Source organism: Mycolicibacterium flavescens (assembly GCF_001722335.1).
Lineage (GTDB): Bacteria > Actinomycetota > Actinomycetes > Mycobacteriales > Mycobacteriaceae > Mycobacterium > Mycobacterium flavescens.
Window position 1 is genome coordinate 1 of sequence record NZ_MIHA01000020.1, and the last position, 57671, is coordinate 57671.

Annotated in this window: 56 protein-coding genes (1 of these 56 running past the window's edge); 41 read left to right on the forward strand and 15 right to left on the reverse strand. The window is 69.7% G+C overall.

All coding sequences use genetic code 11. The features are described 5' to 3' along the window. Positions 1-187: 187 nt before the first annotated feature. The 3 genes from BHQ18_RS22550 to cofD are packed head-to-tail and all read right to left on the reverse strand — an operon-like array spanning position 188 to position 3080. A complete protein-coding gene (locus tag BHQ18_RS22550; protein WP_069415884.1) occupies positions 188-724 on the reverse strand; it encodes an NUDIX hydrolase in 537 nt (178 codons plus the stop codon). Then, complete coding sequence (locus tag BHQ18_RS22555) at positions 721-2064, reverse strand: coenzyme F420-0:L-glutamate ligase (RefSeq protein ID WP_069415885.1); 1344 nt, start codon at positions 2062-2064, stop codon at positions 721-723. The genes BHQ18_RS22550 and BHQ18_RS22555 overlap by 4 nt, the downstream gene beginning before the upstream one ends. Further along, positions 2061-3080, reverse strand: a complete 1020-nt coding sequence (gene cofD / locus BHQ18_RS22560) for a 2-phospho-L-lactate transferase (RefSeq protein ID WP_069415886.1) — start codon at positions 3078-3080, stop codon at positions 2061-2063. The genes BHQ18_RS22555 and cofD overlap by 4 nt, the downstream gene beginning before the upstream one ends. A gap of 436 nt (positions 3081-3516) precedes the next feature. Between cofD and BHQ18_RS22565 the strand changes: the two genes are divergently transcribed. Further along, positions 3517-3780: a WhiB family transcriptional regulator gene (locus BHQ18_RS22565; RefSeq protein ID WP_205866173.1), complete on the forward strand. Its 264-nt coding sequence runs from the start codon at positions 3517-3519 to the stop codon at positions 3778-3780. Between the two features lie 26 nt (positions 3781-3806). On the opposite strand, the gene BHQ18_RS22570 is transcribed toward BHQ18_RS22565, so the two are convergent. After that, complete coding sequence (locus BHQ18_RS22570) at positions 3807-4229, reverse strand: metallopeptidase family protein (RefSeq protein WP_069415968.1); 423 nt, start codon at positions 4227-4229, stop codon at positions 3807-3809. A 160-nt stretch (positions 4230-4389) separates the two neighbouring features. On the opposite strand from BHQ18_RS22570, the gene BHQ18_RS22575 reads away from it, so the two are divergent. From BHQ18_RS22575 to manA, 4 genes are all read left to right on the forward strand, one after another. Next, positions 4390-4809: a DUF3499 domain-containing protein gene (locus tag BHQ18_RS22575; protein ID WP_069415887.1), complete on the forward strand. Its 420-nt coding sequence runs from the start codon at positions 4390-4392 to the stop codon at positions 4807-4809. A gap of 84 nt (positions 4810-4893) precedes the next feature. Further along, positions 4894-6318 (forward strand): phosphomannomutase/phosphoglucomutase, encoded by a 1425-nt coding sequence (locus tag BHQ18_RS22580; protein ID WP_069415888.1) that lies wholly within the window; start codon positions 4894-4896, stop codon positions 6316-6318. Beyond that, positions 6315-7418 (forward strand): TobH protein, encoded by a 1104-nt coding sequence (locus tag BHQ18_RS22585; protein WP_069415889.1) that lies wholly within the window; start codon positions 6315-6317, stop codon positions 7416-7418. The genes BHQ18_RS22580 and BHQ18_RS22585 overlap by 4 nt, the downstream gene beginning before the upstream one ends. A gap of 4 nt (positions 7419-7422) precedes the next feature. Next, positions 7423-8649, forward strand: a complete 1227-nt coding sequence (manA, locus tag BHQ18_RS22590) for a mannose-6-phosphate isomerase, class I (RefSeq protein ID WP_069415890.1) — start codon at positions 7423-7425, stop codon at positions 8647-8649. Between the two features lies 1 nt (position 8650). Here manA and BHQ18_RS22595 read toward each other — a convergent pair whose 3' ends face one another. Next, a complete protein-coding gene (locus tag BHQ18_RS22595) occupies positions 8651-9610 on the reverse strand; it encodes a DUF808 domain-containing protein (protein ID WP_069415891.1) in 960 nt (319 codons plus the stop codon). A 43-nt stretch (positions 9611-9653) separates the two neighbouring features. Then, positions 9654-11024 carry an FAD-dependent oxidoreductase gene (locus tag BHQ18_RS22600; RefSeq protein ID WP_069415892.1) on the reverse strand — a complete coding sequence of 457 codons (1371 nt, stop codon included), beginning with the start codon at positions 11022-11024 and terminating at the stop codon, positions 9654-9656. 54 nt (positions 11025-11078) lie between these two features. Here BHQ18_RS22600 and BHQ18_RS22605 point away from each other — a divergent pair, with 54 nt between their 5' ends. The 8 genes from BHQ18_RS22605 to BHQ18_RS22640 all read left to right on the forward strand — a co-directional run bounded on the left by BHQ18_RS22605 (position 11079) and on the right by BHQ18_RS22640 (position 19563). Further along, positions 11079-12545 (forward strand): amino acid permease, encoded by a 1467-nt coding sequence (locus BHQ18_RS22605; protein WP_069415893.1) that lies wholly within the window; start codon positions 11079-11081, stop codon positions 12543-12545. Between the two features lie 214 nt (positions 12546-12759). Next, complete coding sequence (locus tag BHQ18_RS22610; protein WP_069415894.1) at positions 12760-14001, forward strand: alkane 1-monooxygenase; 1242 nt, start codon at positions 12760-12762, stop codon at positions 13999-14001. Positions 14002-14003: 2 nt separating this feature from the next. Then, positions 14004-14165 carry a rubredoxin gene (locus tag BHQ18_RS22615; protein WP_069415895.1) on the forward strand — a complete coding sequence of 54 codons (162 nt, stop codon included), beginning with the start codon at positions 14004-14006 and terminating at the stop codon, positions 14163-14165. Between the two features lie 14 nt (positions 14166-14179). Beyond that, positions 14180-14359 (forward strand): rubredoxin, encoded by a 180-nt coding sequence (locus tag BHQ18_RS22620; protein ID WP_069415896.1) that lies wholly within the window; start codon positions 14180-14182, stop codon positions 14357-14359. Beyond that, positions 14356-15015, forward strand: coding sequence for a TetR family transcriptional regulator AlkX (gene alkX, locus BHQ18_RS22625; RefSeq protein ID WP_069415897.1), 660 nt, complete (start codon positions 14356-14358; stop codon positions 15013-15015). Before BHQ18_RS22620 ends, alkX begins: the two co-directional genes overlap by 4 nt. Positions 15016-15132: 117 nt before the next feature. Continuing rightward, entirely contained in the window at positions 15133-16590 is a 1458-nt protein-coding gene (gene ahcY, locus BHQ18_RS22630; protein WP_069415898.1) for an adenosylhomocysteinase, read from the forward strand. 98 nt (positions 16591-16688) lie between these two features. Beyond that, on the forward strand, positions 16689-17747 hold the full coding sequence (locus BHQ18_RS22635; RefSeq protein ID WP_069415899.1) for a hypothetical protein: 1059 nt from the start codon (positions 16689-16691) through the stop codon (positions 17745-17747). 97 nt (positions 17748-17844) lie between these two features. Next, the gene (locus BHQ18_RS22640) at positions 17845-19563 is read left to right on the forward strand and encodes an HNH endonuclease signature motif containing protein (RefSeq protein WP_084294271.1); all 1719 of its coding nucleotides are present in this window, start codon (positions 17845-17847) and stop codon (positions 19561-19563) included. Between the two features lie 227 nt (positions 19564-19790). On the opposite strand, the gene BHQ18_RS22645 is transcribed toward BHQ18_RS22640, so the two are convergent. Next, positions 19791-20135 carry a heme-binding protein gene (locus BHQ18_RS22645; RefSeq protein WP_069415900.1) on the reverse strand — a complete coding sequence of 115 codons (345 nt, stop codon included), beginning with the start codon at positions 20133-20135 and terminating at the stop codon, positions 19791-19793. 111 nt (positions 20136-20246) lie between these two features. Next, entirely contained in the window at positions 20247-20927 is a 681-nt protein-coding gene (locus BHQ18_RS22650) for a DUF899 domain-containing protein (RefSeq protein ID WP_234794273.1), read from the reverse strand. A 131-nt stretch (positions 20928-21058) separates the two neighbouring features. Between BHQ18_RS22650 and BHQ18_RS22655 the strand changes: the two genes are divergently transcribed. Both BHQ18_RS22655 and BHQ18_RS22660 read left to right on the forward strand, forming a co-directional pair. Then, positions 21059-22027, forward strand: coding sequence for a ring-cleaving dioxygenase (locus tag BHQ18_RS22655; RefSeq protein ID WP_069415901.1), 969 nt, complete (start codon positions 21059-21061; stop codon positions 22025-22027). After that, entirely contained in the window at positions 22024-22911 is an 888-nt protein-coding gene (locus BHQ18_RS22660) for an LLM class flavin-dependent oxidoreductase (protein ID WP_069415902.1), read from the forward strand. The genes BHQ18_RS22655 and BHQ18_RS22660 overlap by 4 nt, the downstream gene beginning before the upstream one ends. 9 nt (positions 22912-22920) lie before the next feature. Here the strand turns inward: BHQ18_RS22660 and BHQ18_RS22665 are convergent, their stop codons facing one another. After that, a complete protein-coding gene (locus BHQ18_RS22665; protein ID WP_069415903.1) occupies positions 22921-24267 on the reverse strand; it encodes a lactate racemase domain-containing protein in 1347 nt (448 codons plus the stop codon). Positions 24268-24346: 79 nt separating this feature from the next. Here BHQ18_RS22665 and BHQ18_RS22670 point away from each other — a divergent pair, with 79 nt between their 5' ends. From BHQ18_RS22670 to larB, 3 genes are read left to right on the forward strand one after another with little or no spacing between them, the layout of a single operon-like run. Beyond that, complete coding sequence (locus tag BHQ18_RS22670) at positions 24347-25693, forward strand: mannitol dehydrogenase family protein (protein WP_069415904.1); 1347 nt, start codon at positions 24347-24349, stop codon at positions 25691-25693. Between the two features lie 10 nt (positions 25694-25703). Further along, positions 25704-26552: an ATP-dependent sacrificial sulfur transferase LarE gene (larE, locus tag BHQ18_RS22675; protein ID WP_069415905.1), complete on the forward strand. Its 849-nt coding sequence runs from the start codon at positions 25704-25706 to the stop codon at positions 26550-26552. Beyond that, positions 26549-27214 carry a nickel pincer cofactor biosynthesis protein LarB gene (gene larB, locus BHQ18_RS22680; protein WP_069415906.1) on the forward strand — a complete coding sequence of 222 codons (666 nt, stop codon included), beginning with the start codon at positions 26549-26551 and terminating at the stop codon, positions 27212-27214. The genes larE and larB overlap by 4 nt, the downstream gene beginning before the upstream one ends. Here the strand turns inward: larB and larC are convergent. After that, entirely contained in the window at positions 27193-28431 is a 1239-nt protein-coding gene (gene larC / locus BHQ18_RS22685) for a nickel pincer cofactor biosynthesis protein LarC (RefSeq protein ID WP_234794274.1), read from the reverse strand. The genes larB and larC overlap by 22 nt on opposite strands. Before the next feature lie 3 nt (positions 28432-28434). Continuing rightward, a complete protein-coding gene (locus BHQ18_RS22690; RefSeq protein ID WP_205866169.1) occupies positions 28435-29838 on the reverse strand; it encodes an Nramp family divalent metal transporter in 1404 nt (467 codons plus the stop codon). 218 nt (positions 29839-30056) lie between these two features. Between BHQ18_RS22690 and mbhE the strand changes: the two genes are divergently transcribed. From mbhE to BHQ18_RS22725, 7 genes are read left to right on the forward strand one after another with little or no spacing between them, the layout of a single operon-like run. Beyond that, entirely contained in the window at positions 30057-32366 is a 2310-nt protein-coding gene (gene mbhE, locus BHQ18_RS22695) for a hydrogen gas-evolving membrane-bound hydrogenase subunit E (RefSeq protein WP_205866170.1), read from the forward strand. Beyond that, positions 32360-32830, forward strand: coding sequence for an MnhB domain-containing protein (locus BHQ18_RS22700; protein ID WP_069415907.1), 471 nt, complete (start codon positions 32360-32362; stop codon positions 32828-32830). The genes mbhE and BHQ18_RS22700 overlap by 7 nt, the downstream gene beginning before the upstream one ends. Beyond that, positions 32827-33213 (forward strand): sodium:proton antiporter, encoded by a 387-nt coding sequence (locus BHQ18_RS22705; protein WP_069415908.1) that lies wholly within the window; start codon positions 32827-32829, stop codon positions 33211-33213. The genes BHQ18_RS22700 and BHQ18_RS22705 overlap by 4 nt, the downstream gene beginning before the upstream one ends. Then, positions 33213-34619, forward strand: a complete 1407-nt coding sequence (locus BHQ18_RS22710; protein ID WP_069415909.1) for a complex I subunit 5 family protein — start codon at positions 33213-33215, stop codon at positions 34617-34619. Before BHQ18_RS22705 ends, BHQ18_RS22710 begins: the two co-directional genes overlap by 1 nt. Next, a complete protein-coding gene (locus BHQ18_RS22715; protein WP_069415910.1) occupies positions 34616-35113 on the forward strand; it encodes a Na+/H+ antiporter subunit E in 498 nt (165 codons plus the stop codon). The genes BHQ18_RS22710 and BHQ18_RS22715 overlap by 4 nt, the downstream gene beginning before the upstream one ends. A gap of 5 nt (positions 35114-35118) precedes the next feature. Continuing rightward, positions 35119-35388 (forward strand): MrpF/PhaF family protein, encoded by a 270-nt coding sequence (locus BHQ18_RS22720; protein ID WP_069415973.1) that lies wholly within the window; start codon positions 35119-35121, stop codon positions 35386-35388. Continuing rightward, positions 35385-35699, forward strand: a complete 315-nt coding sequence (locus BHQ18_RS22725; protein ID WP_069415911.1) for a cation:proton antiporter — start codon at positions 35385-35387, stop codon at positions 35697-35699. The genes BHQ18_RS22720 and BHQ18_RS22725 overlap by 4 nt, the downstream gene beginning before the upstream one ends. 3 nt (positions 35700-35702) lie before the next feature. Here BHQ18_RS22725 and ftsH read toward each other — a convergent pair whose 3' ends face one another. After that, positions 35703-37670 (reverse strand): ATP-dependent zinc metalloprotease FtsH, encoded by a 1968-nt coding sequence (gene ftsH, locus BHQ18_RS22730; RefSeq protein ID WP_109789383.1) that lies wholly within the window; start codon positions 37668-37670, stop codon positions 35703-35705. A gap of 40 nt (positions 37671-37710) precedes the next feature. Next, positions 37711-38337: a trimeric intracellular cation channel family protein gene (locus tag BHQ18_RS22735; RefSeq protein ID WP_069415912.1), complete on the reverse strand. Its 627-nt coding sequence runs from the start codon at positions 38335-38337 to the stop codon at positions 37711-37713. 22 nt (positions 38338-38359) lie between these two features. On the opposite strand from BHQ18_RS22735, the gene BHQ18_RS22740 reads away from it, so the two are divergent. Next, the gene (locus BHQ18_RS22740; RefSeq protein WP_069415913.1) at positions 38360-39625 is read left to right on the forward strand and encodes an amidohydrolase; all 1266 of its coding nucleotides are present in this window, start codon (positions 38360-38362) and stop codon (positions 39623-39625) included. On the opposite strand, the gene BHQ18_RS22745 is transcribed toward BHQ18_RS22740, so the two are convergent. Further along, complete coding sequence (locus tag BHQ18_RS22745; RefSeq protein ID WP_234794275.1) at positions 39626-40078, reverse strand: YflT domain-containing protein; 453 nt, start codon at positions 40076-40078, stop codon at positions 39626-39628. Positions 40079-40177: 99 nt separating this feature from the next. Between BHQ18_RS22745 and BHQ18_RS22750 the strand changes: the two genes are divergently transcribed. The 13 genes from BHQ18_RS22750 (at position 40178) to secA (ending at position 54031) form a co-directional block, all read left to right on the forward strand. Beyond that, positions 40178-40651, forward strand: a complete 474-nt coding sequence (locus BHQ18_RS22750; RefSeq protein ID WP_069415915.1) for a MarR family winged helix-turn-helix transcriptional regulator — start codon at positions 40178-40180, stop codon at positions 40649-40651. Positions 40652-40706: 55 nt separating this feature from the next. Continuing rightward, positions 40707-41306, forward strand: a complete 600-nt coding sequence (wrbA, locus tag BHQ18_RS22755) for an NAD(P)H:quinone oxidoreductase (RefSeq protein ID WP_069415916.1) — start codon at positions 40707-40709, stop codon at positions 41304-41306. Positions 41307-41432: 126 nt separating this feature from the next. After that, positions 41433-42767, forward strand: coding sequence for a DUF2254 domain-containing protein (locus BHQ18_RS22760; protein ID WP_205866171.1), 1335 nt, complete (start codon positions 41433-41435; stop codon positions 42765-42767). Between the two features lie 23 nt (positions 42768-42790). Continuing rightward, a complete protein-coding gene (locus BHQ18_RS22765; RefSeq protein ID WP_069415917.1) occupies positions 42791-43423 on the forward strand; it encodes a dTMP kinase in 633 nt (210 codons plus the stop codon). A 69-nt stretch (positions 43424-43492) separates the two neighbouring features. Continuing rightward, positions 43493-44179: a two-component system response regulator MtrA gene (mtrA, locus tag BHQ18_RS22770; RefSeq protein ID WP_069415918.1), complete on the forward strand. Its 687-nt coding sequence runs from the start codon at positions 43493-43495 to the stop codon at positions 44177-44179. Positions 44180-44210: 31 nt separating this feature from the next. Continuing rightward, the gene (gene mtrB, locus BHQ18_RS22775) at positions 44211-45869 is read left to right on the forward strand and encodes an MtrAB system histidine kinase MtrB (protein ID WP_069415919.1); all 1659 of its coding nucleotides are present in this window, start codon (positions 44211-44213) and stop codon (positions 45867-45869) included. Continuing rightward, a complete protein-coding gene (lpqB, locus tag BHQ18_RS22780) occupies positions 45866-47626 on the forward strand; it encodes an MtrAB system accessory lipoprotein LpqB (RefSeq protein WP_069415920.1) in 1761 nt (586 codons plus the stop codon). The genes mtrB and lpqB overlap by 4 nt, the downstream gene beginning before the upstream one ends. A 163-nt stretch (positions 47627-47789) precedes the next feature. Next, positions 47790-48449, forward strand: coding sequence for a hypothetical protein (locus BHQ18_RS22785; protein WP_069415921.1), 660 nt, complete (start codon positions 47790-47792; stop codon positions 48447-48449). Beyond that, positions 48442-49011 carry a DUF6529 family protein gene (locus BHQ18_RS22790; RefSeq protein ID WP_109789384.1) on the forward strand — a complete coding sequence of 190 codons (570 nt, stop codon included), beginning with the start codon at positions 48442-48444 and terminating at the stop codon, positions 49009-49011. The genes BHQ18_RS22785 and BHQ18_RS22790 overlap by 8 nt, the downstream gene beginning before the upstream one ends. A 14-nt stretch (positions 49012-49025) precedes the next feature. After that, on the forward strand, positions 49026-49409 hold the full coding sequence (locus tag BHQ18_RS22795) for a Rieske (2Fe-2S) protein (protein ID WP_069415922.1): 384 nt from the start codon (positions 49026-49028) through the stop codon (positions 49407-49409). A gap of 55 nt (positions 49410-49464) precedes the next feature. After that, the gene (locus BHQ18_RS22800; protein WP_069415923.1) at positions 49465-50094 is read left to right on the forward strand and encodes a ComF family protein; all 630 of its coding nucleotides are present in this window, start codon (positions 49465-49467) and stop codon (positions 50092-50094) included. A 287-nt stretch (positions 50095-50381) separates the two neighbouring features. Then, a complete protein-coding gene (hpf, locus tag BHQ18_RS22805; protein ID WP_069415924.1) occupies positions 50382-51047 on the forward strand; it encodes a ribosome hibernation-promoting factor, HPF/YfiA family in 666 nt (221 codons plus the stop codon). A gap of 158 nt (positions 51048-51205) precedes the next feature. Beyond that, positions 51206-54031: a preprotein translocase subunit SecA gene (secA, locus tag BHQ18_RS22810; RefSeq protein ID WP_069415925.1), complete on the forward strand. Its 2826-nt coding sequence runs from the start codon at positions 51206-51208 to the stop codon at positions 54029-54031. Positions 54032-54042: 11 nt separating this feature from the next. On the opposite strand, the gene BHQ18_RS22815 is transcribed toward secA, so the two are convergent. Next, positions 54043-54567: an Rv3235 family protein gene (locus tag BHQ18_RS22815; RefSeq protein ID WP_069415926.1), complete on the reverse strand. Its 525-nt coding sequence runs from the start codon at positions 54565-54567 to the stop codon at positions 54043-54045. 190 nt (positions 54568-54757) lie between these two features. On the opposite strand from BHQ18_RS22815, the gene BHQ18_RS22820 reads away from it, so the two are divergent. Together BHQ18_RS22820 and BHQ18_RS22825 are read left to right on the forward strand one after the other, a co-directional pair. Then, positions 54758-56167 carry a WS/DGAT/MGAT family O-acyltransferase gene (locus BHQ18_RS22820; RefSeq protein WP_069415927.1) on the forward strand — a complete coding sequence of 470 codons (1410 nt, stop codon included), beginning with the start codon at positions 54758-54760 and terminating at the stop codon, positions 56165-56167. A gap of 61 nt (positions 56168-56228) precedes the next feature. Beyond that, positions 56229-57671 carry the 5' portion of a BCCT family transporter gene (locus BHQ18_RS22825; RefSeq protein WP_069415928.1) on the forward strand. It continues 294 nt past the right edge of the window, so 1443 of the gene's 1737 nt are visible here — the first part of the coding sequence; its start codon is at positions 56229-56231; its stop codon lies off the right edge, out of view.

A 57671-nucleotide genomic window follows, 5' to 3' on the forward strand; every position in this document is an offset into this window, starting at 1 on the left:
ACGACTCTCATCCGAGAACTGACCGCCGACCCCACGCGCTACCACCAGCGCTGTGAATCCAACACCCGGACCTATCGCATCCGCGAGCCAAAACCGGCACCATAGGTGTCAGCGATGTCCCGAGACAAAAGTGTCAGCGATGTCCCGAGACACCACATTGCGCTGGGCGCCACCAACTACGCCGAAATCACTTGTTGCGGGCCGCGTCCGCCAGTTGGGTGAGGCCGAAGTCGCAGTCGTCGGGCAGCTTGTCCAGCGGCCACCACCGCAGATCCAGCGACTCGTCGCTGACGACGATCTCGGCACCCGCGGGTGCGCGCACGACGAACTGCAGGTCGAGATGGCGCGTCGGCACACCCAGCGAACACGTCACCGGATGTACATGCAGGGCCGCGGGTTCCGGGTCGATCGTCAGCCCCTCGATGCCGGACTCCTCGGTGGCTTCCCGCAGCGCGGCCGCGACGATATCGGGGTCCTCGGGCTCACAGTGCCCGCCGAGTTGCAGCCAGCGGCCGAAGCGCGGGTGCAGGGTCAGCAGCGCGTGGGTTCCGTTGTGGTCCAGCACAAGTGCCGACCCGGTGACGTGCCCGGGCGCACACGAGCGCAGGCATCCGTCGGGCCGGGCCGCCAGGAACGCCAGCACCGCGTGGCGCAGCGAGTCCTGGGCGGGATCGGGGGCCTGCCAGCGGGTCAGCGTGTCGACGGCCGAGGCGTGCAAACTCATCTGCGCACCAGAAGATCGTCTGTCGGCGCCGGCTCGCGGGGGCCCGACCCCTCTTCGGGATAACCGATCGCGATGGCGCCCAACGGCTCCCAGTCGGCCGGCAGCTCCAGTTCGGCGCGCACCTCGTCGGCGGCGAAGATCGTCGACCCGATCCAGCAGCTGCCGACATCGCGGACCGCCAGCGCGACGAGCAACCCCTGCACCGCGGCGCCGGCCGCAACCGTGAACATCGTGTGCTCGGCGGCGGTGCGTTGGGCGTCGGGATAGGTGTGCGCACCGTCGGGCACCAGGAACGGGATCACGACTTCGGGTGCGTCGTAGAGGATCTGGCCGCGCTGCACACGGCGCTCGACGGCGTCGGCGGGCTTGCCGTCGCCGGTCAGGTCGGCACGCCACTTGGCTTTCATCCGGTCCAGCAGTGTGACGCGCCGGTCGCGGTCCTGCAGCCACACGAAGCGCACCGGCCGGGTGTGGTGCGGCGCCGGCGCGGTGAGCGCTTCGGCGACAGCGGCTTCCACGAGCTCGGGGGCGACGGGTTCGGGGGAGAAGCGACGCACCGAGCGGCGCAGCAGCTGGGCCTGGCGTCGGCCGAGCGCGATGGCCTCCTCGGTGCCCAGCCAGAACAGGTCCTCCTCGCCGGCGCGCACCAACCGGTGGGCGGTGGACCCGTCGTCGGGCAGCTGCAGCCCGCGCACCACCGCGACCGGGATGTCGGTCAGTTTGCCTTTCACCAGGTCTGCGGCGGCGGCGATCTCGTCGGCGACGGCGATCTCGGTGACGATCAGCTCGTTACCGTGCCGGTCCACCGAACCGCCGTAGCCGTGCAGCACGGTCAGGCCGGCCGAGCCGATCGCCACGTCGGTCTGCCCGTTGCGCCACGCCCGGCCCATCGTGTCGGTGACGACGACGCCGACGGTCACCCCGAGCCGCTCGCGCAGGGCGCGGCGCAGCGCCGCGGCGCTGCCATCGGGATCCCGTGGCAGCAGCGCGAGTTCGGCCGAGTCCACGTTGGACCCGTCGACGCCCGCGGCGGCCTGCACCAGCCCGATCGCGTTCTCGGTGATCAGCGTGCGCCCCTTACGGGCCAGCACCCGCACCGCCTCGGCGTCGATGAGCCTGCGGCGCAGGGCGTCGCGTTCGTCGGGATCCAGGGGGGCGTCGACGATCCGGCCCTCGCACTTGGACACCACCTTGCTGGTGACCACGACAACGTCGTTGTCGCGCAACCACGGTGCGGCGGTCGCGATCGCGGCGGCGAGATCGTCGCCGGGACGGAACTCGGGAAGGCCGGGGACGGGGAGGAGTTCGACGGCGGCCGCGGAGCCATGCTCGGTTGTCACGGTTTGACGCCGGCCAGATCGAGTCCGGCGCGCACCATTTCGGCGGTCGCGGCGGGTTCGGTCATCAGCAGCGGCACCGAACGGACCTCGACGCCGTCGATGTCGGCGGAGTCGCCCTCGTGTACCAGCCAGCCGTCGAGGATCCCGACGCCGGACCGTGCGCCGTAGTGCCTGCCGACCGCCTCCGACGTGCTGTCCACCCCGATCACCGACAGGCATTCATCGGCCATGCCGCGCAACGGCTTTCCGCCGATGATGGGGGAGTAGCCGATCACCGGGGCGGCGGTGGAGCGCAGCGCCCCGCGAATACCGGGCACGGCCAGGATGGCGCCGACGCTGACCACCGGGTTCGACGGTGCCAGCAGCACGACGTCGGCGGTCTCGATCGCCTCGGTCACGCCCGGTCCGGCGGTGGCGTTGTCGGCGCCGACGAACGCGAAACTGTGGGTCGGCACCTTCGCGCGGTGGCGCACCCACCACTCCTGGAAGTGGATCGCGTGTTTCTCGCCGGCGTGCTCACCCGGTCCGGGATCGGTGATCACGACGTGCGTTTCGCTGCGGTCGTCGGTGGCGGGCAGCAACCGGGCGCCGGGGGACCACCGTTTGCACAGCGCCTCGGTGACCTGGGAGAGCGGATAGCCCGCGCGCAGCATCTGACTGCGCACGAGATGGGTGGCCAGATCGCGGTCGCCGAGGCCGAACCAGTCCGGCTGGACGCCGTAGGCGGCGAGTTCCTCCTTGGCGTGCCAGGTTTCGTTGCGGTGGCCCCACCCGCGGTCGGGGTCGATACCGCCGCCGAGGGTGTACATGCAGGTGTCGAGGTCGGGGCAGATCCGCACCCCGAACATCCAGGCGTCGTCACCGACATTCACCACTGCGGTAAGTTCATGCGCATCAGTAACATCAGTAACAGCAGCATCACGAGTGACACCGAATTGCCCCAGCCCCAGCAGATGTTGGACACCGAGCAGGAACCGGGCGCCGCCGACGCCCCCGACCAGAACTGTGACCTTCACAGCGACCGAGCGTAGGCCGTTGACGGGGAATCGGTTCGCGCAGGAGCACCGCCGGCCGGCGGTTGTGACGGACACGCCGAAGCGCGACTCGCCGGAATTGGGTCACGGAATGGTATGAATTCCTGTTCTAGCGCTTGACCGGGACAGCTAACGCGTGTGTAATCACACCAGTGTCATTTCCCGGTAGGCCATCCGGTTCCGGTGCCGCAGACCGAGATTCGATCACTTGTTCGAATTGGAGGGGTCGCACGCCTCGGCGTGTGGCTGCATAGGGGATCAACGAGACCAGGTGAGGAGGCGGAAGATGTCTTTTGAGCAAGGCGATTTCGATCGTGTTGTCCCGTTCGACAACCGATTTTTCGGCTCAGTAGACAACGCGCCGCACACCAATTCCGGACCGGCACCGGTTGAGACGCCGCAGCGTCCCCAGTTAAGTCTGGTGCCAGATCCGATTGATGTGACGACAGCACTGACACCCGAAGACGACTTGTGGCAGGAACGCGCGCTGTGCGCGCAGACCGACCCCGAGGCCTTCTTCCCGGAAAAGGGTGGCTCGACGCGCGAAGCCAAGCGGATCTGCCAGGGCTGCGAGGTGCGCGACGCGTGCCTGGAGTACGCGCTGGCGCATGACGAGCGCTTCGGCATCTGGGGCGGGCTCTCCGAGCGTGAGCGCCGCCGCCTCAAGCGCGGGATCATCTGAGCCCGCGCGGCACCGCGCCGCGCGCTTCAGTCGTCGTCGATCGTCGGGTCGATGACCGACGGTTCCACGCCCAGATAGGTGGCCACCTGAGCCACCAGAATCTCATGCAGCAGGTCCTCGAGTTCGGCGGTGTCCTTGGCTCGCCGCTCGATCGGCTTGCGAAACAACACAATTCGCGCCCGCGTGGCGTTTCCGCGGACATCGACCCCGGCCGGGATGAGCCGGGCCAGCGCGATCGGCCCGTCGGCGATCACCTCCGGCGGCCACTGCACACTGTCGGGGTCTTTCGGCGCGAGGCGCGGGATCTCGTCGACCGCCACATCGAGGGCCGACAACCGGTCGTGCCAACGTTGCTCGATCGGCTCGTAGGCCTCCAGCACCGCCATGTCGAAGCGCTCCGCGCGGCTGCGCCACCCCGGGACCGTCGGCGGCAGCAGCGGCCCCCGCATCTCACGCCCGCGGCGCGAGCGCAGGTATCCCCGCTTGGCCACCGGTCGCGTGCTCCTCTCGTGGGCCGATCATCGCCGATCGTAACGGTTGGAGATCGGCCGTCCGGTGGCTGCGCGTGTCCGGCACCGTGCGGCGTGCGGCCACGATAGATTCTCGGCTGTGAATGTTCCCCGTCGCTGCTGCCGGCCCGGGTGTCCGCACTATGCGGTCGCGACGCTGACCTTTGTGTACGCGGACTCGACGGCAGTCGTCGGCCCACTGGCCACGGTCGCCGAACCCCACTCGTGGGATCTGTGCGTACTGCACGCCGGGCGCGTCACCGCGCCGCGCGGTTGGGAACTCGTGCGCCACGCCGGCCCGCTGCCGTCGCATCCCGACGAGGACGACCTCGTCGCACTCGCCGACGCGGTGCGCGAGGGCCGCGATGTGGCGCCCCCCGTCAACGGGGTGGTGGCCGGATTCTCCGATCCCGCCACCGGCGCGTCCGGCGGTGCGCTGATGGCCCCGCCGGCCCGACGCCCGGACTCCACCGGCCGCCGCCGCGGGCATTTGCGGGTACTGCCCGATCCCACCGACTAGCCGCGCACTATAGGGGCCGTGAACGTCTGCCCGGGCGGCTAGGCTGGCGCCAGCAGTTGTCCACATCACAAGGAGATCTGATCCGTGCGCTCTTCGCGCAAGCCCTCATCGCCGTCTCGGCCCGCCGCGGCAGTTCATCGCGTCATCAAGGCCTATGACGTCCGCGGCTTGGTCGGCGAGGAACTCGACGAAGGGTTCGTCGCCGACGTCGGTGCGGCCTTCGCCCGACTGGTCCGCGACGGCGCCACCCAGATCGCGGTCGGCTACGACATGCGGGAGAGTTCGCCGGCGCTGGCCGCGGCCTTCGCCGAGGGCGTCAACGCGCAGGGCCTCGACGTCGTACGGATCGGGTTGGCCTCGACCGACCAGCTGTACTTCGCCTCCGGGTTGATGGACTGCCCCGGCGCGATGTTCACCGCCAGCCACAACCCGGCCGCCTACAACGGCATCAAGCTGTGCCGGGCCGGCGCCAAACCCGTCGGCAAGGACACCGGGCTGTCGGTGATCGCGGAGGAGGTGATCGCCGGGGTGCCCGGCCACGACGGGGCGCGCGGATCGGTCAGCGACCGCGACGTGCTCGCCGACTACGGCGAGTTCCTGCGCTCGCTGGTCAGCCTGCCCGGGCTGCGGCCGATGAAGGTCGCCGTCGACGCCGGCAACGGGATGGCCGGCCACACCACGCCCGCGGTACTCGGTCCGGTCGAGTCGATCACGTTGGCGCCGCTGTTCTTCGAACTCGACGGCACCTTCCCCAACCACGAGGCCAATCCGCTCGAGCCGGCGAACCTGGTCGATCTCCAGAATCATGTCCTGGCCACCGGGGCCGACATCGGGCTGGCCTTCGACGGCGACGCCGACCGGTGTTTCGTCGTCGACGAGAACGGGCATCCCGTGTCGCCGTCCGCGGTGACCGCCTTGGTCGCCGCGCGCGAACTGGGCAGGGAGATCGGCGCGACCGTGATTCACAACCTGATCACTTCCCGGGCGGTCCCGGAGTTGGTGACCGAACGGGGTGGCACCCCGGTGCGCAGCCGCGTCGGCCACTCCTACATCAAGGGGTTGATGGCCGACACCGGCGCGATCTTCGGCGGTGAGCATTCCGCGCACTACTACTTCCGCGACTTCTGGGGTGCCGACTCCGGCATGCTGGCGGCGCTGCACGTGCTGGCCGCGCTCGGCGAGCAGGACCGCCCGCTCTCGGAGCTGATGGCCGACTACCAGCGCTACGAGGCCTCCGGCGAGATCAACTTCACCGTCGCCGAAGCCCAGGCCTGCGTGGACGACGTGCTCAAGGCCTTCGGCGCGCGGATCAACGCGCTCGACCACCTCGACGGGGTCACCGTCGACCTCGGCGACGGCGCCTGGTTCAACCTGCGCATGTCCAACACCGAACCGCTGCTGCGGCTCAACGTCGAGGCACGCACCACCGAAGAGGTCGACGAAATCGTCGGGCGGGTGTCGGCGACGGTCGCGGCCAGGGGCCCGGCGCGCGCCGAGGCGGCGCCGTGAATGCCAGCCCAACCGCCGTGATCGACCTCGACGACACCGACGGTCTGCTCGACGCCGACCGCGAGGGTCTGCTGCGCGCGGCCGCGACCGCCGGTGCGCAGGTGCGGGCGACCGCCGCCGCGCTCGACGAAGGCGATCTGGAACCGCTTCGCGCCGACGGGCCGCCGCGCACCTTGATCTGGGTCGCCGGCCGCGGACCCGCGGAGACCGCGGGGTCGATGCTGGCCGCCGCGCTGGGTGGGTCGCTGGCCGCGCCGGTCGTCGTGGCGGCCGAGGCCCCGCCGTGGATCGGGCCGCTCGACGTGCTGGTGGTCGCCGGCGACGACCCGGGCGATCCCGTGCTGGTGAACGCGGCCGCGACCGGCGTGCGCCGCGGAGCCCGCGTGGTGGTGGCGGCGCCGTACGAGGGCCCGTTGCGTGACGTCGCGGCGGGCCGGTCGGTTCCGCTGCCGCCGCGGGTCTGGGTGCGCGACGACTTCGGGCTGGTGCGCTATCTGGCCGCCGGGCTGGCGGTGCTGCACGTCGTCGACCCCGGGATGCGGGTCGATCTGGCGGCACTGGCCGACCAACTCGACGCCGAGGCGCTGCGCAACAGCGCCGGGCGCGAGATGTTCACCAACCCTGCCAAGGCGCTGGCCGGGCAGATGGTCGACCGCGACGTCGTGCTGGCCGGTGACACCGCCGCCACCGCGGCGCTGGCCCGGCACTGCGCGACCGCGCTGCTGCGCATCGCCCACCGCACGGTCGCCGCGGTCGGCCTGGCCGACGCACTGGTGGCGGTGCGCGGCGGGTTGGGTGCGGCCTCACCGGCGGCGCGGGAAGATTCGATCTTCCACGACGAACAGATCGACGGGCCGCTGCCGCGGCAGGTGCGCACGTTCGTGTTGACCACCGAATCGGACCGGCCGTTGGTCGCGGCGCGCGTCGCCGACATGGCCGGCGTCGCTGTGCTCAGCGCCGAAGATGTGCCCGAACTCGCCGATCAGGCCGGAGCGCCGGAGGCGCCGTCGACCGCGGCGGGCCGCCTCGAGCAGCAGTTGGCGTTGTTGGCCGTCCGGCTCGAGATGGCGGCTGTGTACCTGAAACTAGTGCGAGGTTAGCCGAGTGCACCTGCTACAAGGAGCGGTGCGGACCTATGCGTGGGGTTCGCGGACCGCGATCGCCGATTTCACCGGAAGGTCAAGTCCCACAGCACATCCGGAGGCCGAGCTGTGGTTCGGCGCCCATCCCGGGGATCCGGCGATGCTGGAGACCGAGGGCGGCAGGCGTTCGCTGCTCGACGCGCTGCGCGACGATCCGGAGGGCCAACTCGGAGCCGCGGTGTGCGCGCGGTTCGGCGAGACGCTGCCGTTTCTGGTCAAGGTGCTCGCCGCCGACGAACCGCTGTCGCTGCAGGCCCACCCCAGCGCCGAGCAGGCCGCCGAGGGGTTCGCGCGGGAGAACCAGCAGCAGATCCCGATATCGGCGCCCAACCGCAACTACCGCGACCCGAGCCACAAACCCGAATTGATCGTGGCGCTCAACCAGTTCGAAGCGCTCGCCGGTTTCCGCCCCGTCGCGCGCACCATCGAGTTGATGCGCGCGCTCGCGGTCACCGACCTCGACCCGTTCGTCAACCTGCTGTCCGGGCAGCCCGACGCCGGTGGTCTGCGCGCGGTATTCACCACCTGGATCACCGCGCCGCAACCCGATCTCGACGTGCTGGTGCCCGCGGTGCTCGACGGCGCCATCAACTACGTACGGTCCGGGCACACCGAGTTCGAGTCGGAGGCCAAGACGGTGCTCGAACTCGGCGAACGGTATCCCGGCGACGCCGGTGTGCTCGCCTCGCTGCTGCTCAACCGGATCACCCTGGCCCCCGGTGAGGGCATCTACCTGCCGGCGGGAAACCTGCACGCCTACATCAACGGCGTCGGGGTGGAGGTGATGGCCAACTCGGACAACGTGTTACGCGGCGGGCTGACACCCAAGCACGTCGACGTGCCCGAGTTGCTCCGGGTGCTGGACTTCACGCCCGCCGCCGACGTCGTGGTCCGCTCGGAGGTCGTCGAGGACGGCATCGAGTCGGTCTACCCGACGCCGGCGCCCGAGTTCGCGGTGTCGGTGCTGCGCATCGACGGTGACCGGGTCGGCCACGAGATCGACGCGCCCACCCGCCACGACGGGCCGCAGATCCTGCTGTGCACCGAGGGATCGACCGTCGTGCACGCCAAGGGCGACACGGTCACGCTGCACAAGGGTTCGGCCGCCTGGGTTTCGGCCGACGACGGGCCGATCCGGTTGGCGGCGACCGAGCCCACGACGCTGTTCCGCAGCACGGTCGGCATCTGACCTAGTGGTCCGCGGTGGCCGCGGTTTTCTTGTCGCCCTTGCCGAACGGCAGCATATGCACGACCGCGACCACGACCGCGCCCACCGCCAGGCCGATCACCGCGGACGCGGCGGTGTTGACCAGCCACGCCAGCACGCCGCCGATCCCGCCGACCGCGTGGTGCACGGCCTCCTCGAGGTGGTGCACGACGCTGTAGGGCAGGTGCCAGCCGAGTTCGTCAGTGCCGACCAGCAGGATGTGCCCGCCGACCCACAGCATCGCCACGGTCCCGATGAACGACAGCGCCGCCAGCAGTTTGGGCATCCCGGCGACCAGGCCGCGACCGATCTTGCGCACCGCCGTCGACGACCGCTGCGCGAGGTTGAGCCCGATGTCGTCCATCTTCACGATCAACCCGACCACGCCGTACACCGCCAGTGTGATCGCGATCGCGACCACCACCAGGATCGCCAGCCGCGGCCAAAACGTCTGATCGGCAACCTCGTTGAGCGCGATCACCATGATCTCGGCGCTCAGGATGAAGTCCGTGCGGATCGCGCCAGCGGCCATCTGGTTCTCGGCGTCCTCGCCGACCGTGGCCGTCGGGGCGGCGTGGTGGTCGTGACCGGTGATCAGGCCCCATACCTTCTCCGCGCCCTCGAAGCACAGGTAGGTGGCGCCGAGCATCAGCAGCGGGGTCAGCAGCCACGGCACGAATTGGCTCAGCAGCAGCGCGGCCGGGAGGATGAACAACAGCTTGTTGCGCAGTGACCCGATCGCGATGCGCTTGATGATCGGCAACTCGCGTTCGGCGGTGATGCCGTGCACGTACTGCGGGGTGACCGCGGTGTCGTCGACGACGACGCCGGCCGCCTTCATGGTCGCCCGCCCGGCCGCGGCCCCGATGTCGTCGACCGAGGCGGCCGCCAACCGGGCGAGCGCGGCGACGTCGTCGAGTAACCCGAACAGCCCGGCGCTCATCGCGTCCCCTTCATGGTGATGAAACTACCCAATGTGGGGCGGGTCATGCCGACTGTGGCACCGCAACCGACTGGCTGCCCGCCCGCCGCTCGGCCAGCCACATCCGCATGTTGTGCCGGACCGCCCGGCCGATGAGCCGCGCCGACGGCACCATGTACAGGCTGTCGAGCAGGCTGAATCGGCGCAGGAACCATTCCGCGAGAACGGGATCGGTCTCGGCAGCGCCGAGGAACTGGTCGAACAGCCCGCCCACCGGCTTGTACCACCACGGCGTGGGACCGGTGGCGCGGTGCAGCGTCAGGTCGCCGATCGCGTTCATCATCCACACCGGGAACGTCGTCTTCGCGGTGTCGCGCAGGCACGCGCGCACCACGTCGGCTCCCGGTGTGGTCACCGCCCGGCGCAGGTGCCCGGCCTGCAGCGACGTCATCGTCATGCCCTGCCCGAAGGTCGGGTTGAAGCTGACCACGGCGTCGCCGAACGGCAGGATGCCCGCGGGCAGCCGCTCGAGTTTGTCGTAGCGCCGCCACCGGCTCGCCGGGTACTTGTGGAACGACATCTCCCCGAGCGGGGTGCCGCGGCGCAGCGCCGCCGCCACGTGGGCGGGCAGGATTTCGTCGGCCAGCGCGCACAGGCCAGCGAAATCGCTTGGCGGCTCGACCTTTCCGACGCCGAATGTCGTCACGTTCCAGACGCCGTCCTCGTAGAACAGCATGCCGATGCCCAGCGGCTGTTCCCGGGACGCGCCGGCCACCACGACCTTCTCGGCGAGCAGCCCGTCGGGAACCTGCACCCGCTGGCTGGCGTAGCCGATGCCGACCTGGACGACGTCCTCGCGGGGCCGCTCGTATCCCCACTTCTGCAGCCAGGCCGGCAGCCGGGTGCCGCGCCCGGTGGCGTCGACCACCAGATCGGCGGCCACCTGCTCACCCGAGTCGAGCCGCACGCCGGTGACCGCGCCGCCGGCCGCGTCGTAGACGGGTTCCTCGACCCCGGTGCGGACCAGTTCGACGTTGGCGATGTCGAGCACCCGTCGGCGGATCTGCCATTCGAGCTGGGGGCGGCTCGGCACGTACGCGGTGAACTCGCTGCGCAACCGGTGCGCGGTACCCAGCACATGGCCGGCGGCTCCGAAATGGATGCAGTCCGGGCGGTTCTCCAGAATCGGGACGCCGTCGGCGACCATCGCGTCGAGCAGACCGGGGAAGTGGCTCTCGAATTCGGCGGCGCCGCGGGCCATCAGCAGGTGAACGTGGCGACCCTGCGGGACGGCGGCGCGGTTGGCCGGCCCGTCGGGCAGGTCGTCGCGCTCGTAGAGCGTCACCCGGTCACTGACGTCGGAAAGCACCCGGGCGGCGCACAGTCCCGCGAGGCTGGCGCCGATCACGACCGTGTGTTTATAACTCCGCCCCATCGGGTGCACAGTACTCGGTAGATTGCCCGAACGGACCCCAGGAAAGGACGTGCGATGGCGCGGCGCACCAAGTCGGTGGAGCAGTCCATCGCCGACACCGACGAACCCGACACCCGGTTGCGCAAGGACCTGAACTGGTGGGACCTCACCGTGTTCGGCGTCTCGGTGGTGATCGGCGCCGGCATCTTCACGATCACGGCGTCCACGGCGGGCAACATCACCGGACCGGCGATCTCGATCTCGTTCGTCCTCGCGGCGACCGCCTGCGGCCTGGCGGCCCTGTGCTACGCGGAGTTCGCCTCCACCGTGCCGGTGGCGGGCAGCGCCTACACGTTCTCCTACGCGACGTTCGGCGAGTTCGTCGCCTGGATCATCGGCTGGGACCTGATCCTGGAGTTCGCGGTCGCGGCGGCGGTGGTGGCCAAGGGCTGGTCGAGCTATCTGGGCACCGTGTTCAACTTCGGCGGCGGCACCGCCGAACTTGCTGGGCTGCAACTGGATTGGGGCGCGCTGCTGATCATCGCGTTCGTCACCACGATCCTCGCGCTGGGCACCAAGCTCTCGGCGGGGGTGAGCCTGGTGATCACGTTGATCAAGCTGGCGGTGGTGCTGCTGGTGGTCGCGGTCGGCGCGTTCTACATCAAAGCCGCCAACTACACGCCGTTCATCCCGCCCGCGGAGGCGGCGGGCGAGGGCGGCAGCGGCACCGAGCAGTCGTTGTTCTCGTTGATCACCGGCGCGGAGGGCAGCAATTACGGCTGGTACGGCCTGCTGGCGGGTGCCTCGATCGTGTTCTTCGCGTTCATCGGCTTCGACATCGTCGCCACCACCGCCGAGGAGACCAAGAACCCGCAGCGCGACGTCGCGCGCGGCATCCTGGCCTCGCTGGCGATCGTGACCGTGCTCTACATCGCGGTGTCGGTGGTGCTGACCGGCATGGTGCGCTATACCGAACTGCGCGACGCGGGTGAGGACGCCAACCTTGCGACGGCGTTCGCGCTCAACGGCGTGGACTGGGCGGCCAAGGTCATCTCGATCGGCGCGCTGGCCGGGTTGACGACCGTGGTGATCGTGCTGGTGCTCGGACAGACCCGGGTGCTGTTCGCGATGTCGCGCGACGGGCTGCTGCCGCGATCGTTGGCCAGGACCGGCGCCAAGGGGACCCCGGTGCGCATCACGCTGATCGTCGGGGTGCTCGTGGCGATCACCGCGACGGTGTTTCCGATCGGCAAGCTCGAGGAGATGGTCAACATCGGCACGCTGTTCGCGTTCGTGATGGTGTCGGCCGGTGTGATCGTGCTGCGCCGCACCCGGCCCGACCTCGAACGCGGTTTCCGCGCCCCGGGGGTGCCGCTGCTGCCGATCGCGGCGATCGTGGCGTGTGTGTGGTTGATGCTCAACCTCACCGCGCTGACATGGATCCGGTTCCTGATCTGGATGGCCATCGGCATTGCCATCTACTTCCTCTACAGCCGCCGCAACTCGGTGCTGGGCCGCCGGGAGGCCGCCGAAGCCCGCTGACACCCTTGTCGCACGCGCTCATCTGTGTCGATCTCGGGCGCCGAGAGTCGGATTTCTGACGCAAAATCGGCCGGAATTCGCCAAAATCCCGACGCTCGGCGCGGGCTGGACATGGCTGTGTTTTACAAAATATGGCTCTATGTCTAGACAGCCGACATCTGGACAGTTAGAGTCAACCTCAGTCGTGATGGCACTCACATCAGGAGGCTGGGAGATGACCACCCAAATGTCCGAGGTCGACGTCGCTCAGTGGCGTGACCGCAAGCGCTACCTGTGGCTGATGGGCCTGATCGCCCCCACCGCGCTGTTCGTGATGCTGCCGCTGGTGTGGGCGTTCAACCAGTGGGGTTGGCACGCGGCAGCGCAGGTGCCGTTCTGGATCGGACCGATCCTGCTTTACCTCCTGCTGCCGGCGCTGGACCTCAAGTTCGGGCCCGACGGGCAGAACCCGCCCGACGAGGTGATGGAGCGGCTGGAGAACGACAAGTACTACCGCTACTGCACCTACCTCTACATCCCGTTCCAGTACGCCAGCGTCGTCGTCGGCGCCTACCTGTTCACCGCCTCGGACCTGAGCTGGCTCGGATTCGACGGTGGACTGGGCTGGCCCGCCAAGATCGGGCTGGCGCTGTCGGTCGGCCTGCTCGGCGGCGTCGGCATCAACACCGCGCACGAGATGGGGCACAAGAAGGACTCGCTGGAGCGGTGGCTGGCCAAGATCACGCTGGCGCAGACCTGCTACGGCCACTTCTACATCGAGCACAACCGCGGCCACCACGTGCGCGTCGCCACCCCGGAGGATCCGGCGTCGGCCCGCTTCGGTGAGACGTTCTGGGAGTTCCTGCCGCGCAGCGTGTTCGGATCGCTGAAGTCGGCGTGGGAGCTGGAGGCCAAGCGCTTGGAGCGGGCCGGTAAGAGCAAATGGCACTGGTCCAACGACGTGCTCAACGCATGGGCGATGTCGGTGGTGTTCTACGGCGTTCTGATCGCGGTGTTCGGCTGGGCGCTGGTGCCTTACATCGTGATCTCGGCGGTGTTCGGCTTCACGTTGCTCGAGACCGTCAACTACCTCGAGCACTACGGGCTGCTGCGGCAGAAACTCGACAGCGGCCGCTACGAGCGCTGCGCGCCGGTGCACAGCTGGAACTCCGACTACATCGTGACCAACCTGTTCCTGTATCACCTTCAGCGGCACAGTGATCACCACGCCAACCCGACGCGTCGCTACCAGACGCTGCGCAGCATGGAGGGCGCGCCGAACCTGCCTTCCGGGTACGCGTCGATGATCGCGCTGACGTACTTCCCGCCGCTGTGGCGCAAGGTGATGGACCACCGGGTGCTCGACCACTACGACGGCGACCTGAGCCGGGTCAACATCCACCCCCGGATGCGCGACAAGGTGATGGCGCGCTACGGGGCGGGCGGTGAGCGCACGCGCGAAGAGCGGGCCGCCTGAGTATGGCCGCCTACCGCTGCCCGGGCTGCGACTACGTCTACGACGAAGCCGAAGGCGCGCCGCGCGAAGGCTTTCCGGCCGGCACGACATGGAGTCAGATTCCCGACGACTTCTTCTGCCCGGACTGCGCGGTGCGCGAGAAGGTCGACTTCGAACCCGTCTGAGAGAAAGGACCGACATGGATTACAAGCTGTTCGTCTGTGTGCAGTGCGGCTTCGAGTACGACGAGGAGAAGGGCTGGCCCGAGGACGGCATCGCGCCCGGCACCCGGTGGGACGACATCCCCGAGGACTGGAGTTGCCCGGATTGCGGCGCGGCGAAATCGGACTTCGAGATGGTCGAGGTCGCCCGTTCGTGACGACTACCCTCGCGCGTGTGAACAGCCCACGCCGGACCGCGCAGCGCATCCCGTACGCCGAGGCGTCGCGGGTGCTGCTGCGCGACTCCATCCTCGACGGCATGCGCGAACTGCTGCTGAGCCGGGACTGGTCGGCGATCACGCTGTCGCACGTCGCGAAGGCCGCCGGGATCAGCCGGCAGACCATCTACAACGAGTTCGGTTCCCGGCAGGGTCTGGCGCAGGCCTACGCGATGCGCCTGGCCGACCGCCTCGTCGACCAGATCGACGTCGCCATCGAGGGCAACGTGGGCGATGTGCACGCCGCGTTCCTGCAGGGCTTCCGCGACTTCTTCGCCGAGTCGGCCGCCGACCCCCTGGTGATCTCGCTGCTGACCGGCGAGGCCAAACCCGATCTGTTGCAGCTCATCACCACCGACAGCGGGCCGATCCTCACCCACTGCAGCCGCCGGTTGACCGCGACCTTCACCGACAGCTGGGTCAGCGCCGGCGAGGCGGACTCCGGCGTGCTCGCCAGGGCGATCGTGCGGCTGGCCATGAGCTACGTCTCGATGCCCCCCGAAGCCGACCACCTGACGACCGACACAGTGGCCCGTGACCTGGCCAGATTGATGACGCCGTTCGCCGAACGCTACGGTGTTACCGATACCCCGTAGCTGTCAGAGCGCACGAGCGCCTGTCCCGCGAGCCCGCAGGCTGGGGGTTTCGCACGGATGTCGCCGATGCGCGCGTCCGTGCGCCCAAAAACATTGACCAACGAATAGGGGCTCTACATGACCGAGTTGAAGGCCGACTCCCTCAACGGGATCGACTTCAAGGTGGCCGATCTGTCGCTGGCGGACTTCGGCCGCAAGGAGATCCGGCTGGCCGAGCACGAGATGCCGGGCCTGATGGCGCTGCGCGAGGAGTACCACGACGTGCAGCCGCTCAAGGGTGCGCGCGTGTCGGGCTCGCTGCACATGACCGTGCAGACCGCGGTGCTGATCGAGACGCTGACCGCGCTGGGCGCCGAGGTGCGCTGGGCCAGCTGCAACATCTTCTCCACCCAGGACCACGCGGCCGCGGCCATCGTCGTCGGCCCGCACGGCACGCCGGAGGAGCCCAAGGGCATCCCGGTGTTCGCGTGGAAGGGCGAGACGCTCGAGGAGTACTGGTGGGCCGCCGAGCAGATGCTCACCTGGCCCGGTGAGCCGGCCAACATGATCCTCGACGACGGCGGGGACGCCACGATGATGGTGCTGCGCGGCGCGCAGTACGAGAAGCAGGGCGTGGTGCCGCCCGCCGAGGACGACGACCCGGCGGAGTGGAAGGTGTTCCTGGGCGTGCTGCGGGAGCGCTTCGAGACCGACAAGACCAAGTGGACGAAGATCGCCGAGTCGGTCAAGGGTGTCACCGAAGAGACCACCACCGGTGTGCTGCGGCTGTACCAGTTCGAGGCCGCCGGTGAGCTGCCGTTCCCGGCGATCAACGTCAACGACTCGGTCACCAAGTCCAAGTTCGACAACAAGTACGGCACCCGCCACTCGCTGATCGACGGCATCAACCGCGGCACCGACGTGCTGATCGGCGGCAAGAAGGTGCTGATCTGCGGCTACGGCGACGTCGGTAAGGGCTGCGCGGAGTCGCTGGCCGGCCAGGGCGCCCGCGTCGCGGTCACCGAGATCGACCCCATCAACGCGCTGCAGGCGCTGATGGACGGTTTCGACGTCGTCACCGTCGAGCAGGGCATCGGCCAGGCCGACATCGTGATCACCTCCACCGGCAACAAGGACATCATCACCCTCGAGCACATGCGGGCGATGAAGGACCAGGCGATCCTGGGCAACATCGGCCACTTCGACAACGAGATCGACATGGCCGCCCTGGAGCGCTCGGGCGCCCGCAAGCTCAACATCAAGCCGCAGGTCGACCAGTGGATCTTCGACGACGGCAAGTCGATCATCGTGCTGTCCGAAGGCCGTCTGCTCAACCTGGGCAACGCGACCGGTCACCCGTCGTTCGTGATGAGCAACAGCTTCTCCAACCAGGTGATCGCCCAGATCGAGCTGTGGACCAAGAACGACGAGTACGACAACGCGGTCTACCGGCTGGCCAAGCACCTCGACGAGAAGGTCGCCAAGATCCACGTCGAGGCGCTCGGCGGCACGCTGACCAAGCTCACCAAGGAGCAGGCCGAGTACATCGGTGTCGACGTCGAGGGTCCGTACAAGCCCGAGCACTACCGCTACTGATTCCGATGGAACGCAAAGGCCCTCGGCGCATCGCGTCGAGGGCCTTCGCGTTTCTCGGGCGCGATGGCCGGGGGGAGCGTTCCCGAAAGGAGCGACGCGTGTCCGATCAGGTCACGGTGATCATCGACCGGGCGTCGGTCGCCATGGGCGACGACGTCGACTCACACCTGGAGTTCTGGTCGTTTCCGGCCACCGCGACGGTCGACGATCTGTTGGTCGAGGTGTCGACGCACTATCTGCCGGGGGTGGCCGGGCCCGCGGGGTGGCGGTTGTACATGCACATGGACGACCCCGGTGCCCGGCAAGTCCTAGGTCTGATCTACACCCGCGACGACCTTCGGGTCGACGACCAGATCTGCCGGCTCGTCGAAGGGCATCAGACACTGGGCGAGCTGGCCCGGTTCTCGGAGCTGGAGGTGTACGCGTCGTACCTCGTCCGGGACCAGGCGCGCCCGATCAGCCTCAGCGAGGCGAAAGCCGGTGCGTCCTTCACCGGTTGCCGGCCGACCAGGTTGGAGTCCGAAGCGCAAGCCCAGGCCGAGCACGCGTGGTCGATGATCAGAGAACTCGACCGCGAGGCTGCCGGTGTGCAGGCCGCTCGGCGCGACTGGATCCGCACCAACATCGTCGCCGGGGCCGAGTTTCCAAGCGGGGCAGACGTTTTCGTTGCCCGCAATTTTCCTGTCCTGGCCAACCTGCTCTGTAACGCCAGCATGAACATCGCCGGGGAACTCCTCGGGATCGAGAACCCGCGCGCGGGGATCGATCTACCCGACGAACAGGCAAGGACCGCAACACTTGTGATGATGTTGGCCGGTTTCGAATGGGGACTGCAACAAGAGTCCTGGCGGTTCGGGGAGCGGGAGTACTGCCGGGCGTATCTGGAGTTCCTGGCGGGCTGCGGCTATGCGCTGACCCCGATCGAGCACGTCATGGCCGGGCACGTGACGGTCGAGGAGTTCCTCCGCGATCAGGATGCGGTCAGGGAGCGGGTGACCCGCATCGGGCACCTGAGGGAGCAGCAGCACGAGGTGTGGATGAACCACTACCACGGCAAGATCAGCCACGAACAATACGAAGCCGCAACACAACCCATCAACGCGGAACTCACTGCGCTCGGCCAACACCCCGGACCGCCGATGGGGTGCTGCCGCTGACGATCACTGGTCTCAACTTCTCGGCGACCGGGGTTTATCCCCAAGTGGGAGTTGATCCACAGCCTCGAGATTTTGGCCCCTGCTTGTCGGGGGTCGAATGTATGTTCGAAGTATGTCGGGGACGGAGTCGCAGGACGCGTTGGCCGGGTTGCGCGCCGCGGTTGATCGGTTGGCGGGCTGCGATTTCGACCTGTCGACCGCCCCGGAACTGATCGAGGTCCTCGATGAGCTGGAAACGGTGAAGTGCCGCCTGCCCGCGGTCGAGCACCGCGCGTTGGCGCGCCTGCAGACCGAGACCACTCCGGCGGCGTTGGGCGCCAAATCGTGGCGGGAAGTGTTGTCGGTGCGGTGGCGGATCTCGACCAGTGAGGCCAATCGGCGCCTGACCGAGGCTGAGCTGTTGGCCCCGCGCCAAGCATTCACCGGAGAGGTGTTGCCGCCGCGGTTGCCGGCCACCGCGGCGGCTCAGGCGCATGGGTTGATCACCGCCGAGCATGTGGACATCATCCGCAAAGCGATGAACAAGGTGCCCGGGTTCGTCGACACCGCGACCCGCGAGAGCTTGGAACTGGATCTGGTGCGTTGTGCGGCCACCGCCGGACCCAGCGCGGTGCAGGACACCGCCACGTTGCGGTTGTTTCTGATGGATCAGGACGGCCCGGCCCCGGATGAGGCCGAACGCGCCCGCAAACGCAGCGTGACCAAGTCCAAACAGGGCGAGGACGGCATGGTCGAGCTGCGCGCCACCATGACCCCGGAGGCGTGGGCGGTTTGGGAGGTGTTGTTCGCCAAGTTCGCCGCTCCCGGTATGTGCAACCCCGCCGATGAGGAGCCGTGTGTGTCGGGCACGCCCTCGCAGGCGCAGATCGACAACGATCAGCGCAGCCTGGCCCAGCGCCAGCATGACGCGCTGCTGGTCGTGGGGCGGATCGCGTTGATGAGTGGGGATCTGGGCCAGCTCAACGGGCTGCCGGTCTCGGTCATCATCCGCACCACCCTGCAGGATCTGGAGTCGCGTGCCGGGGTGGGCACCACCGGTGGGGGCACCGTGGTGCCGATCGATGATGTGGTGCGCATGGCGGCTCACGCGCGTCACTATCTGGCGGTGTTCGACCGGGCCACCGGCTCAGCACTGAACCTCTACCGCGCCAAGCGCACCGCCAGCCGCGCGCAGCGGATCATGCTGATCGCCCGCGACGGGGGCTGCACCAAACCGGGCTGCACCGTCGGCGCTTATGGGTGTCAGGCTCATCACGTCATCGACGACTGGACCGACGGGGGTCAGACCAATGTCGATGAGCTCGGCCTGGCGTGTGGGCCCGATAACCGCAGCGTCAACAATGACGGCGGCTGGACCACGAGGATGAGCGAGCGCCACGACGTGGAATGGCTGCCCCCGCCACCACTGGACACCGGCCAGGCCCGCCTGAACTACCACCACCGCCCCGAACTGCTCCTACGCCCCGACGACGAGGACGAGGAACTCGACGATCAGACAGCGGCCGTCGGGGTCGACGAACCCGGAGACGACGCGCAACCGGCAGATCCCGTCGACGGGGATCGCCGCGATGCCGAATTGCGCCCGGCGGCGACCGGCCTTGCCGATGAACCCGGAGTGGCAGCGGAACCGGCCGAGTCCGCCCACCAACCGGACGTGGCCGCGGAACCGGCCGAGTCCACTGACCAACCGGTGGGGACCGCCGAACCGGTCGAGCCCGTCGACGAGCACCATCGCGATGCCGAACCGAGTGCTCCACCACCTGACCCCGCCGACCATCCCGGCGGACCCTCACCACCCGGCGGCCACGCGGCCTGACGGGCCCACGCCTCGAACCCGGTGACCAGAGAAAGGGTCATCCGGGCTAGAGGCATGCGCAGGTTCAGCTTTCGAGCCATACGGAGCTCCGGCGAGTCCAAAAGTTCCAGCACCGGCGCCATGAGGCCGGCGGCCGGAATCGTCCACGAGGCGATCAGGTAGCCGAGGGTCCTTTCGGCAGGCGTCCCGTCGATGCTCCTATCGGCGGCACCCCCGGATGCAGATAGTCACGGCGTCACGTCCACACCGCCGCAATGGTTTCGCAGATCCACCAGCGGCTGACGGATCCCGGCCATCTCGGCGTTCTCCTGCGGATGGGTCGCCATGTAGCCCTTGACCTGATCGGCCACCTGCTCACGCGACAAGCCGCGCAGGGTGCCCATGAAGCCGTTGAGGTCGGGGTGGGTGAACAGGTAGGCCGACGTCGACGCGTCGACCCCCGCGCGCACCCCCTCGAGATCGGCGCTGGTGCAGTTCGGCGGCTCGGCAGTCGCCAACGGCGACAACGCAATCAGCGCCCCGCCGACGGCTGCGGCCAGCAACAGTGTGTGCCTGCGGCGGACACTGGGCATCGTGGTCTCCTCGGTTCGACGGCTGTGGTCGATGCCAGTGTGCGGCCCGCCGAGCGCACAGATCGTACGTCTCAAGCACCTTCCCAGGACGCCGACAGCATTCCGCCAGTTTCAGTCATGCGGATACTCGTCGCGTTTGCGCGGCCAGTCGGAGAAGTCCTCGCCTCGGCCCTTGGGCGCGCGGTCCAGCAGCTGCCACGTCGCGTTGAGCGCTTCGGTGCCGCGGTCGTAGGTCGAGTAGGTGTGGTAGACGACCCCGTCTTCCAGCGCGAAGCAGCTCAGCGCCATCAGCTCCATCACGTCGAGCATGCTGCCGCTGCCCGAGCCGAAGTCGCGGCGCGGCGTCGGGACGTGCATGTAGCCGAAGAAGTCGCTGTCGAAATCGGTGCCGCCGGACGACACCCACTCGATGTCCCAGCCCATCCGCTGCTTGTAGGCGGTCAACACCGGCAGCGGCGAGCGCGACGACAGGATGAACGTGACATCCCGGTGCGCCAGGTGCGGTGCCGCACCGACCAGGTTGTCGGTCTCGAACGTGCACCCGGGACAGCCCTGCGGGGTGTTGGGGCCGTGCATGAAGTGACGCACGATCAACTGCGAGCGGCCGTCGAACAGCTCGGCCAGCGTACGACGGCCGGCCTCGGTGTCGAACTCGTACGTCTTGTCGACGGCCACCCACGGCAGCGCCTGCCGCTCCCTGGCCAGCTCGGTGGCCCGACGGGTCAGCTCCTTCTCCTTGGCCAGCTGCCGCTCATAGGCGGCACGCCACTCTTCGCGCGTTGCGACCCTCACCACGTCTACCTCCTCGTCAGGAAACGGTTCCGCTGAGGGCAGACCCGCGCCTGCGCGCGAACTCATCGGCGCGTACCGATCAACGCAGCGGGTATCCCTTCGGCACCTGATCCTGCTGAACGGGGAGAACCATGACAACCCGGCCTGAATCATCCGCGGGCATGCACCACGTCACGGCGATCGCCGCGGACCCGCAGCGCAACGTCGACTTCTACCGCGAGGTCCTGGGCCTGCGGCTGGTGAAGAAGACCGTCAACTTCGACGCCCCCGACGGCTACCACCTGTACTTCGGCGACGAGTCCGGCCGGCCCGGCACGCTGATGACCTTCTTCCCGTGGCCCGGCACCCCGCCGGGCCGGCGCGGCACCGGGCAGGCCACCACCGTCTCGCTGTCGGTGCCGGAAGGCTCGCTGGGCTGGTGGCGCGACCGGCTGACGGCGATGGGCGCCGCGGTCGGCGAACCCGGCACCCGCAACGGGGAGGAGGCGTTGACGGTGCGCGACCCCGACGGGTTGTGCCTCGAACTGGCCGCGCACCCCGAGGCCGCCGACGAACCGGTGTGGGAACAGGGGCCCGTCGCCGCCGAGCACGCGGTCCGCGGGCTGCACTCGGTCACGCTGACCGAGGCCGGTTATGAAAGCACCGCCGAACTGCTCACTGAGACAATGGGATTCCGCTGCGTCGACGAGTCCGGTAACCGGTTCCGGTTCCGCACCGGCGACGGCGGCGCGAGCTCACTGCTCGATGTGGTCTGCTCACCGGAGGCGCCGCGCGGACTCGTCGCCGCCGGCACCGTGCACCACATCGCGTGGCGGGTTGCCGACGACACCGAACAGCAGCGCTGGCGCGAGAGCCTGCTGGGCAACGGGCTCAACGTCACACCGATACTGGACCGCAACTACTTCCAATCCATCTACTTCCGCGAGCCCGGCGGAGTGCTGTTCGAAATGGCCACCGACACACCCGGATTCACAATCGACGAACCTCTGATGCAACTGGGTCAGGCGTTGAGGCTGCCGCCGTGGCTGGAGCCGGACCGGGCCACCATCGAGGCCGCGCTGCCGCAACTGCGCGGCACGGATGTGCGGGTCGGCTCATGACCGACTACGGGCACGACCTGATCTTCGGCACCTTCGTCACACCGAACAACCACCCCGCCCACCAGGCTGTCGAGCAGGCCGTCGTCGCCGAGCGGGCGGGCCTGGACCTGGTCACCTACCAGGACCACCCGTACGTGGCCAGATTTCACGACACCTGGACGCTGCTGTCCTACGTCGCCGCGCGGACCGAACGAATCCGGCTCAGCGCCAACGTGATCAACCTGCCGCTGCGCCCGCCCGCGGTGCTGGCCCGTGCGGCGGCAAGCCTCGACCTGCTCACCGGTGGCCGGATCGAACTCGGCCTGGGCGCGGGCGCATTCTGGGACGGGGTGGCCGCGATGGGCGGGCCGCGACGCACGCCGGGGGAGTCGGTGGCGGCACTGACCGAGGCCATCGCGATCATCCGCGGCATCTGGGACGCCGACGCCGCCGGCGTGCTGACCGTCGAGGGCGAGCACTACCGGGTGCGCGGCGCCAAACGCGGGCCCGCACCGGCGCACGACGTCGGCATCTGGGTGGGCGCCTACGGGCCGCGGATGCTGCGGCTGATCGGCCGCGAGGCCGACGGGTGGCTGCCCTCTCTGCAGTACCTGCCCGGCGGCATCACCGACCTCGCGGCGCTCAACCGCCACATCGACGACGCCGCCGCGGCCGCCGGACGCGAACCGAGCGCGATCCGCCGCCTGCTCAACATCAGCGGCAGTTTCACCGGATCCGGCTTCCTGCAGGGGCCGCCGCGGCAGTGGGCCGAGGAACTCGTCGACGTCGCGCTGGCCTTCGGCGTCAGCGGCTTCGTCCTGGCCTCCGACGACACCGCCACGACCGAACGCTACGCCGCCGAGGTCGCCCCCGCGGTGCGGGAACTGGTGACCGCCGAGCGATGAGAGGAGCGGTCAGCGCAGCCGGAACAGCATCTCCCCGGCGCGCGGCACCACCAGCGTGCCGGGATCGTCGGCGTAGCTCTGCGGGTCCACCGAAGCCGGGTCCAGATAGCCCAGATTCGCGGCGCGGCAGACATCCTCGGGGATCTGCGTGGCGAGCGTGACCTGCACCCGCAGCCGCTCCTGGCCGGTCTCGGCGTCATAGCTGCCCGCGCCCCGCAGATGCGTGGAATGCGCGAGCACCCCCCACGGCACGTCGACGAAGCGGTCCCACTGCTTCACGAAGTAGTCGCGGCAGTGGTAGCCGATCTCGTAGATCTCGGGGTGCGACGCCGACAGTTCCGTGACATGCGGGGCGTACAGGATCACCTCACCACCGTCGGCCACCACCGGTTCCACCTTGTAGAAACCCTTGGCCGCGGTCCAGATGTCGTCATACATCCGCGGGACGATCGAAAACACCCGCCGCACAGGCGCATCGAGGTAGGTGACGTGGGTGGCCGCACACACCTGGGCCGCCGACGCCCAGGAGGCCACGGTGTCGCCGAACGACAGCGAATGCAGCCCGCTGGTCCGCACCGGCGACTGCACCGCGCTGCCGACGGCGCTGTCGGCAGCGCCGTCGGCGGTCTCGGCGGTGACCGCGCACAGCGCCAGCTTCTCGCTCGGGATCAACGCGGCGCCGTCGTCGATCAGCGCGCGCACCGGGGTGATGCCTGTGGTGCCGATGATCTCGGCCGAGGTGATCAGCGCGCCCAGCCAGTGCGAGACGTCGATGATCTGCTGGCCGCCGACCCCGGGGAAGAAGTACTTGTTACCGCCGGAGATGCCGACCACCTCGTGCGGAAGGACCGGCCCGAGCACCAACGCGATGTCGTGGTCGACGACGGCGCGGTTGAGCAGCACCGGCACATCGAGGTTCATCCGCCCTTCGGACAGCTCCGCGACGCGGGAACCGGGAATCGTGCCGAGATCGACGAAGCTCTCCGGCTTCCACCACTCGTGGTTGATCACCGTGGTGCCCGGATACGTCTCGGCCAGTCGGCCGGGCGGATAACCGAGATGCTCGGCGAGCGCCTCCTCGCTCATCGCGGCGTGCGTGCCCAACGCGATCAGCACCGTCAGCCGGCTCACCCGCCCGGCCAGCGCGCCGTGCACCGCACGCATCAGCAGCGGCAGCGGGCACGTGCGCGTCGCGTCGGGCACCAGAACGCAGACACTGCGCCCGTCGAACGGGTGGGCGGTGAGCTGCTCGTGGACGAACCGGGTGACCTCGTCCTCGGTGAGCACGCTGCTGGCATCACCGACCCGCGCAGCGCTCGCGGCCAACCCGGGCGGAACCTCACCGATCAGCGTCATGACTCGATCCTGTGGCCCACGAGCGGCGAAGGCAAGGACGTGTTGGCGGCAAGCCGGTCCGCCGACGCACAATCGAGGGATGACCGACGTCGGGCAGTTCGGGGGCAGGCGCGACGGCGATCTGGCGGCGCGCCCGGTGCGCATCGCCCACCTCGGGACCGGCAACTTCTTCCGCGCACACCAGGCCTGGTACACCCAGCACGCCGACGATGCCGCGGACTGGGGGATCGCGGGGTTCGCCGGCCGGTCCGGCGCCACCGTGCGGCAGCTGGCCGCCCAGGACGGGCTCTCCACGCTGCTGATCCGCGGCGCCGACGGCGACCGCCCGGAGATCATCTCGTCGCTGACCAGCGTGTCGGCCGACCTCGGCGACTGGCGCCGCTGCTTCGCGCTGCCCGAGCTCGCGCTGGTGACGCTGACCGTGACCGAAGCCGGATACCGGCGGGCCGCCGACGGGGGCCTGGACCGCGCCGACCCCGACGTCGCCGCCGACACCGACCGGCTGCGCAGCCACGGCACCGCCGCCGAGGTGACCACCGCACCCGCCAAGCTGGCCCTGGGCCTCGCGGTGCGACGCGAACGCGGACTCCCCGGCCTGGCGGTCGTGCCGTGCGACAACGTGCCCGACAACGGGGCGATGGCCGCCCGGGTCGTCAGGGAGCTGGCCCGAGCCGTGGACCCGGGCCTGGCCGAGTGGATCGACGCGCACGTCGCCTGGGTCTCCACGGTCGTCGACCGGATCACGCCGCGCGCCACCGACGAGGACCGGGCTGCGGCGAAGGACCCGGCCGCGGTGGTCACCGAACCGTACGCCGAATGGGTGCTGTGCGGCCAGTTCCCGCAGGGCAGGCCCCGGTGGAAAGGCGCCCGCATCGTGGACGACATCGCGCCGTGGGAAGCGCGAAAGCTCATGTTGCTCAACGGTTCTCATTCGCTGATGGCCTACGCCGGGACGCTGCGCGGCCACCGCACCGTGCATGAGGCGATATCGGACCCGGTGGTGCTGGGCTGGGTCGAGCAGTGGTGGGACGACGCCGCACGGCAGGTGCCGCTGCCCGACGAGGAGCTCGACGCCTACCGCGCCGCGCTGCTGCAGCGCTACGCGAATCCGCGCATCCGCCACCAGCTGAGCCAGATCGCCGCCGACGGTTCCCAGAAACTGCCGATCCGGGTGCTGCCCACCGTGCGCGCCGAGCTCGCCGCCGGGCGCGTACCGCTCGGGGCCGCGCGCATCCTGGCCGCCTGGGTGTGCCATCTGCGCGGGCTGGGCGTCGCGGTCGACGACGTCGCGGCCGAGGAGTTCACCGCGCTCGCCGCCGGGGCCGGGATCGACGACGCCACCGACCGTGTGCTGGCCCGGCTCGGCGTCGACGACGAGCGGATGCGCGACACCGTCGCGGGCCTGGCCCGCGAGCTGAGCCACTAGGCTTCGGGCCATGAGGTTCGGCGACGACGTGTTCGGCGACGACCAGGCGGCGGTCGACCGGGTGACCGCGCAGCTCGACGGCATCGGCCGACTCGGCGTGGCGTACTCGGGCGGTGTGGATTCCGCGACGCTGCTCGGGCTCGCGATCCGCGCGCTGGGACCGGCCCGCGTGCTCGCGGTCATCGGCGTCTCGCCCAGCCTGGCCGACGACGAACGCAGCGCCGCGCATGACGTCGCACGCTTCCTCGGCGCCTCGGTGGTCGAGATCGCCACCCACGAGGGGAAACGCCCCGAATACCGCGCCAACGGGCCGGACCGCTGCTACTACTGCAAGGACGAGCTGTTCACCCGCATCGGCGCCGAGCTGTGCGAGCGTCACGGCCTCGACGCCGTCGCCTACGGCGAGAACGCGGACGACGTTGTGCGCCAAGACCGCCCGGGTGCGCGCGCCGCGGTCGAGCATCGGGTGCTGCGGCCCCTGGCCGACGCGGGACTCGACAAGGCCGCGGTGCGCCGCATCGCGCGGGCGATGAACCTGCCGTGCGCGGACAAGCCCGCCCGGCCCTGCCTGGCGTCGCGGATCCCGCACTACGAGCCGGTGACCGCGGAGAAGCTGGCGCAGGTTGAGATGGCCGAAAGGCAGTTGTTCCGAATGGGTTTCGCCGACTGCCGGGTGCGCCACCACGGTGACGTCGCCCGCATCGAGCTGCCCGAGGCCGACATCGCGCGGGCCACCGGTGAGCTGCGCGCGCAGGTGCACGACGCCGTCACCGCGGCGGGTTTCCGGTTCGCGGCGGTGGACCTGGCCGGTATCCAGTCCGGCGCCTTCACCCTTCCGCTCACGGTCGTCACGCGGTGACCGACGAAACCGAGTCGGGCTTCGCCGAGCTGGACCTCGACCGGGCGCAGCGCCGCGGCTATCCCGAAGCCGTGCTGTGCCACGGCAAGACGCCCGGGCAGGTCGGCGCCATCGCCGCGACACTGCGCGAGCACGGCGCCCGCACGCTGTTCACCCGCGCCACCCCCGAACACGCCCGCGCCGTGCGCACCGAGTTGCCCGACGCCTTCTACGCCGACGACTGCGGTCTGCTGGCGTGGCCGCCGCAGCCGCCGCAGCCGGTCGGCGGCCAGGTGCTCGTCGTCGCCGCCGGCACCGCGGATCACGCCGTCGCGCGTGAGGCGCTGTTGACCGCACGGCATCTCGGCCGACCCGCCGAGCTGATCATGGACGTCGGCGTCGCGGGACTGCACCGGGTGCTCGCCAAACAGGAGGCGCTGCGCGCGGCGCGGGTGATCGTCGTCGTGGCCGGGATGGACGGCGCCCTGCCCGCGGTCGTCGCGGGTCTGGTCGCCGCGCCGGTGGTGGCCGTGCCGACCTCCACCGGCTACGGCGCCGCGTTCGGCGGGCTGGCGGCGCTGCTGGGCATGCTGAACAGCTGCGCGCCCGGCGTGGGTGTGGTCAACATCGACAACGGTTACGGCGCAGGGCATCTGGCGGCTCAGATCGCCGCGCCCGCCTGAGGGTCCCCGCCCGCCGGCCAGCGCGCGCCGCGCCGGAGCCCGCGCGCGGCCGCCGCCGCGTTCGCCTCGTCGAGGACGTGCCGCACCGGCACACCCCGTTGCCCGGCCAGGGTCGCCGCGTCCTCGAACTCGGGGGTGGCCACGTCGACCGTCCCGTCGCGCAGGCCGACCTTGATCCGGACCCGTCCGCCCTCGACGTCGACCGGCACCACGGCACGGTCCAGCGCCGTCCGCTGCACCGGCGCTTCGCGCACACCCAAAGTGCCTGTCAGAGCGAACATCTGCGCGCGCAACGTGGCGCGCTGCGCATCGGTGCCGAGGACCCGCAGGGTGTGCGCAGGCCGGCCCTTCTTCATCACGATCGGCACCAGCCACGCGTCGGCCGCGCCCGCGTCGAGCAGCGCGGCCAGCACCGACGGCCACACCCGGGGGTCGATGTCGTCGACGTTGGTCTCCAGCACCCACATCGTCGACGTCGCCGCGCCCGATGCCGGTTCACCGACGACGACGCGGACCACGTTGGCCCGGCCCGCCGGGTCGCGGCTGCCGGCGCCGACGCCCACGGCCGAGACCGTCATCGCCGGGATCGGACCGGACTGCGCGGCCAGCCCCCGCAGCAGCGCCATCCCGGTGGGTGTCGCCAGTTCCCCGTCGCCGCCGGAGGAGACCGGCCAGCCGCGGGCCAACTCGATCACCGCGGGCGCCGGCACGGGCAGATCACCGTGGGCGGTACCCACCCGCCCGGAGCCGAGCGCGACCGGGCTGGCGGTCACCTCGGCGACGCCCAGGTCGGCCAGCGCCGCGCAGACACCGACGACGTCGGCGATCGCGTCCCACGACCCCACCTCGTGGAACGTCACCTCCTCGGCGGGCAGCCCGTGCACGCGCGCCTCGGCGTCGGCCAGCAACGTGAACACCGTCAGGGCGGACTCCCGGACGCCGATGGTCAGCGGTGCCTGCTCGAGCAGCAGCCGGATGTCGGCCCAGCGGCGGTGCGGGTGATCGTCGGCGACGCTGGTGACCTGCGCGCGCACGGCCCGCAGACCGGCCCGCCGGGTGGTGTGGGTGCCGACCTGCACCTCGCTCGGGACGACGCCGCCCACCGCGCGCTGCACCGACGGCAGCGACGCGCCGGCATCGATCAGCGCGCCGAGCAGCATGTCGCCCGCGACTCCCGCGGTCGCGTCGATCCAGGCGCGCCGGCCGGCAGCTGTCACGACTCAGAACATGTCGTAGAGCGAGATCGCACCCACCGCGAAAATCGCGATCGCCGAGATCACCAGGTAGACCGTGAACAGCCGGCCGTCCTTGATCCGCGGGTCGGTCTCCTTGAACGACAGGTACAGGCTCGCGATCGACACCGCCACCAGATACAGGGCGTTGAGGATGCCGCCGAGGACCACCAGCGCCAGCGGCGACGCGGCCACCACGCCCAGCGTTCCCCACAGGATCGGCTGAACGACCATCAGCCCGCGCAGCCACCGGTCCCGCGATTTCGAGTCCGCCCACTCGAAGACGCCGAACACCGCGATCGCGTTGGCGACCTGCCTGCTCAGGCTGGGCACGTTCGCCAGGATCGTCTTGTACAGCGCCAGCGCGGCGAAGGCCAGGAACACGACGCCGACCCAGTCGCCCATGGTGTCGGTGAAGATCCGGGAGATCGTCGTGATCACTTCGCTCCCGGCCGGGACCAGCCCCTGCGGGTTCAGCACCGCCGCCCCGAGGATGTAGAACGACGCCGTCGAGGTGGTGTAGATGACCCAGGCGACCCAGACGTCCTTCTTCATCACCGAGATCCAGCCGCGCGCCCGCTGCACCCAGGCCTCGGAGCCGTCGTTGGGTCCGGTCCAGGCGGCGTAGCCCTTCTCCACGCACCAGAACGAGTACGACGTGATCTCGCCGGCCCCGACGCCGGTGAGACCGAACATCGCCAGCGCGACGCCCATGGTGCCCGCGGCGAGTTGGAACTGCATGCCGCCGGCCAGATCGGCGAAGCTCCACGCGAACGGCGTGACCTGGATACCGAACACCAGCACAACCACCGCCGCGGTGACGATCACGACCAGCGCCGTCGACACCTTCTCCACGATCCCGTAGCGGTTCGCGATGTGGATGGCGATCGCGACCAGCACCATCAGCAGGACCCAGAAACCGACCGACGCGGTGGTCGGCGAATCGCTGCCGATCGGCACGAGTAGCGACAGCGCGAGGCCCGCGGCGCTCAGCACACCGGCCTGGCTGGTGAGGAACTGCAGGAACATCAGCACGGCGAGGTAGGACACCCAGCCACGTTTGAGGAACCGCGGCGGCACCCGGTTGTAGCCCTCGATGGCCGACTGCCCGGTGGAGATCGACCAGCGGGCCACCTCGATCTGGACGGCCACCTTGACGAACGTCGAGACGAACACCAGCCACAGCAGCAGGAAGCCGACCTCGGCACCGAGCGTGGTCGCGGTGATCAGCTCCCCGGAGCCCACCACGGCCGCGCTGGTGATCATGCCGGGCCCGAGGAAGCGAACGCTCGGTCCCCAACCCTTGGGCGGCTCTTTGATTTTCGCCGGGTCCAGGGCGTAGGGGTCGCCGATCGCGGTGTGCGCGCCGGTCGGCTCGGAGGTTGTCGCCAACGCCAACTCCTTGTTACGCAATCGTGAGATCGCTTGTCGCGGTCAATGCCGGTAACTGGACCCTAGTTCGTCCCGACGCCGTGGCGGTCGGCTTTCCTGGATGCGGGCGCGGCGTGGCGCGTGTCTGCGTATTTCTGTGCGAACCGGGTAATGATGGGGACGCGTTGTCAGCGTTTGTACCGCCGGGATTGTGTCCGTCCGTCGACGAGGAGCACCTTGTGCCCCAAGCCTCCAGCACCGGGCGGGTCGGCGTGCCGCAGGACCGGACGCGGATGCCGCCGGACTGGCCGGGCTGGGCTTCGGCCGGGCTCGCGCTGATCGGGTTCGGCTGGTGTCTGTGGACGTGGCTGCACGGCGGCGGCGCGTTCACGGTGTCGTGGGTGCCGTCGCTGGACCTGCAGCTGAGCTTCGACTTCGACGGCCTGGCCGCCCTGTACTCGCTGCTGGCGTGCGGTGTCGGTGCGCTGGTGTTCTGGTACGGAACCGGGTACCTCACGCTGCATCTGCGGCACCAGAACCGGCCCGCCCGGGAGCGGTGGCGGTTCTGGCCGTGGATGCTGCTGTTCGCGGTGTCGATGGTGGGGCTGGCCTCCACGCAGGACCTCGTGCTGCTGTTCGTGTTCTTCGACGTGACCGCGATCTGCTCGTACTTCCTCATCGGCTTCGACCGCGACGAGGCCAAGGCCCGCAGAGCGGCGTTGATGGCGCTGCTGATCACGGTGGCCACCGCGGTGGCGCTGCTGATCGCCGCTGTGCTGCTGTACGCGAGTTACGGGACGTTCTCCATACCCGAGTTGCTCGAACGGGTCGAACCGGGAACGACGACCACGGTCGCCGCGGTGCTGCTGGCGGTGGCCGCGCTGACCAAGAGCGCGCAGGTGCCGCTGCACTTCTGGCTGCCCAAGGCGATGGCGGCGCCCACCCCGGTGTCGGCGTACCTGCATTCGGCGGCGATGGTGGCGGCCGGTGTGCTGGTGCTCGGCCGGGTGCATCCGCTGCTCGCGCGCAGCGAGGCCGTGCTGACCGGGCTGCTCGTCGTCGGGTTGGCGTCGGTCGTCGTCGGCGGCGTCCTGGCGCTGGGCCAGGACGTGCTCAAGCAGGTGCTGGCCTACTCGACGATCTCGCAGTACGGCTACATCGTGATGCTGTACGGCATCGGCGGCGGCACCGCGGCCGGCGCGGCGGCGTTCTACGTTCTGGCCCACGGGCTGGCCAAGAGCGCGCTGTTCATGACGGCGGGCGCGGTCACGACCGCGACCGGCGAGGACCGGCTGTCGCATCTCGGCGGCCTGGCCCGGCGCCGGCCGCTGCTCGCGGTCGCCGCCGCGATAGCCGCCGCCAACCTAGCCGGATTACCTTTGACCGCAGGCTTTTTCAAAGACGAACTGTTCTTCGAGGCGGCCGCCGAAGCCGGACCGGTGTGGGCAGCTGCGGCCGTTCTCGCCGCGGCCCTCACACTGGCCTACATCGGGCGCTTCTGGCTGCTGTTGTTCCTCGGCCCGACGCGCACCGAGCCGTCGGCCACCCCGGTGTCGCTGACCGCCCCCGTCGTCGTGCTCGCCGCGCTGGGCGTGCTGGGGGGCCTGGTGCCGCAACTGCTCAGCGGTCTGGCCGCCGACGCGGCCGCGGTCACCAACGGGGCGCCGGTGAGCGTGTCACCGGCCTACCATCTCGATGCGCGCCCCGCGAACCTGATGGCGCTGTGCGCGTGGACGCTGGGCGCGGCCATCCTGGCGGCGTCGCGGCTGCGAAATCCGGTGTCGCGGGCGGTGGCTCGGGCGGGGGAGCGGGCAGGCCCGCTGCGCGGCTACACCAGGGGCCTGCGGGCGCTGGCGCGGCTCTCGGGGGCGGTGCACCAGCGGGAGGTCCGCGATTTCCGCAGCAGCATCGCGGCGGTGCTGGTGCCGGCGGGCGCGTTGACCGCGTTGGCGTTCGCGGTCACCCCGACGGTGGGTCAGTACGCGGTGGGCGTGGTGCGCGGGGTCGACTGGCTGGTGCTGCCGCTGCTGGGCCTGGTGATCATCGCGGCGCTGGCGACCGCGCGGGTCGGCGCGCGGGTCGGCATGGTGGTCGCGCTGTCGGTGGTCGGCTTCGCGCTGGCGACCGTGTACGCGTTGATCGCCGCACCCGACATCGCGCTGGTCGCCGTGCTTGTCGAGACCATGATCACGCTGATCTTCATCGCCGCGTTCAACCGGCTGCCGCGCTCGGCGCCCGGCCGCGACGGGACGGGCAAAGTGGCCGTGCTGCCGCGCGGCGAACGAGATCACCACCGCCGCAACGTGTTCGCCGGTTGTGTGGCCGGGCTGGCCGCGTTCGCCACCGTCTGGGGATTTTTGTCCGCGCCGACCAGCGCGCCGGGGGTGGCCGGCGAGTACGTCGCCCGCACCCCGAGCGCACACGGCGAGGACGTCGTCACGGTGATCATCACCGACTTCCGCGGACTGGACACCCTCGGTGAGATCACGGTGTTGCTGATCGCCGCCGTCGGGGTCGCGACGCTGCTGCGAAGGGGACGGCTGTGGTGACGCGCGGTGTGGTGTTGCAGGTGGTCGCCCGGCTGGTGCTGGGCCCGAGCGTGGTGGTGGCGGCCGCGCTGATCGTCAAGGGTTATGTCGATGTCGGCGACGGGTTCGCCGCCGGCATGGTCGTCGCGCTGGCCGTCGCGCTGTCCTATCTGGCCCTCGGCGCCGCGGGCGCCGAGGAGACGCTGCCGGTGCTGCGGTACGCCCCGCAGGTCGCGATCGCGGGCCTGCTGTTGTCGTTGGCGGTCGGCTTCTTTCCGCTGCTCTGGGGTGAGCCGGTGTTCAGCCACTACCCGGGACGGGGTGAGCACGTGGTCACCATCGGCTCGTTCGAGTTGTTCACGCCGCTGCTGTTCGACGTCGGTGTGTTCCTGCTCGTGGTCGGGGTGATGACGATGTTTCTGCACCACTTCGCCGACCCCGTCGAGCACACCGGCGATACCACCGAGGCGGGTGACGCGCCGTGATCCTCGCGTTCGCGGCCACCGCCGCGGCCCTGTTCGGGGTGGGCGCCTACATGTTGTTGCAGCGCGACCTGATCCGCATCGTCGTCGGCGTCGCGCTGATCTCGCAGTCGTCGGTTGTTGCGTTGATCGGTGCCAGCCTGACCCGCGGGCACGCACCCATCGACGTCTCGACCGGGGAGTCCTACAGCGACCCGGTGCCGCAGGCGCTGGTGCTGACGGCTCTGGTCATCGGCCTGGCCACGCTGGCGCTGCTGTTGGCGTTGGTGCACCGCGTCGTCGTCGCGTATCGCACCGCCCATCACGACGAGCTGGCCGCCGAGGAGATCGCGATCGAGCAGCAGTTGCAGCGTGATCAGCAGCGCGACAGCAACGAGATGACGTGATGTCGGCGTCGGTGTGGTTGTCGCTGGCGCTGCTGGTGCCCTGGGCGGCCGGTGCGTTGCTCATCGCCTTCGATGGCCGCCGCCGGTGCGTCGCCTGGGCGGCGGTGGCCGCGTTGGCGGCGACGTCGGCCGCGATCGCCGCGCTGACCGTGCACGTGGTGGCGGACGGCGCGCAGCAGGTGACGACCGGCAGCTGGCCGGCCGGGGTGGGCATCGTGCTGCACGCCGACGCGCTGGGGGTCACCTTCGCGGCGATCACCGCGCTGGTGATGCTCGTCGCGATGGCCAACGAAGCCCTCGTCGGTGTGCGCAGCCGCACCTTCCCGGCCTTGATGGTGCTGCTCACGGCCGGACTGACCGGCCTGTTCTTCACCGGCGACGTGTTCAACTTCTACGTCTTCTTCGAGATCTCGATGATGGCGTCCTACGCCCTTGCCACTTACGGCGGAGGCACGCGTCAACTCCGCGCGGCGGTGATCTTCGCCGGGGTGAACCTGCTCGGTTCGTTCCTGTTCCTGATCTCGGTCGCGGGCACCTACCGGGTCACCGGCGCGCTGGACATGGCCACCGTCGCCGAACGCATGCACAGCGGAGGCGCCAACGCGACGCTGCTCGTCGCGGTCGGGTTCTTCGTCGCGTTCAGCGTCAAGCTGGGGTTGTTCCCGTTCCACTTCTGGCTTCCCACGGTCTATGCAGGCACCCGCCCCGCCGTCGCCGCCGTCCTCAGCGGCGCGGTCGCCAACATCGGCAGCTACGGGCTGGTGCGTTTCGGCGCCGGCATGTTCGCCGAGGAGCTGCGCTTCACGGCCACCGCGCTCATCGTGCTCGGGCTGGCCTCGATCCTCTACGGCGGTGTGGTGGCGGTCTCGCGCGGGGACATCGCCGAGACGCTGGCCTATTCCGCGATCGGGCAGGTCGGCTACGTGCTGGTCGCGCTCGGCATCGGCGGTCCGCTCGGGCTGGCGGCGGCCGTCTTCTACAGCGTGGTCAACGCGCTGAACAAGGGCGTGCTGTTTTTGGCCGCGGGTCTGCGGGGGCCGCTGGTGGCCGCCGCCTTCGCGATCGGCGCCTTCAGCGTCGCCGGTGTGCCGCCGGCGGCCGGGTTCATCGGGAAGCTGGAGGTGTTCCGCGCCGCGATCGCCGCCGACAGCCCGGTGCTCGTGGCGTTGCTCGTCCTCGGCAGCGTGCTATCGCTGGTCTACATGTTCCAGATCTACCAGCGGAAATTCTGGGGCACCGACACCGAACCCGCGGTGGTGGGCGCGGCCGAGGTGAGCCCCGTTCCGGCCCGCGTGCTGGTCGCGGTGTTCGCGGTGCTGGTACTGGCCGTCGGGCTGTGGGCAGAACCGCTGGCGGCGCTCAGCGAGTATGCCGCCGACGTTTTCACATCAGGAGGTTCTCGATGACTGCGATCGTGGTCCGGATCGCCGCGCTCACCGCCATCTACCTGGCGGTGCTGTCGAGCCTGCACCCGGCCGACATCGTCATCGGCGCGCTGCTGTCGACGGTGCTGGTGGCGGTGGGCGCGCGAATCCGCGGGCCGGGCCGGCGTCCGGAGGCGCCACCGGGGACCACCCCGTGGGGTCGGCTGGCCGGGGTGCCCGCGCTGATCGGCTTCACCGTGCTGGACATGTGCCGCGGAAGTTGGACGGTGGCCCGCCACTGTCTCGGCCGGCCGACCACACCGGGTTACGTGTCCATGCCCATCGAGCGTCATCGGCCCGCGACCGCCACGGCATGGGCGATCCGGGTGGGCCTGTCACCGGACACGGTCGTCGTCGACGTCGACGACGAACACGGGACGCTGGTGTTGCACGTCCTGGACGTCCGCGACCCCGACGCCGTGCGACGGGACCAGGTCGCCTCCTACGAGCGTGCGCAGCGGCGCGTATTCCCGTGAGCGCCATGCCCACCGCAGTTCTCGTCATCGCACTGGCCTGGACCACGCTGCTGCTCGTGGCCGGGGCCCTGCAGTTGTTGCGCACCCGCGACGTGCTGCAGCGCCTCGTCGCGCTCGACCTGCTCGCGATCCTGATGGTGGCGCTGCTGACGCTGCTGTGTTTCCTGCTGGACCGGTCCTACTACCTGAACGCGGCGATGGCGCTGGCGATGCTGTCGTTCGTGGCCACCGTCGCGACGGCCCGCTATCTCGGATCGGGAGGGCCGTTCGAGTGATCTCTGTGCTGCTCGACATCCTCGGCGCCGTCCTGCTTTTCACCGGTCTGGCGCTGCTGACGATCAGCGTCGTCGGGATGCTGCGGTTCTCCGACACGCAGAGTCAGCTGCACGCGCAGGGGCTGGCCACCGGTCCCGGGGTGATCGCCGTGCTGGCCTCGTCGATCGCCACCGAGAACCCGGCGATCATCGGCTTCGCGGCGCTGACCATCGCGTTCGTGGTGATGACGTCGCCGACCTCCAGCCACGCGATCTCCCGCTCCGCCTACCGCCGCCGGGCCCGCGAGAAGCCGGAGGAGAATCCGGGGTAGCGGTCACAACCGCGCCGCGGTATGCCGGGACACACCCGCGGCCGCGTACACCTGCTCTTCGTCGAGGGTCTCGTGCACCAGAAGCTCGGCGACAATCCGGTCGAGCCGGTCCTTGTTGTTGCGCAACAACTCTCGTGCCTCGACGTAGCAGGCCTCGATGAGGCGCCGGATCTCCTGGTCCACCGAACCGAGCATCGAGTCCGACACCCCGAACATGCGCGGGTCGCCCTCGCGGGGCAGCACCGACACCGGGCCGATCCGCTCGGACATGCCCCACCGTCCGATCATGGCGCGGGCGACCTTGGTGGCCGTCTCGAGGTCACTTTCGGAGCCCGTGGTGACCACCCCGAAGATCTCCTCCTCGGCGGCCATCCCGCCGAGAGCGCCGATGATGCGCCCGCGCAGATAGTCGGCGGTGTATCCGTAGCGGTCCTCCTCCGGGGTGGACAACGTGACGCCGAGGGCGTGGCCGCGCGGGATGATCGAGACCTTGCGCACCGGGTCGGCGCCCGGTTGCAGCATGCCCAGCAGCGCGTGGCCGGCTTCGTGGTACGCGGTGCGGCGGCGCTCCTCCTCGGGCAGCACCACGCTGCGCGCCGTCCCGAGTTGCACTTTCTCCAGCGCGTCGCCCAGGTAGCGGTCGGTCACGTGGGTCAGCCCGTCGCGGGCCGCGGCCAACGCCGCCTCGTTGACGAGGTTGGCCAGATCCGCACCGGTCATGCCGGGTGTCGCGGCGGCGACCTTGTCGAGATCGACGTCGTCGGCCAACGGCACCGAGCGGGTGTGCACCTTCAGGATCGCGACGCGGCCCTGGCGGTCGGGCGGGTTGACGGTGACCGTGCGGTCGAACCGTCCCGGGCGCAGCAGCGCCGGATCGAGGACGTCGGGCCGGTTCGTCGCGGCGAGCACCACCACACCCTCGGATCCGCTGAATCCGTCCATCTCCGTGAGGATCTGGTTGAGGGTCTGCTCGCGTTCGTCGTTGCCGCCGACGCTGGCCGCGCTGCCGCGCGACCGGCCGATGGTGTCGATCTCGTCGATGAAGATGATCGCCGGGGCCACCTTGCGGGCCTCCTCGAACAGTTCCCGCACGCGCGACGCGCCGACACCGACGATCATCTCGATGAACTCGGCGCCGCTGGCCGAGAAGAACGGCACGTTCGCCTCGCCGGCCGTCGCCCGCGCCAGCAGCGTCTTGCCGGTGCCGGGCGGGCCGGTCAGCAGCACACCCTTGGGCACCTTGGCGCCGAGCTTGCGGTATTTCTCCGGATGCCGCAGAAAGTCCACGATCTCGTTGATCTCGGCCTTGACCTCGTTGATGCCTGCGACGTCGTCGAAGGTGACCCGCACGGTCTCCGGGTCGACAGGCTTGCGTTTGCGCGCGTTCATGCCGAACAGCCCGCCGCCACCTGCGGCGCCCATCTTGCGGGCGCGGTTGAACAACCAGAACCAGAACCCGAACAGCAGCAGGATCGGCGCGAACGACAGCAGCAGGTTCCAGAAGATCCCGCGGTCGGTGCTCAGCGGTTCCGCCGACACCGTCGCGCCGCCCTCCTCGAGCTGGGCGAGCAAATCGTCTTGGGCGAAGGTCGGACGTTCGGTGGTGAACTGCTCGTAGGTCTTCGACGTATCGTCCTGGCCTGGAACGGGTTTCGCTTCGCGTAGCCTGCCCTGGATCGACTCGCCCTGGGAGAACACCTCGTCGACGTTGCGCTGCTCGACCTGGGTGGTGAACTCGGTGTAGGGCACCTTGGCCGGGTCGCCGACCGTGTCCTGGAACGACAGCAACCCGAAGACCAGCAGATAGCCGAGGGCCAGGTAGGCCACCACCACCCACCAGCGCGGCCGCGGACGGTCCGCGCCGGTGTCTTCGGCCGGCAGGCCTTCGGTACGCCACGGTTTGGGATCGGCGTTGTTCGGCGGCTTCGACGCGGCGGGGTCGGGCCTGCGTGCGCCGTTGGTGTCGGTCACCGTATCCAAGCTAGCCGGATCGAGGGCGTTCGATAAGGGGTCACCGTTGCCACCGGGGCCGCGGCGCGTCGAGGCCGAACCGGACACCGACCATGCGGATCACGAAACACACCGCAGCGGCACCCATCGTCGCCGCGATGTTCTGTACCCCGAGGCCGTACAGCAGCGCCGCACAGGCCGCGCCGATCATGGCCGGGATCGCGTAGAGCTCGGCGCGGAACACCGTGGGCACCTGCCCGATCGCCATGTCGCGGATGGTTCCGCCGCCGACCGCGGTGATGGTGCCGACGATGACCGCCTGCAGAACGCCGAAGTCCAGGTTCAGCGCCTTGTACGCGGCGAGCACCGCGAAGACGCTCAACCCCACCGCATCGGCGACGGTGATCGGCATCGTGAAGCGTTCCAGGGCGGGACTGAGCGCGAACGCGATCACCCCGCCGGCCGCGGCCGCGGCCAGATAACGCCAGTCGACGAACGTCGCGGGCGGGAGCGCGTCGAGGAGGATGTCGCGGATGACGCCGCCGCCCAGACCGGTGAGCATGCCGACCGTGACTACACCGAAGATGTCCAGGCGCGTGGCACGCAACGAGACCAGTGCGCCGTTGAGCGCGAACGCGAACGTGCCGATCAGGTCGAGCACCAACAGCAACGGCGTTTCGGTCGACATTGCAAGGTGTATACCCGAGGACATGCCGACATCACAGGTGGACGCGGTGCTGTCCGGGCTGGCGCGGGTGCGGGACTGGCAGGAGCCGTTCTACCGCGACCTGCACCGCAACCCGGAGTTGTCGCACCAGGAGCGCCGGACGGCGGCCGAGGTCGCCGAGAAGCTGCGCGGATTCGGCTATCAGGTGCACGACGGGGTCGGCGGCACCGGTGTCGTCGGCGTGCTCTCCAACGGCGCGGGCCCGGTGGTGTTGCTGCGCGCCGACATGGACGCGCTGCCGGTGCGGGAAGCCACCGGCCTCGACTACGCGAGCACCGTGCGGGCCACCGACGCCGACGGCAACGAGGTGCCGGTGATGCACGCCTGCGGACACGACGTCCACGTCGCCACGCTGCTCGGCGCGGCCGAACTGCTCGCCGAGGGGCGGGGGCACTGGGCCGGCACCGTGGTCGCGCTGTTCCAGCCCGCCGAGGAGACGTCCGACGGCGCGCGCGCCATGGTCGACGACGGGCTCGCACAGCTGATACCGAAGGTGGATGTCGCGCTGGCCCAACATGTTCTGCCCGCACCGGCGGGGCACGTCGGTGTCCGCACCGGGGCTCTGCTGTCGGCAGCGGACAGCATGCGCGTCACCGTGCACGGCCGCGGCGCGCACGGTTCCATGCCCCAGGCCGCCGTCGACCCGGTGGTGCTCGCGGCGATGATCGTCGTGCGGCTGCAGACCGTGGTGTCACGCGAAGTCGCGCCCGGCGAGTCCGCGGTCCTGACCGTCGGCAGCATCGCGGCCGGAAGCAAGAGCAATGTGATACCGGATCACGCTGTGCTGCAACTGAACTTGCGCACCTACAGCGAGCAGACCCGGACCTCGATGCTGGCCGCGATCCGGCGCATCGTCATCGCCGAGTGCCAGGCCTCCGGCTCGCCCAAGGAGCCGGAGTTCGAGCTGTTCGACCGGTTTCCGTTGACGGAGAACGACGCCGACGCCACCGCGCGGGTGAGCTCGGCGTTCACCGCGTTCTTCGGGGAGCGGTGCCGGCAGATGCCGCAGCAGACCGCGAGCGAGGACTTCAGCGAGATCCCTGCTGCCCTCGGCGCGCCCTACACCTACTGGGGGATCGGCGGCATCGATCCGGTGCTCCACCGGGAGGCCGTCGAGTGCGGTCGCGTCGACGCCGACATCCCGGTCAACCATTCGGCGACCTTCGCCCCGGTGGTTCAGCCCACGCTCGACACCGGGACTCAGGCGCTGGTGGTCGCGGCAATGCCCTGGCTGGCGCCAGAGCGGTAGTCAGATCCCGTCGGCGATGCGAACGGCCTCGTCGAAGTACAGGGCGTCGACCTGCACCGTGTAGCTCTTGGCGACCAGGCCCGAGATGCTCGAGAAGTCGCGCCGGCCACCGGTGGCCAGGTGCGCGATGAAGGCGAAGAGGCCACCCCAGAATGCGCCGATCAACACGCTGCCCAGCATCGTCAGCAGCACCCCGGCCGGGACGATGACGAACAGGCTGAACAGCAGACCGAACAGCAGGCCGATCGCCGCGCCCGCACCGGCACCCGCCAGAGCGGCCCGGCCCTTGGTCATCCGGCCCGTCACCTGCTCGATGCTGTCGATGCCGTGGCCGACGATGCGCACATGCTCGACGGGGAAGTCGGCGTCCGACAGCCGGTCCACCAGGCGCTGCGCCTCTTCGTAAGTCGGGTACACCCGAAGCACCATCGACTCGAGTGCGTCTCTTTTCATTGTCGTAGTCATACGATCCTCCAATCTGATTTATTAGTTGGTACTATACAACTATATACTTTTAGTTGGGATATACCAACCATTGGACGGTGGGCGAGGATGGCGAAAGATGAAGGCCGGGCGGTCTACGAGGCGATCCGCCAGATCGCGCGGTGGTCCAACCGTCCCGACACGCGCGCTGCGCTACTGGGTCGGGCCGGTCAGGACTTCTCGGCGGTCGACGTGGATCTGTTGCGCGCCGTCGTGTCCAGCGGCCCGGTGCGGATCTCCGACCTCGCGCACTGGCAGGGCGTCGACAAATCCACCATGTCCCTGCAGGTGCGGCGGCTCGAGCAGCGTGATCTGATCCGCCGCCGTCCGGATCCCGCCGACCAGCGGGCCGTACTGCTCACCGCGACCGCCAAGGGGCGCCGTACCTGTGAGCGCATGGACGTCCTGGGTACCGAGGTCATCGCCCAGGCCTTCGACGACTGGCCCGAAGACGACCGGCGGGCGCTGGCGGCTCTGCTGGGCCGGTTCGCCGCCGATCTCACGTCATCGTCGCCCAGGCTGCGCGCGACCGCCCCTGATTAACGAGCGGGGAAAGAGGAACCCTCCACACACACGGCGATCGAAAGGAAGCACCATCATGGTCAAACTGTCGGTGATCTACTACTCGGCGACCGGGCACGGCACCGCGATGGCACGCATCGTGGCCGAAGCCGGCGAGAAGGCCGGCGCCGAGGTCCGGTTCCGTCCGGTCGCGGAAACCCGCGATCCCCAGTCCTTCGCGGACAACCCCGCCTGGTCGGCCAACTACGAAGACACCAAGGACCTTCCGTCGGCCACGGGCGACGACATCGTCTGGGCCGACGCCGTGATCTTCGGCTCACCGACCCGATTCGGTTCGCCCGCAGCGCCTTTCCGAACCTTCATCGACACACTCGGTGGTCTGTGGGCGCAGGGCAAACTGGCGGACAAGGTCTACGCCGGGTTCACGTCGTCGCAGACCGCGCACGGCGGCCAGGAGACCACGCTGATCAACCTCTACGTCACCCTGATGCACTTCGGCGGCATCATCGTGCCACCCGGCTACACCAACGAACTCAAGTTCGCCGACGGAAACCCCTACGGCGTCAGCCACATCACCGGCCCGGACAACCAGAACCCGGTCAACGACGCGACCAACGCCGCGCTCGAGCACCTGGCGCAGCGGGTCGTCACGACCGCCGCTCGACTCGCCGGATAGCCGCCACGCGCGAGAACCTCTGCGACACTTCTCGATCATGCCGAACCCGTACCGCCGCACACCGGCCATCCGGCCTGCGGGGCGCGCCGGCAGGGACCCCGTCGACCGTGCCGGCGTGCAGCGGACATGAGGCGACGGCCCGCGCCGCGGTCGGCGCTGCGGATCTCGACCGCCCTGTACAACTTTCGGGAGAGCCTGTTCGCGTTGCCGGCCCTGGTCCTGCTCGGCGGCATCGTGCTCGCGGAGGTGACGGCCTACCTCGACGACGTCCTCGGCGTGGACACCTCGCTGCCGCTGACCGTCGAGATGAACAGCAACGCCGCGATCTGGTTGCTCAGCACCGTCGCCGGCGCGACCATCACGACCGCGGGTGTGGTGTTCTCGCTGACGGTGGTCAGCCTGCAGCTGGCCAGCAGCCAGTTCTCCCCGCGGGTGATGCGGTCGTTCATCAGGGACCGACTCAGCCAGACCGTGATCGGTCTGCTGGTCGGCACGTTCGTGTTCTGCGTGCTGACGTTGCGGCACATCAGCGGGGACCCGATGTCCAACGCGCCGCGGGTGTCGATGACGGCCGCGATCGTGCTGGCCGTGGCGACCGTGCTGCTGATCATCGCCTACCTGAACCGGTTGGCGTACGGACTGCAGGTCGGCGAGGTGGTGCGCAACATCGCCGAGGAGGCCGACGAGGTCATCGAGGAGCAGGCCCGCCAGACCCGCGCGGAGACGCCGGCGCCGCACCCGGAGAAACACCCCGGCGAGCACCTGGCCGTGCGGGCCGAGAGCGACGGCTGGGTCACCCAGGCGGCAAGCAGGTACATCCTGGCCGCGGTGCCGCCCGAGACCGTCGTACGGCTGGAAACCCGCACCGGCGCCTACATCCACCGCGGTGAGGTCCTGATGACGCTGTGGCCGGTCCCGCCCGACGCCGACCGCGTCGAACGCAAGCTGCAGGCGACCGTCGAGGTCGCCGTGATCCGCACGATGCAGCAGGACATCGACTTCGGGATCCGGCAACTCGTCGACATCGCGCTGCGGGCGCTGAGCCCCGCGGTCAACGACCCGACCACGGCAGACGACGTGGTGCTGCGCCTGGGCAGCCTGATGCGGCGGCTGCTGTCGGCCGAGGTGCCGCCGCAGTCGGTGTGCGGGCCCGACGGCCGGATCCTGCTGCGGCCCTGGGAGCTGTCCCACGACGAGTACATCGCGCACGCCTTCGACCAGATCCGGCAGAGCTCGGTGGGCCAACCCCAGGTGGTGGCCACGGTGCTGCGGGTGCTGCGGATGCTGATCGAGCACGCGCGCAATGTGGACCACGAGGAGTACATCGCCCCGCTGCGCAGGCAGATCCGGCTGCTGATGGACGCGATGGAGGCCCGGTCCGGGCTGCACCCCGCCGACCTCGACCGGCTGCGGGCGATCTCGGAGGAGACCGCCACCGATCCGGCCGAACACGACGTCTGAGCCGGCTCGCTAGTGTCACAGCCGTGCTGATGGTGATCGAGGGCGTCGACGGCGCGGGCAAGCGCACTTTGACCAACGGGCTGGCCGCTGCGTTCGAGGCCGCGGGCCGGTCGGTCACCAGCCTGGCGTTCCCGCGCTACGGCCGCTCCGCCGAGGCCGACCTGGCCGCCGAGGCGCTGCACGGCGCGCACGGCGACCTGGCCGATTCGGTGTACGCGATGGCAGTGCTGTTCGCCCTGGACCGCGCAGGCGCCAAAGCCGAGATCGAGCGCCTGCGCGACGACTACGACGTCGTCATCCTCGACCGCTACGTCGCCTCCAACGCGGCCTACAGCGCCGCGCGGCTGCACCAGGGCGCCGACGGTGAGGTCGTCGACTGGGTCCGCACCCTCGAATACGAGCGGTTCGCGCTGCCCGCACCCGACGCCCAGGTGCTGCTCGCGGTGCCGACCGCGCTGGCCGCCCGGCGCGCCGAACACCGGGCCAGCACCGAAGCCGACCGCGCCCGCGACGCCTACGAACGCGACGGCGGGCTGCAGCAGCGCACCTCCGAGGTGTACGCCGCGCTGGCCGCCGCCGACTGGTGCGGGCGCTGGACCGTCGCCGGACCCGACGTCGATCCCGCGGCGCTGGCCGCCGAACTGACCGCCGGTTGAGCCGGTTCGCCGGTCAACACGCGAAACGCGCCGTGTGGTAGCCGGGTTTTATCGCGGTTCGGTGACACCATGGACACCATGAGGCAAAGGATTCTGGTTGTCGACGACGACCCGTCGCTGGCCGAGATGCTCACCATCGTGCTTCGCGGGGAGGGTTTCGACACCGCCGTCATCGGTGACGGCACCCAGGCGCTCACCGCGGTGCGCGAACTGCGGCCCGACCTGGTGCTGCTCGACCTGATGCTGCCGGGCATGAACGGCATCGACGTATGCCGCGTGCTGCGCGCCGACTCCGGTGTGCCGATCGTCATGCTGACGGCCAAGACCGACACCGTCGACGTCGTGCTGGGCCTGGAGTCCGGGGCCGACGACTACGTGATGAAGCCGTTCAAACCCAAGGAACTCGTGGCGCGCGTGCGCGCGCGGCTGCGGCGCAACGAGGACGAGCCGGCCGAGCTGCTGTCGATCGGTGACGTCGACATCGACGTGCCCGCCCACAAGGTCACCCGGCAGGGCGAACAGATTTCGCTGACACCGCTGGAGTTCGACCTGCTGGTGGCGCTGGCACGGAAACCGCGGCAGGTGTTTACTCGTGATGTGCTGCTCGAACAGGTGTGGGGGTACCGGCACCCCGCGGACACCCGTTTGGTGAACGTGCATGTGCAACGGTTGCGGGCCAAGGTCGAGAAGGACCCGGAGAACCCGCAGGTGGTGTTGACCGTTCGAGGAGTGGGATACAAGGCCGGACCTCCGTGATCTTTGACGGTTCCACCGTCCGGCGGTCGCCGTGATCTTCAGCTCCCGACGGCGCATCCACCGGCGTTCGGCGCCGCTGGTGCGCGGTCTGGGTGCGCTCGGCCGAGCGTTGAGCCTGGCCTGGCGGCGCTCGCTGCAACTGCGGGTCGTCTCGCTGACACTGGGCCTGTCGCTGGCCGTCATCCTGGTGCTCGGCTTCGTGCTGACCAGCCAGATCACCGACCGCATCCTCGAGGTGAAGGTGCGCGCGGCCACCGAGGAGATCGACCGGGCCCGCACCACGGTCAGCGGGATCGTCGGCGGCGAGGAGACCCGGTCGCTGGACAGCAGCCTGCAGCTGGCGCGTAACACGCTGATCGACCGCACCGCCGACGCCGGGCCCGGGCTGGCCGGCACATTCGACGCGGTGCTGGTGGTGCCCGGCGACGGACCCCGCGCGGCGACCGCGGCCGGGCCGGTCCAGCAGGTGCCCGACGCGCTGCGCGAGTTCGTCAAGGCCGGGCAGGTCAGCTACCAGTACGCGACCGTGCACACCGACAGCTTCTCCGGGCCCGCGCTGATCGTCGGCAGCCCGACGTCGTCGTCGGTGACCAACCTCGAGCTGTACCTGATCTTCCCGCTCAACAACGAGGAGTCGACGATCGCGCTGGTGCGCGGCACGATGGCCACCGGCGGGGTCGTGTTGCTGGGCCTGCTCGCCGCGATCGCGCTGCTGGTCGCCCGCCAGATCGTGCTGCCGGTGCGCTCGGCGTCGCGGATCGCCGAACGGTTCGCCGAAGGCCACCTCACCGAGCGGATGCCGGTGCGCGGCGAGGACGACATGGCGCGGCTGGCGGTGTCGTTCAACGACATGGCCGAGAGCCTGCACCGCCAGATCACCCAACTCGAGGAGTTCGGCAACCTGCAGCGCCGGTTCACCTCCGACGTCAGCCACGAACTGCGCACCCCGCTGACGACCGTGCGCATGGCCGCCGACCTGATCTACGACCACATCCACGACTCGGCTGAGGACCCGGACCCGGCGCTGCGCCGGTCCACCGAACTGATGGTCAACGAACTCGACCGGTTCGAGACGCTGCTCAACGACCTGCTCGAGATCTCCCGCCACGACGCCGGTGTCGCCGAACTGTCGGTGGAGTCGGTGGACCTGCGGTCGACGGTCAAGAGCGCGCTGGAGAACGTCGGCCACCTCGCCGCCGACGCCGACATCGAGCTGATCGAGGAGATGCCCGACGGTGAGGTCATCGCCGAGGTCGATCCACGACGCGTGGAGCGCATCCTGCGCAACCTGATCGCCAACGCCATCGACCACGCCGAGCACAAACCGGTCCGCATCCGGATGGCCGCCGACGAGGACACCGTCGCCGTCACTGTCCGTGACTACGGGGTGGGCCTGCGCCCCGGCGAGGAGAAGCTGGTGTTCAGCCGGTTCTGGCGCTCGGACCCCTCGCGGGTGCGGCGCTCCGGCGGGACCGGGCTGGGCCTGGCGATCAGCATCGAGGACGCCCGGCTGCATCAGGGCCGGCTCGAGGCGTGGGGCGAACCCGGTAACGGCGCCTGCTTCCGGCTGACGCTGCCGCTGGTGCGCGGGCACAAGGTGACTACCAGCCCGCTGCCGATGAAACCCGTTGAGCCCGAGGACCCGCCGCGGCCGGCGCGTGACCGCGAACACGCGCAGGAGAGCGTGTGAAACGCCTGGTGTCGGTAGTGCTTGCGCTGCTGATGTGTGTGCTCACCGGGTGCGCCGGCGTGCCGAGTTCGTCGGCGCCCCAAGCCATCGGCACCGTAGACCGGCCTGCGCCGCCCAGCCTGCCCAAGCCGACGCCGGGGATGGACCCCGACGTGCTGCTGCGCGAATTCCTCAAGGCGACAGCCGATCCCGCGAACCGGCACCTGGCCGCCCGACAGTTCCTGACCGAATCGGCGTCCAGCACGTGGGACGACGCCGGTAGCGCGTTGTTGATCGACAACGTGGTGTTCGTCGAAACCCGCAGCCCCGAACGGGTTTCGGTGACCATGCGCGCCGACATCCTGGGGTCGCTGTCGGACATGGGGGTGTTCGAGACGGGGGAGGGCGCGCTGCCCGACCCCGGCCCGATCGAACTGGTCAAGACCTCGGGCGGGTGGCGCATCGACAAGCTGCCCAACGGGGTGTTCCTGGACTGGCAGCAGTTCCAGGCCACCTACAAGCGCCACACCCTGTACTTCGTCGACCCGACCGGCAGCACCGTGGTGCCCGACCCGCGGTACGTCGCGGTGTCCGACCCCGACCAGTTGGCCACCGAACTGGTCAGCAAGCTGATCGCCGGGCCGCGCCCGGAGATGGTCAACACGGTGCGCAACCTGCTCGGCCCGCCGCTGAAACTGCGCGGGCCGGTGACGCGCGCCGACGGCGGCAAGATGGGCGTCGGCCGCGGCTACGGCGGCGCCCGCATCGACCTGGACAACCTGTCGACCACCGACCCGCACAGCAGGCAACTGCTTGCCGCGCAGCTCATCTGGACCCTGAATCGGGCCGGAGTCAACGGCCCCTACGTGATCAACGCCGACGGCACCGCCCTCGACGACCGGTTCGTCGACGGCTGGGAGACCACCAACGTGGCGGCCACCGACCCGGGTGCGGCCTCCGGTGCGGCCGCCGGGTTGCACGCGCTGGTGGGCGGGACGCTGGTCGCGCTCGACGGGCAACGCACCCCGCGGGTGCCCGGGGCGTTCGGGCAGATGCCGGACCAGACCGCGGCGGCGGTGTCGCGCAGCGGCCAGGAGGTGGCGTCGATCGTGACGCTGCGGCCGGGCGCGCCGGACACGGCGTCGTCGCTGTGGATCGGACCGCTGGGCGGTGACGCGTCGCAGGTGCTCGACGCGCGGAACCTGTCGCGGCCCAGCTGGTCGCTGGACCACGCGGTGTGGGTGGTGGTCGACGGGAACAACGTGCTGCGGGTCATCCAGGACGCGTCGGGGCAGCCCGCGCGCATCCCGGTCGACCTGACGCCGGTGTCGAGCCGGTTCCCCGGCGTGATCACCGAACTGCAGCTCTCGCGCGACGGCACCCGCGCGGCGATGGTCATCGACGGGCAGGTGATCCTGGCCGGCGTCGAGCAGACCCCCGCCGGCGGGTTCGCGCTGACCTATCCGCGGCGGCTGGGCTACGGCCTCGGCAACACCGTCGTGTCGCTGTCGTGGCGCACCGGCGACGACATCGTGGTCAGCCGCACCGATCCGCAGCACCCGGTCTCCTACGTCAACCTCGACGGCGTCAACTCCGACGGTCCGAGCCGCAACCTGCTGATGCCGGTCACCACGGTGGCCGCCAACCCGTCGACGGTGTACGTCGCCGACGCCCGCGGCGTGCTGCAGCTCTCCGGTTCGGCGGCCGAGGACGATCCGGCCTGGGCCGAGGTGCGCCCGCTGATGGTGCCGCGCGCCGAACCGGTACTGCCCGGCTGAGTTCGGGGCTGCCCGAGATTTCTACGCCAGGGTCGTGAAACTTCGCGGATCGCGACCCTCGCGCAGAACTCGGCGCATGAGGTGGCGTGAACGGATCGCGGGTCTGGCTCGTAGTGCTGAGGACCGGGTGCCACCGAGGCGCCCGCCGAAGCAGGAGTCGAACATGAAGATCCGCGGTCCACTCGTCACGTTGTTCGCCGCCGCCGCGGTGGGGACCGGAATGTGGTTCGTCAACGTGGTCAACGATGAGTCCGCGCCGGTCCGCATCGCCGAGCGCCCCGCGCCGGCCCGCGTCGCCGAGCGTTCCGCGCCGACCACCACCACCGTGAAACCGCCGCCCGCACCGGCGTTTCCGGCCAAGGCGGACTACATCGGCAAGATCCCGACCGCCGCAGGCACCATCACGCTCAACGTCTCGGTCGACGGTCAGCAGGCCGTCGCGTACGCGTGCGACGGCAAGGCCGTCGAGTCGTGGATGCGCGGCAGCGCGGCCAACGGCGCCGTCAGGCTGGCCAGCAGGGACAAGACCGGCCGCCTCGACGGACGCCTGGTCGGCGACACCGTCGTCGGCACCCTGTGGATCGGGAAGAAGAGCTGGGACTTCGCCGCGCCGGTCGCGCAGTTACCCGCGGGAACGTACGTCTACGAGGAGGCCGGCGTGCGCAGCAGCTGGATCGTCGATTCGGCGGGCGCGGTGACCGGTGTACTCAAGGCCGTCGACGGCTCGACCAAACCCGCGCCCGAACTGTCCACCGACGGCACGTCGGTGATCGGCGGGCGCACCGTCAGCGCGGTCCGGATCGGCGCCGGCACCGATGCCTGAGGTTGCGACCACCGAACGCCTGAGGGCCGGGACAGCCGCGGACACCGCCGCGCTGTCCGCGGTGGCGATCGGCGCGCTGGTCGCCGTCGCTCTCGGGGTGTTCGGCAAAGTCCATGAGCCGCAGTTCTTCTCGATCAACCTCGCCGGGTTCTCCAGCGGCACCGCGGTCAAGTCGTGGCTGGCGACGCTGGCGATGACGCTGGCGCTGTTCCAGATGACCTCGGCGTTCATGATGTACCGGCTGACCCCGGGGCGGGTGCCGGGCTGGATCGGCGTGGCGCACGTGTGGTCGGGCCGGCTGGCCGTCCTGGCCAGCGTGCCCGTCGCGGTGCACTGCCTGTACGCGCTCGGCTTCGCCGACACCGACAACCGGGTGCTCTTCCACTCGCTGTTCGGGTGTTTCTTCTACGGCGTCTTCGTCACCAAGATGATCCTGCTGACGCGGCGCGGACTGCGAGCATGGGTCATGCCGATCGCCGGGGGACTGCTGTTCTTCGGGCTGGTGTACGTCTGGCTGACCTCGGCGCTGTGGTTCTTCCAGACCTCCGGCATCACCCTCTGACCGACAGGATCGCCATGCGACGCAAGCAGTTCCTCATCGGCACCGGTCTCGCGGCGGCCACGCTGACCGCGTGCAGCGCCTACGGCAGGAAGCCCGACACCCCGGCACCGGGCGCGCCGGCCAACGTGCTGACCAAGACGTCCGAGGTCCCGGTCGGCGCCGGGGTGATCGTCGACGACCTGGTCCTCACCCAGCCCTCGGCCGGTCAGTTCCTGGCCTTCTCGACGACATGCACCCACGCCGGGTGCGCGGTCAACAGGGTCGCCGACGGCGCCATCGTGTGCCCGTGCCACGGCAGCAGGTTCAACCTCGACGGCTCGGTCGCCCAGGGGCCGGCCAGCCGACCGCTGCAGACGGAAGCCGTGACGGTGCAGGGCGATTCGATCATCCGCGGCTGATCACGACCGGCCCGAACCGGCGCCGCGTGTCGGACGGTCCCGCGACACTGGCGCCATGCTCGACCTGGTCCTGCCGCTGCAGTGCGGCGGCTGCGGCGCACCCTCGACGCGGTGGTGCGGTGACTGCGCGGCGGCACTGGCCGTGCGGGCCGACGAACCGCACCTCGCCGCACCGCGACTCGACCCGGGGGTGCCGGTGTTCTCGCTGGGCCGCTACGCCGGGCCGCGGCGCCGCGCCGTCGTCGCGGTCAAGGAGCACGGCCGCGCCGACCTGATCCCGGTACTGGCCGACGCGTTGCGGGCCGGGCTGACGCGGCTGCTGACCTGGGGGCTGCTCGACACGCCGCTGACCGTGGTGCCCGCCCCGACACGGGCGTGGTCGGCGCGCCGCCGCGGCGGAGACCCGGTGACCCGGATGGCCCGCGCCGCGTGCGCCGACCTGCCGGGCGTCACCGTCGCCGCGGCGCTGCGCACCCGCGCCTTGGCCGCCGACTCCGTCGGCCTGTCGACCGCCGACCGGCAACGCAACATCGCCGGACGCGTCAAGGCGGTGCGCGCGGTGGCCGGCGAGGTGCTCGTCGTCGACGACATCGTCACCACCGGCGCCACCGCCGCGGAGTCGGTGCGCGTGCTGCAAACAGGTGGGACACGCGTGGCGGCCGTGCTCGTTGTGGCGAACGCCTGACCTGCGCGTCGGTCACCCCCCTATCAAACCTGTGTGAAGAACAGAAAACGGGTGGGCGAATTAGTGGCACGACCGGGTGAACGGGGCTACCGTCGGCTTCAACACCCGTGAATCACTCACGGCCGGCGCTCACACGAAGCGCCGACATCGCCCGCAAGCGGTAGGAGGTGAGTAGTCGACACCTTGCACCGGCGAGCGGCGAGACATGCATGCCACGTCGGTGCGTCTTCCACGACAACCCGGGCACGCTGACGCGTGCGGACGCCCAAAGAAACGAGTTGCCAAGCATGTCAAGCCAATCCCTGGACTCCCGCACCATGGTGATCGAGGACGAAGCACCCGAATCCCGGCCGCGCGCCGAGGTCGCGGTCACCGGCCGCAACGTCGAGATCCCCGACCACTTCCGCATCTACGTCGCAGAGAAACTGTCACGCCTGGAACGATTCGACCGCACCATCTACCTGTTCGGCGTCGAGCTCGACCACGAGCGCAACCGACGCCAACGCAAGAACTGTCAGCACGTGGAGATCACCGCGCGGGGCCGCGGCCCCGTGGTGCGCGGCGAGGCCTGCGCCGACAGCTTCTACGCCGCCTTCGAGTCCGCGGTCAGCAAATTGGAGAACCGGCTGCGCCGCGCCAAGGACCGCCGCAAGATCCACTACGGGGACAAGACCCCGCTGTCGGTCGCAGAGGCCACCGCGATCGCGGCCGCCCCGCTCGACGAGCTCAAGGACACCGCCCCCTCCGAACACGAGGCGGTCGACGACTACGCACCGGGCCGCATCGTGCGCGTCAAGGAGCACCCGGCCACCCCGATGACCGTCGACGACGCGCTGTCGCAGATGGAACTGGTCGGTCACGACTTCTTCCTGTTCCACGACAAGGAGACCGACCGGCCCACCGTCGTCTACCGCAGGCACGCCTACGACTACGGGCTCATCCGGCTGGCCTGACCCGCAAGACCTGTCCCATGAAACCGATCCGGCTCGCCCGAGCCGGGTCGGTTTCGTCTTCACCGCACGACTCCCCGTTTCCGGAGCATGGCGGAGCTTTCAGCCATGTCACCTACCATGGGTTCAGCTGAAGACTTCCAACCCATAGGGGAAATAGCGTGCTGCAAAAGTTGCTGCGTCTCGGTGAAGGGCGCATGGTCAAGCGCCTGCACGGGGTGGCCGACTACGTGGATTCACTGGCCGGCGACATCGAGAAGCTGACCGACGCCGAACTGCGAGCCAAGACCGACGAGTTCAAAAAGCGCATCGAAGGCGGGGAAAGCCTCGACGACGTGCTGCCCGAGGCGTTCGCCGTCGCCCGCGAGGCGTCCTGGCGGGTGCGCAACCAGAAGCACTTCCACGTGCAGATCATGGGCGGTGCGGCGCTGCACTTCGGCAACGTCGCCGAGATGAAGACCGGTGAGGGCAAGACCCTGACCGCGGTGCTGCCCGCCTACCTCAACGCGCTGTCCGGCAATGGTGTGCACATCATCACGGTCAACGACTACCTGGCCAAGCGCGACGCCGAGCAGATGGGCCGCGTGCACCGCTTCCTCGGCCTGTCGGTCGGGGTCATCCTGTCGGGTCTGACCCCCGACGAGCGCCGCGCGGCCTACGGCGCCGACATCACCTACGGCACCAACAACGAGTTCGGGTTCGACTACCTGCGCGACAACATGGCGCACTCGCTGGCCGACCTGGTGCAGCGCGGCCACAACTACGCCATCGTCGACGAGGTCGACTCGATCCTCATCGACGAGGCCCGCACCCCGCTGATCATCTCGGGTCCCGCCGACGGCGCCTCGAACTGGTACACCGAGTTCGCGCGGCTGGCCCCGCTGATGGAGAAGGACGTCCACTACGAGGTCGACCTGCGCAAGCGCACCATCGGCGTGCACGAGATCGGCGTGGAGTTCGTCGAGGACCAGCTCGGCATCGACAACCTCTACGAGGCCGCGAACTCGCCGCTGGTCAGCTACCTGAACAACGCGATCAAGGCCAAGGAGCTGTTCCAGCGCGACAAGGACTACATCGTCCGCGACGGCGAGGTGCTGATCGTCGACGAGTTCACCGGCCGCGTGCTGGTCGGCCGCCGCTACAACGAGGGCATGCACCAGGCCATCGAGGCCAAGGAGCGCGTCGAGATCAAGGCCGAGAACCAGACGCTGGCCACGATCACGCTGCAGAACTACTTCCGGCTCTACGACAAGCTCGCCGGCATGACCGGTACGGCCCAGACCGAGGCCGCCGAGCTGCACGAGATCTACAAGCTCGGCGTGGTCAGCATCCCGACCAACATGCCGATGATCCGCGCCGACCAGTCCGACCTGATCTACAAGACCGAAGAGGCCAAGTACATGGCCGTGGTCGACGACGTCGCCGAGCGCTACGAGAAGGGGCAGCCGGTGCTGATCGGCACCACCAGCGTCGAGCGCTCCGAGTACCTGTCGCGCCAGTTCCAGAAACGCCGCATCCCGCACAACGTGCTCAACGCCAAGTACCACGAGCAGGAGGCGAACATCATCGCCGAGGCGGGCCGGCTCGGCGCGATCACCGTCGCCACCAACATGGCCGGCCGCGGCACCGACATCGTGCTCGGCGGCAACGTCGACTTCCTGGTCGACAAGCGGCTGCGCGACCAGGGCCTCGACCCGGTCGAGACGCCCGACGAGTACGAGAAGGCCTGGCACGAGGTGCTGCCGCAGGTCAAGGCGGAGGCCGCCGGTGAGGCCGAGGACGTGATCGCCGTCGGCGGCCTGTACGTGCTGGGCACCGAACGCCACGAATCGCGCCGCATCGACAACCAGCTGCGCGGCCGCTCCGGCCGCCAGGGCGACCCCGGCGAGTCGCGGTTCTACCTGTCCCTCGGCGACGAGTTGATGCGGCGGTTCAACGGCGCGACGCTCGAGGCGCTGCTGACCCGGCTGAACCTGCCCGACGACGTGCCGATCGAGGCCAAGATGGTGACCCGCGCGATCAAGAGCGCGCAGACCCAGGTCGAGCAGCAGAACTTCGAGGTCCGCAAGAACGTCCTCAAGTACGACGAGGTGATGAACAAGCAGCGCATGGTCATCTACGAGGAGCGGCGGCGCATCCTGGAGGGCGAGAACCTCGCCGATCAGGCGCGCAACATGCTCGTCGACGTGATCACCGCCTACGTGGACGGGGCCACCGCCGAGGGCTACTCCGAGGACTGGGACCTCGAGCAGCTGTGGACCGCGCTCAAGCAGCTCTACCCGGTCGGCATCGACCACCACGACCTGCTCGACTCCGACGCGGTCGGCGAGCCCGGCGAGCTGACCCGCGAGGAACTGCTGGAGGCGTTGATCGCCGACGCCGACCGCGCGTACGCCGAGCGGGAGAAGCAGATCGAGGAGATCGCCGGCGAGGGCGCGATGCGCCAGCTCGAACGCAACGTGCTGCTCAACGTGCTCGACCGTAAGTGGCGCGAGCACCTCTACGAGATGGACTACCTCAAGGAGGGCATCGGTCTGCGCGCGATGGCCCAGCGCGACCCGCTCGTCGAGTACCAGCGCGAGGGCTACGACATGTTCATCGGCATGCTCGAAGGCCTCAAGGAGGAGTCGGTCGGGTTCCTGTTCAACGTCGCGGTCGAACCCGCACCGCAACCCGCGGTGGCCCCGGTGGCGACGCCCTCGGGTCTGGCCGAGTTCGCGAAGAACGCCGCCGCTCAGGCGCAGAGCGAACAGGGTGCGGTGGCGACCAAGGAACGCCCGGCTCCGCTGCGCGCCAAGGGAATCGACGATGACGAGTCGCGGCCGCTGACCTACACCGGCCCGTCGGAGGACGGTTCGGCGCAGGTGCAGCGCTCCAACGGCGGTGGCGGTGGCCCGCGTCATGCGGCGCCGGGCACCACGCGCAAGGAGCGCCGCGAGGCCGCGCGCCAGCAGGCCCGCGACGCGAAGGCCATGCGCAGGCGCTGAGCGCCGCGAGTTCACCCGATCTGCAGCGCGACGATGCGCCAGCGCTGACCGTCGAACGCGACGCGGGCGGCGACGGCGCGGACCCGCGGGCCGCGGCTGTAGGTGCCGAAAACCTCGGCGGCCCGGGTGAAGTCGCCGTCGTCGTCGACCATGCGCACCCGGATCCGCCGCAGGGTGGCCGCCGAGGACTGCGGGAACCGGGTCAGCGCCAGCACGGTCTCGATCAGCGCCGGTGTCAGCAGCGGACGCAGCTGCGCGGTCGGTCGGCGGCGGTCGATCACCTCCAGCACCCGGCGCAGCGCCGCGTCGGCGAACACCGTCGCGGCCCGGGCGGCCGGCTCGGGCGCTGCGGCTCGTCTCAGGTGCTCCTGACGCGGACCTCGCCCGGCGGTCGGGCTGCGGCGCCGCAACGCGGCCGAACGGGGCGGGGGACAGGCGGCCACCCCGACCGGCGGCGGCTCGAAGTCGACGACCGGGGCGACGAGCGCCGGGGTCTCGGCGGGCGGGGCGGACGGGTGGATCCGGGAAGCGGTCACAGGTGGGCTCTCCAGCGGGTCGGCGTGACGGGACGCGTCTGCCGGAGAGTCACAGACCTCTTCATGATCGCACGGTTGCCAGGGGGTTCTGCGCACCCGCGATGCGCCACCCAGGGTTCGGCGGCTAGCGTGGCGGAGTCTGCGACGTGCGCGGCGGAACCGCGATCGACAGGGGAGGAGCGGCACCGCGATGGTCACCAGGTTGTCGGCGGCTGACGCGTCGTTCTATCACCTGGAGAACACGTCGACGCCGATGTATGTGGGCAGCCTGTCGATTCTGCGGAAACCGCGCAGCGGGCTGAGCTACGAAACCCTGCTCGCCACCGTCGAGCAGCGGCTGCCGCAGATTCCGCGGTACCGGCAGAAGGTGCGCGAAGTGACGCTGGGGCTGGCGCGGCCGGTGTGGGTCGACGACCCCGACTTCGACATCACCTACCACATCCGGCGCTCGGCGCTGCCCTCGCCGGGCAGCGACGCGCAACTGCACGAGCTGATCGCGCGGCTGGGTTCCCGGCCGCTGGACAAGTCCCGCCCGCTGTGGGAGATGTACCTGATCGAGGGCCTGGCCAAGAACCGGCTGGCCATCTACACCAAGTCGCACCAGGCGCTGGTCAACGGCATGACCGCGCTGGAGATCGGCCACGTCATCGCCGACCGGACCCAGAAACCCCCGGAGTTCGGCGAGGACATCTGGATCCCGCTGCGCGAGCCCGGCGACCGCCAGCTGCTGCTCGGCGCGGTCGGCGAGTGGATCATGCGCCCGGCCGAACAACTCGGCGCGGTGCGCGAGGCCGTCGTCGACGTCGCCACCAACGCCGGCCAACTCGTCGACGTGGGCCGCCGGTTCGTCAACATGGCGCGCACCGTCGCGCGCGGCACCGCCCCCAGCAGCCCGCTGAACACCACGGTCTCGCGCAACCGCCGGTTCACCGTCTCCGGCGGGCGGCTCGAGGACTACCGCGCGGTGCGCGCCCGCTACGACTGCGACGTCAACGACGTGGTGCTGGCCGTGGTGGCCGGCGCCCTGCGCAACTGGCTGATGTCGCGCGGCGAACCGGTCACCACGTCGACCAAGGTGCGGGCGATGGCGCCGATGTCGGTGTACCCCGACGCCGAACTCGACGCGACCGGGCCCGGTCAGGCCATCAGCGAGGTGTCGCCGTTCCTGGTCGACCTGCCGGTCGGGGAGGGCAATGCGGTGGTGCGTCTGTCGCAGATCGCCTACGCCACCGAGTCGGCGTCCACCGCGGCCAGCCTGGTCGACGCCCGCACCATCGTCACGCTGTCGGGGTTTGCCCCGCCGACCCTGCACGCGATGGGCATCCGGGTCGCGACGACGTTCTCGGCGCGGCAGTTCAACCTGCTGCTGACCAACGTGCCGGGCGCGCAGCACCAGATGTACATCGCGGGCACCAAGCTGCTCGAGACCTACGCGGTGCCGCCGCTGCTGCACAACCAGGTGCTGGCGATCGGCGTGACCTCCTACAACGGCATGGTCTACTACGGCATCAACGCCGACCGCGACGCGATGAGCGATGTCGACGTGTTGCCCGATTTGCTGCGCGAGTCGATGGAGGAACTGCTCGAAGCCGCGCAGTGAACCCGCGCCCAGGGTTTGCCGGATTGACTGTCCAGCTGTAAAGGGGTCGAATTGGCACACCATGACCGTGACCCCAGAGAACGAGAAGCGCCAGAAATCCAGCACTGCTGAACGCGCACTGAAGTCGCCGTCGAGCGAGGTGGTGCCACACCCCGTGCTCGACCAGCCGGTCGAACCGGACGCGCTGCGATCCCGCGGCATCGACTGGGTCGTCTTCGGGGTCACCGCGGTCATCGCGCTGTGCTTTTTGACGTGGGGTTTCGTCAGCACCGCGTCGCTGGCCACCGCGTCGGGCAACGCGCTGACCTGGGTGATGGACAACACGGGCTGGTTGTTCGTGCTGGCCGCGTCGGGTTTCGTGGTGTTCGTGCTGTGGCTGGCGATCAGCCGCTACGGCGCGATTCCGCTGGGCCGCGACGACGAGGAACCCGAATTCAACAGCGTGTCCTGGGTCGCGATGATGTTCAGCGCCGGTATGGGCATCGGGCTGATGTTCTTCGGGGTGGCCGAACCGCTGTCGCATTTCGTGACTCCGCCGCCGGGCACCGGGCCGGAGGGCAACCCGAACGCGGTGCAGAACGCGATGGCCACCACGCTGTTCCACTGGACGTTGCACCCGTGGGCGATCTACGCGGTGGTGGGCCTGGCGATCAGCTACGGCGTGTACCGCAAGGGCCGGCTGCAGCTGATCAGCGCGGCGTTCGAGCCGCTGCTGGGGGAGCGCGCGAACGGCCGCGGGGGCAAGATCATCGACATGCTGGCGATCTTCGCCACCCTGTTCGGTTCGGCAGCCTCACTTGGCTTGGGCGCCTTGCAGATTCGCAGCGGCCTTCAGATCGTCGCCGGCATCGGGGAGACCGGCAACACCATCCTGGTCGTGACCATCGCGGTGCTCACCTGCGCGTTCGTCCTTTCGGCGGTATCGGGCGTCGCGCGCGGCATCCAGTGGCTGTCGAACATCAACATGGTGTTGGCGTTGCTGCTCGCGGTGTTCGTATTCGTGGTCGGGCCAACGGTTTTCATCCTCAACCTGCTGCCGACCTCGCTGGGCAGCTACCTGGCCGACCTGCCGACGATGTCGGCGTGGACCGGCGCCGAGGGCGCTGCGGTCAACGAGTGGCTGCAGTCGTGGACGATCTTCTACTGGGCGTGGTGGGTGTCGTGGACGCCGTTCGTCGGGATGTTCATCGCGCGGATCTCGCGCGGGCGCACCATCCGCCAGTTCGTCGCCGGTGTGCTGCTGGTGCCCAGCCTGGTGTCGCTGGTGTGGTTCGCGGTGTTCGGCGGTTCGGCGATCCGCGAACAGCAGGAGGGTGTGGACCTGGCCGGGGAGGGCAGCATCGAGGCCCAGTTGTTCGGGCTGCTCGACCAGTACCCGATCGCGACGATCGCCAGCGTGCTGGTGATGCTGCTGGTGGCGATCTTCTTCGTCTCCGGCGCCGACGCGGCGTCGGTGGTGATGGGCTCGCTGTCCGAGCGCGGCACCATCAAACCCAGTCGCGGC

Excerpts from the sequence above, each read along its gene's own strand:
- BHQ18_RS22620 (WP_069415896.1), top strand. The coding sequence starts at position 14,180 with ATGGATTACAAGCTGTTCGTCTGTGTGCAGTGCGGCTTCGAGTACGAC.
- BHQ18_RS22570 (WP_069415968.1), bottom strand. The coding sequence starts at position 4,229 with ATGCGGGGGCCGCTGCTGCCGCCGACGGTCCCGGGGTGGCGCAGCCGC.
- BHQ18_RS22790 (WP_109789384.1), top strand. The coding sequence starts at position 48,442 with ATGCCTGAGGTTGCGACCACCGAACGCCTGAGGGCCGGGACAGCCGCG.
- ahcY (WP_069415898.1), top strand. The coding sequence starts at position 15,133 with ATGACCGAGTTGAAGGCCGACTCCCTCAACGGGATCGACTTCAAGGTG.
- hpf (WP_069415924.1), top strand. The coding sequence starts at position 50,382 with ATGTCAAGCCAATCCCTGGACTCCCGCACCATGGTGATCGAGGACGAA.
- BHQ18_RS22820 (WP_069415927.1), top strand. The coding sequence starts at position 54,758 with ATGGTCACCAGGTTGTCGGCGGCTGACGCGTCGTTCTATCACCTGGAG.
- BHQ18_RS22645 (WP_069415900.1), bottom strand. The coding sequence starts at position 20,135 with ATGCCCAGTGTCCGCCGCAGGCACACACTGTTGCTGGCCGCAGCCGTC.
- BHQ18_RS22735 (WP_069415912.1), bottom strand. The coding sequence starts at position 38,337 with ATGTCGACCGAAACGCCGTTGCTGTTGGTGCTCGACCTGATCGGCACG.
- mtrA (WP_069415918.1), top strand. The coding sequence starts at position 43,493 with ATGGACACCATGAGGCAAAGGATTCTGGTTGTCGACGACGACCCGTCG.
- larE (WP_069415905.1), top strand. The coding sequence starts at position 25,704 with ATGAGGTTCGGCGACGACGTGTTCGGCGACGACCAGGCGGCGGTCGAC.
- BHQ18_RS22745 (WP_234794275.1), bottom strand. The coding sequence starts at position 40,078 with ATGAAAAGAGACGCACTCGAGTCGATGGTGCTTCGGGTGTACCCGACT.
- BHQ18_RS22660 (WP_069415902.1), top strand. The coding sequence starts at position 22,024 with ATGACCGACTACGGGCACGACCTGATCTTCGGCACCTTCGTCACACCG.
- BHQ18_RS22665 (WP_069415903.1), bottom strand. The coding sequence starts at position 24,267 with ATGACGCTGATCGGTGAGGTTCCGCCCGGGTTGGCCGCGAGCGCTGCG.
- BHQ18_RS22720 (WP_069415973.1), top strand. The coding sequence starts at position 35,119 with ATGCCCACCGCAGTTCTCGTCATCGCACTGGCCTGGACCACGCTGCTG.
- BHQ18_RS22550 (WP_069415884.1), bottom strand. The coding sequence starts at position 724 with ATGAGTTTGCACGCCTCGGCCGTCGACACGCTGACCCGCTGGCAGGCC.
- BHQ18_RS22600 (WP_069415892.1), bottom strand. The coding sequence starts at position 11,024 with ATGGGGCGGAGTTATAAACACACGGTCGTGATCGGCGCCAGCCTCGCG.
- BHQ18_RS22595 (WP_069415891.1), bottom strand. The coding sequence starts at position 9,610 with ATGAGCGCCGGGCTGTTCGGGTTACTCGACGACGTCGCCGCGCTCGCC.
- BHQ18_RS22655 (WP_069415901.1), top strand. The coding sequence starts at position 21,059 with ATGACAACCCGGCCTGAATCATCCGCGGGCATGCACCACGTCACGGCG.
- BHQ18_RS22610 (WP_069415894.1), top strand. The coding sequence starts at position 12,760 with ATGACCACCCAAATGTCCGAGGTCGACGTCGCTCAGTGGCGTGACCGC.
- BHQ18_RS22785 (WP_069415921.1), top strand. The coding sequence starts at position 47,790 with ATGAAGATCCGCGGTCCACTCGTCACGTTGTTCGCCGCCGCCGCGGTG.
- BHQ18_RS22760 (WP_205866171.1), top strand. The coding sequence starts at position 41,433 with ATGAGGCGACGGCCCGCGCCGCGGTCGGCGCTGCGGATCTCGACCGCC.
- BHQ18_RS22605 (WP_069415893.1), top strand. The coding sequence starts at position 11,079 with ATGGCGCGGCGCACCAAGTCGGTGGAGCAGTCCATCGCCGACACCGAC.
- BHQ18_RS22670 (WP_069415904.1), top strand. The coding sequence starts at position 24,347 with ATGACCGACGTCGGGCAGTTCGGGGGCAGGCGCGACGGCGATCTGGCG.
- BHQ18_RS22800 (WP_069415923.1), top strand. The coding sequence starts at position 49,465 with ATGCTCGACCTGGTCCTGCCGCTGCAGTGCGGCGGCTGCGGCGCACCC.
- wrbA (WP_069415916.1), top strand. The coding sequence starts at position 40,707 with ATGGTCAAACTGTCGGTGATCTACTACTCGGCGACCGGGCACGGCACC.
- BHQ18_RS22740 (WP_069415913.1), top strand. The coding sequence starts at position 38,360 with ATGCCGACATCACAGGTGGACGCGGTGCTGTCCGGGCTGGCGCGGGTG.
- BHQ18_RS22710 (WP_069415909.1), top strand. The coding sequence starts at position 33,213 with ATGTCGGCGTCGGTGTGGTTGTCGCTGGCGCTGCTGGTGCCCTGGGCG.
- BHQ18_RS22750 (WP_069415915.1), top strand. The coding sequence starts at position 40,178 with ATGGCGAAAGATGAAGGCCGGGCGGTCTACGAGGCGATCCGCCAGATC.
- BHQ18_RS22615 (WP_069415895.1), top strand. The coding sequence starts at position 14,004 with ATGGCCGCCTACCGCTGCCCGGGCTGCGACTACGTCTACGACGAAGCC.
- BHQ18_RS22640 (WP_084294271.1), top strand. The coding sequence starts at position 17,845 with ATGTATGTTCGAAGTATGTCGGGGACGGAGTCGCAGGACGCGTTGGCC.
- BHQ18_RS22715 (WP_069415910.1), top strand. The coding sequence starts at position 34,616 with ATGACTGCGATCGTGGTCCGGATCGCCGCGCTCACCGCCATCTACCTG.
- BHQ18_RS22795 (WP_069415922.1), top strand. The coding sequence starts at position 49,026 with ATGCGACGCAAGCAGTTCCTCATCGGCACCGGTCTCGCGGCGGCCACG.